This window comes from Gluconacetobacter tumulisoli (genome assembly GCF_014174155.1).
Taxonomy (GTDB): domain Bacteria; phylum Pseudomonadota; class Alphaproteobacteria; order Acetobacterales; family Acetobacteraceae; genus Gluconacetobacter; species Gluconacetobacter tumulisoli.
Window position 1 is genome coordinate 1 of record NZ_JABEQM010000009.1, and the last position, 56,382, is coordinate 56,382.

The following is a 56,382-nucleotide window of genomic DNA, read 5'->3' on the forward strand; positions in this document are numbered from 1 at the left end:
ATAAGGCGTATCCAGCGTGTCCCGATTGCCCAGCGGGCCGAGATAGACGCTCTTGTTCATATATTTCGCGGCCGTGCCATCCGCCGCATGACGGCCATGGACGGTCACCGTCTCGCCGTTCGAGCCATCCAGGATGCCGGCGATCGGGGCTGCGGTGGCCGGTGCCTTGGCGGCCTGTGTTCCGGCAACCGGTGCTTTGGTAGCTGCCATCTTGACGGCGGCCTGCCTGCCGGTCTTGCCCTGCTGTGTGGGGGCGGGCGGCGCCGCCAGTGCCGAACTGGCCAGCAGAAGGGCGCCAAACGTTCCGGCGACGAACGACGGCGGAAAATGGTGCATGGGTATGACTCTTTCGAGGATAAAGCGAGCGAACAAAAGCTCCCTCCCCTTGATACCCTGTATGGAATGAAGAGGTCTATATCCGGTCAAATATAGATCTCCATGTGATCGCATAAAGGGATAGGCCGTAGCAAAATAGGTACAGTTTGCGATATCCCACAATGAATCGGGTACATATACGGATGTCCAGAGAGACGACGCGCTCGCCGTGTCACTCCACGCTCGCGCAGCATCCGTCAATCAACAGGCTACCTGCTTCCATGCCAGACAGAGAACTCGAGCAGGAATCGGCTTCGCGGCACGGCTGTTCCAAGCAGCGTCATGCGGAAGGCTTGCACAGCAGGTCCAGGTCATCCTGAAGCCTCGTTTTCAGAACGCTGTCCCAGACTTCCGCTGCGAACTCCTGGGTCGCCGGTTCGCTCAGACGCACCACGCCCACGGCACCGGGTGAAAAGCCTGGCAATCGCCGCATCTTGAGCCGGCCCGGCGACGGCACGCGCAACGGAAAGGATGAAATCGGCAGAATGGTCGCGACTTTTCCCGCCATGACTTCAGCGTGAATCAATTCCAACGAATTCGTCTCAAGACGGATCGTCGGTTCGACCCCGGCGGTCTGAAACCCGACATCGACCAATTGCCGACAGCGCATTTCCTTAATCAGAAGCGCGAGTGGCACTCTGGACGCGGCGTCCCAACTGATGTCTTCTCCATCAGGTAACTGAAAAGCGCCGGATGCTGCCAAAACCTGCTGTTCGGCATACAGGGTGTGTACCTCGAAGGATTTTGCCTGAGGGCACTGATCATAATACATGATTCCAATATCGATCTCCTTGCTGACCAGCTTCTCGATGATCGCTACATTGGGAAGAACATGCACTTCACTTGCGAAATCGCCGCATCTCTCTTGAACGGCCTCCAGCAATAGCGGGACAATATGCACGGCGGTGGGGATGACACCGATCTTGACGATTCCCGCTATCGCCTGCCGCGTGACCGACACCTCATTGCGCAACTCACTGATACCCCTCAGGATGTCATGCGCCCATTTGAGAACGCGCGTACCGTCACCGGTGATCCCGAAGACCTTCTTCTTGCGGTCGATGATGACGACGCCCAGCTCATCCTCGAGCTGACGGATGGCGCGGGAAAGAGCGGGCTGCGACACACCGCACGCCTTGGCCGCTTTCGAGAAGCTTTTATAGCGTTCGATTTCACGCAGATACTGTAGCTGTTTCAAAAACATGTCATGCTCCTCGCGGATGATGGATCGCCCGGTCCGGTGCCCCGGATGTCGTCACATTCCCGGGCAAGAATGCGTTCTCGACGATGCCCAGCAACGCACGTTCCACCTCCGGCGTGGCACGATGATACGATTGAAGATCGGCGAGAACACGGCGCGCCCGTCCGGCCGCCGCCTCCCCCTCGCGCGACCACTGCCGCAGGAAAACGGCGACCCTCGCCGCGGCGGGCCGTGATACGCCATCGCCATGCGAGGCGTCGCGCAACGCGATGATCCAGAGACCAAGGATCATGGCCTGGAGATGGCGTCCCAGATAATGCCTCAGGGTCTCCGCGGGTACGCCCCTGCACGTTCGAACCGAACGGACCATGCTCGCGGCATTTTCATAGAGCCACTGGGAAGCTGGTTGTGAAGCCGACCTGTCCGCCAGATGGCGCAGACGCTTTTGTGTCCACGCGTCGGTCCGGCGCAAATGATGGAAGGCATTGAACGGGAGAATGATGGACAAGATGGTCTTTTCATAGAGTATTGCAGTCAGAAACGACATGGAGCCGTTGAAGAAGGCAATTTCGTCCGTACGCCCGCCATTTTTCGGAGCAATCAGCACCGGAAGGAACATATTGAACGCCATGGCGTGCGTCGCCAGCCCTGCTTCGCGAGCGGCAAGACCGCCGACGAACATCGGGATAAACAACAGGAAGACGAGGCATTCCGGTGCCGTCACGGCAGGCGTGACCAGGAAGACGAACAGGAAGGCGACCACGGTGCTGCACAGCGCACCGGCCAGAAAATCTCTCGCCGCCACAGCGGGTATATCACGTGTCGCAAGCAGCCCGCTGACCAGCGTCAGATAGGAGAAAAAGCTGGGCCCCTCGTTCCAGGCCGTCACCTCCCAGATAAGACCGGCGCCGAGAATGCCGATCGCTGTTCGGAACCCGACTCTGACAGCCTCTTCCGCCTGACGAGGCGAATGCGCCGAAAACCGGAACCGGTCGTCCCGTCTGGGCCACATGATCGCGTCCAGATGATGGCGCGCGCCATGCAGGATGTCCTCTAGATCGGGAAGCATCAAACCGGCGCGCGCTCTGGCCAGGATCACCAGCAGAGCGCTCAGAATGGCGCGCGCATGATCCGCGATCCGCCCGTGACCCGGCCCCAGTTCCAGTACATCGAATTCGATCCGTGCATTCGCGGACATGACCTTTTCGAGAAGGTCGGTTTCCTGTTCGATCGACAGGGAGCGCCCGCAAGAGCCCCTGATGGTGTCCTCCACACCATCCATCAGCCGTTGCAGACGGCCGACGAGCGCCGTGAAGGTGCTGGCCTCCGTGTTGCGGCTCGTTATCGTCGCAACCGCCGTCTCGCAGAGAATGCCGAGCACGATATAGGTTCCACGGGAGATCGAGATTTCGAAGACATTCTGTGGCGCGGAGAATGCGGCCGAGGACACGATCGCACCCGTGAAACTCGCCACGAGAAACGCATAGCGCCGATAACCATCGAAAAAGGTCGCGCAGCCGCTGCAAAGCCCGACCCATAGGGCCATCGAAGGGATCAGGAGCGCGGGCTGTTGAGGAAAGCAGGCCACCGCACAGACGCTGAGGATGCATCCAGCCGCGGTTCCGACCAGCCGCCAGCGGACCTTCGAGAGGGTCTCCCCGCGGGTGGACGTTGCGACTACCCAGACGGTCAGAGGCGCCCATTGCGGACTGTCCAGTTCCATCCACATGGCGATGAGCAACGACAGGAGCGCCGCCACCGAAGTCCGTACGGCAAAGGCCACACTTGCCCAGGAGGGCGCATACAGCCATGCCCATCGCGTGCCCCACGGGCCTATGAAGATGCCCTTGGTCGGCTCCATCATCGCGCAGTCAGACGCTGGCCGCCACAGAAGACGAACTGCCTGTCGTGACGCGCGATCGCGATCAGTGTCTGGTTCATCGTTTCGGCCAGCCGTAAGGCACGGTCGGTGGGTGCCGACACCGCGACCACGGTACTCATGCCCGCACAGATCGTCTTGAGCGCCATTTCATACGAATAGCGGCTGGTCAGCAGGCAGATTCCGTCCTCGGATAGCGTGCCGTCGCGCATGCGCGCGCCGATCAGCTTGTCGAGCGCGTTATGTCGTCCAACGTCCTCCCGGATCAGACAAATGCGACCGTCCGCATTTGCCCAGGCCGCTCCGTGGACCATACGTGTGCGGGCATTCAGCTCCTGCCACAAATCGAGATCATGAAGGGCGCGGCGGATCGCAGCCGGGGCAATCGTCGCCTTGAGCGGAAAAGACGACCGGACCGCAACATCGACAGCCGGTACGTCGTCGCTGCCGCAAATGCCACAGCTCGAATGTCCGGTCTGGGCGCGGGGCCTGCGCCGCAGCAGCATCGAGAGGCGATCGCCGGAGATCGCGACATCGATCGTTGGTCCGTCCTCGCCTTCCGACACCGCGACCGAGCGAATCTGTTGAGCGGTTTCGACGATCCGTTCCGTCAGACAATAGCCGAATGCGAAATCCGCCAGATGGTCCGGCGTCATCATCATCACGCCATATGGAAAAATTCCGTTGAAGACGAGCTTGACCGGCACCTCATCGGCAATGTTCAGATAGGTCTGCTCGTCAGGATGGTCGAGGAGCCTTACCCTCCGTATATGACACAGGGGAGCCATGGGCCGTTCGCTGCCTGCATTGGTCAGGGTCGGCCGGTCCGCATCATCAGCCGACATGGTGACACGCAACCCATTCGGCACATCCACCGACGTAATGCTCACGCTTCCAGACCGGCACGCGGGTCTTGATCTCGTCGATGATATAACGGCAGGCCCTGAAGGCGGCATCGCGATGGGGGGCCGCGACACCGATCCACACGGCAATATCACCAACGGGCAGATAACCCGTCCTGTGCATCGCGCGCGTCGCCGTGATTTCGAAACGCGCCAGCGCCTCGTCAAGAATGGTCTGCCCTTCCGACGATGCCAACGGCGCGAACGCCTGGTACTGGATGCCTGAAACGGCTCGCCCTTCGTTCGTCTGTCGTACCCATCCCTCGAAGGTACAGAATCCGCCCGCTTCGGGTTTCAGGAGTGCTTCACGGAGCGCTGCGATGTCGACCGGGGCATCCGCGATCAGGAACCGGTTCATCCGCCGCTCACCGGTGGGATGAAAACGACATGGTCGCCGTCCCTCAAACCCTGAGTCCACGGGCGGAATGCCGCATTCACGGCAACGCGCATTTGCTCGGGTGGAAGCACGAAGCCGTATGCCGCGCGGAGTTCGTCATAAAGCGCCGCCGCCGTGGCGACGGATGTCTCTCTCGTCTCGGTACGGCGTCCAGCCTGCTCTCCTAACTGCGCAAAATATTCGAGTTCTATTCGTGGCATGTCATCTCCTGACGACGGGCAAGCCTGTTTGCGGCATGCCGCCTCTCCTCGGGGGTGTTGATATTGTCGAGCGCGCCGGGGGCAGGCAGAGACAACAGAGAGGTGACGCCGTCGATCAGCGCCTGACGCGGTCCGACGCTGCCTGCCGCCACCTGATGACGTAACATCTCCAGAGCCTCCGGCGCCCAGATGGTGCAGAACGGCTCCGGCAACCCGTCATACTCACTTCGGTACGCGATGGCCGCGTAACCGTCCCGACGGGCTTGAATCAGCGCCTCAAGCGTCGTCGCATCCAGAAGCGGCAGGTCGCACGCCAGTACCAGCCATGCAACATCGGGATAGTGCTCATGGGCGGCCAACAATCCTGCGGCGGGCCCGAGCGCCTCAGACCTGTCGGCAATTCCGGGATAGGCGCGCCTCAAGACGTCAGCTTTCTGATCTTCCCGCAACGACACGAAACAGCGGGCGACGTAGGCGGCAAGCAGGCCGAATGCACGATCGAGTTGCGGACGGCCCTCATAGACAAGCGCCGCCTTGTCCCGTCCCATGCGGCGGCTGGCGCCTCCCGCCAGGACGAGCCCATAGAGCGGTCTCATGGCACCGCAATCACGGGCATGGTGTCGCCAAAATCGCGCTTTCCCCCGCGCTTGCCGACGAGGCGCACCTCGCGGATTACCATGTCATGGGTCAGGGCCTTGCACATGTCGTAAATGGTCAGCGCCGCAACCGACGCACCGGTCAATGCCTCCATTTCCACGCCAGTCCGCCCCGTGCAGCGCACATGGCAATCGATGATCGCGTCATCGCCATCGATCGTGATATCGACCATGCAGCCCGTCAGTTGCAGGGGATGACAGAGCGGTATTAGTGTCGATGTCGCCTTCACGCCCATGACACCTGCGATCTGAGCGATGGTGAGGACAGCGCCTTTCTGCGTCATGAATGCTGCATCGCGTAATGCCGCTGCCACGTCCGGCGGAAACCGCAGACAGGCCCGTGCATGCGCATGCCGTTCGGTGATCGTCTTGCCCGCGATATCGACCATGCGCGGCGCCTCGCCACTTTCGTCGAGATGGGTCAGGACGGGGATTTTTCCATCCATTTCATCAGCCTCCGATATAATGCATTTCGATCTTCTCTCCCGCGCGCCGATCGTTGAGAGCATCGGCCCGGGATCGCCGTTCTTCACGTTCCTCGCTGTAGCGATCGATGCGGCGATGCCAGATCTGCGCCAGCGCCTGCCGGAGTGCTCCATCGTCGCCAGCGTAGGCGGGATCGCGCAAAATCCCGCGCAGGTCGGTACCTTTCGTGGCGAACAGACACGTGAAGAGCTGCCCTTCCGAGGAAAGACGCGCACGCGAGCAATCTCCGCAGAACGGTGCACTGACCGAGGAGATGAATCCGATCTCCCCCCCGCCATCGACGTAACGGTAGCGCGTGGCCACCTCGCCGGGATAACCAGGCGACACCGGATCAAGGGGCCAGAGGGCATTGATCCGCGTCCTCAACTCTTGCGAGGTCACGACGTCAGCGCGTTCCCAGCCATTGCGATTGCCGACATCCATATATTCGATCAGGCGCACGATAATGCCCGTGTGCCGGAAACGCGCGAGGAGTTCCGTCACGCCGGAGTCGTTCACATCACGCTGGACGACGGTGTTGATTTTCACGCCGCCCGGAAATCCGATCGCGCGCGCTGCCTCGATGCTATCCAGTACCGTCAACAAATCGCCGCGGCCCCCGCTCATCCGGGCGAATACGGCTGGATCGAGACTATCCAGGCTGACGGTTACACGATGCAGGCCGGCTGCATGCAATGCCGGTGCGTGACGCTTCAGCAGCATCCCGTTCGTCGTGAGTGCGATATCCTCGATCCCCGGAATCTGCACAAGCCGTTCCACCAGCTTTGACAGGTCTGGACGAAGCAATGGCTCTCCGCCCGTCAGGCGCAGCTTGGTCACACCCAGCTCCGCCGCCACATGGGCGACGCGTTCAATCTCATTGAAATCCAGCCGCTCACCGGGTGCCAGGAAGCGGAAGCCTTCATGATAGGTCGAGTCCGGCATGCAATAGGGGCAGCGAAAATTGCACCGGTCCATTACCGAGATGCGCAAATCCCGCAAAGGACGTGCGTGCTGGTCCTCAAGGGGTGCGGCGATGGCCGCCGGGGAGTCGTTACCAGCCATGGAACACCACCGGGGTCCCGACCGGCGCGTGGCCTGCACCCGGAGGCAATTCGACGAAACCATCTGCCGTACCGAGGTGGTTGTAGTCGCCCGAGGTCGGAATCGGCGCAGGGGCCGCCGCGATATGTCCAGCGCCTGTCTGGCGAAGCGTAACCGGCAAGAAACGTGTGAGAGCCGGCAGTAACATCGCCTCGGCGGCGAGAATGACCGTGAACCGCTCCGCACGCTTCAGGCCCTGCGCCTCAAGCAAGGCGGGCACGACATACCTTACGCAACAGCACAACGCGGAAACGGGATTGCCCGGCAAGCCGAAGACACGTTGTCCCTTGGGGCCGATTCCAAACCACATCGGACCACCTGGACGTTGTGCGATCCTGTGAAAGATCTTCGTCACGCCCAGACGCTGCATCGCCGCTGGAACATGGTCATATGTCCCCATCGACACGCCGCCAGAGAGGATCAGCACATCATGGCTGACCAGTGCCTCGGAAAGCGCCTGGACTGTGGCATCCAGATCGTCGGCGACCCAACTAATATCGCTGCTTCCAAAACCCCGGGCCGAGAGGGCGCCAGCGATCGCGTGCTCGTTCGAGCGGCGGATTTGCCATTCACGCACCGGGCCGCCAACAGGTACCAATTCGTCGCCCGTCGAAAAAATGGCAATTCGCTGAATCTGTGCGACCTCGACATCCGCGAAGCCATTCCCGGCCAGGATCGCGAGTGCCGGCGCGTTCAGTCGGACACCGGATGTCAGAAGCGTATCGCCTGCCCGACAGTCGACGCCTTTCCGATGGATGAATTGCCCCGGCTCGGGCGTATAACCATCCTCCAATGTGACACCCCCATCGCGCCGCCGGAGACGCTCGATCGGCACAACCATATCCGCACCGATGGGCAGCATGGCGCCGGTCATGGCCTCAAGGCATACCGCCCCCGCCGGAAGCTGCTCGGCCGCCATGCCCGCGCGCTGGATGCCGGCAATATCGAAATGCCGCTCGAGACTGGCGCGCAGGGCGACGCCATCCATTGTCACGCGATCATACGGTGGCTGATCACGCTCCGCACGGATGGTCTGACGGAGAACACGCCCGGCAGCGCGCTCCAGCGCGACCCGTTCCGTGGCGACCTGCCCCATGGCCTCACGGATCATGACTTCGGCTTCATAAGTCTCAAGCATAATGCGATTGCCTGATCCGGCGACCCTTAATGGTCGCTCTCCTGTTCATTAGGTATTCCGTTAGGAGTAAGGACGGCGGTCCCGAGGGCGAAGACCCCGGGGCACACCACTTCCTTGACTCTCCTCCAGTTCAGCCAGCAATCCGGATCGGGGCCGCCGACGCGACACTCGGCACCACCTTGACCGGAATGGCCTTGGCGGCCGGCGTGCCGCTGATCTCGTCATAAAAATCAAGCGGCAGGAGCGGGTTGAGTTCCGGGTAATACCCCGCAATGGCGCCACGCGGCATGGGGTAGTCAAGGATCGTTAGCCCATCGACGTACCGCCGGCGCCCATCCTCGCTATAGGTTTCCAGGCCGATGACCGCTCCGTTCTCCAGCCCCCGTTCCTCACGGTCCTGCTTGTTCATGAAAATGACAAGGCGGTTGTTGTACACGCCGCGATACCGGTCGCTGTTGCTGTAGATCGTGGTGTTGTACTGATCGTGCGAGCGGATCGTCGCCAGACGCAACATCGCTGGATCCTCGATCACGTCATTGACCTCAAGCCCCGGCATGACGAGGAAATTGGCCTTGCCGTTCGGTGTCTGCCAGACCCGGCGTCGCGGCGGAATATCCATGTGGAAGCCGCGCGGATTTTTCATCTTTTCTGAGAAATCAGCATAGATCGCAGGATAGACTTCCGCGATCTTGTCGCGGATCAGCGTGTAATCCTCGATATAGTCCGCCCATGTCGTCTTGGAGTTCGGCAGGGTCGCCATGGCCATCCGGCAGACGATCTCCGTCTCCGGACGCACGTCGGGGCTGACCGGCTCGAACACGCCGCGCGAGGGCGTGACGTTCGCCATCGCGTCCTCAATGGTGACGAACTGTTCACCTTTGGTCGTGCGAATGATTTCGGAGCGGGACACGACCGGCAGGATCAGCGCGTCCTTGCCGTGGACCAGATGTCCGCGATTGAGCTTGGTCGTGACGTTCACCGTCAGGTTCAGTCGCCCCATCGCGGCATAGGAACGCTCGGTATCGGGGATGGCGCGGGCGAAATTGCCGCCCATGCCAAAAAATACCTTCGCGGTACCCTCTTCCATGGCCGCGACCGCTTCGACGACATGATGACCATGCTCACGCGGTGGCTCGAAGCCGAAGACATCACGCACGCGGTCGAGATAGTCCTGGGTGGGTTTTTCGTCGATGCCGACGGTCCGATCGCCCTGCACGTTGGAATGCCCTCGGATCGGCGCGATGCCCGCACCTGGCTTTCCGAAGTTTCCTTTCAGAAGGAGCAGGTTAGCAAGCTGCTGAAGCAGATGAGACCCTTCCTGATGCTGGGTCAGACCCATCCCGTAGCACATGACGGTAGCGTTCGATTTGGCATAGATCCCGGCGATATGACGGATCTGCTCTTCCGAAACGCCCGAAATGCGCGTGATATCCGCCCAGGACGCGCTCATGACGTCCGCGCGCACCGCCTCCATGCCGACGGTGTGCTCGGCGATGAACGCCTTGTCCAGCACATCCTCACCACGATCCTCGGCCTCGAACAGGGCGCGCATCATGCCCTTGAAAATGGCGAGATCGCCGCCGATCCGGACATGCACGAATTCGCTGGAAATCGCCGTCGAACCGAACGTCCCCATCTGCAGAATGTCCTGCGGCTCCGTGAAGCGGATCAGCGCGCGTTCGGGCATCGGATTGATCAACACGACCGGAACGCCGCGCTTCCGCGCCTCGACCAGATTGGTCATCATGCGCGGCGAATTCGTGCCGGTGTTCTGACCGATGACGAAAATCGCCTCGGCATGCTCGAAGTCAGCCATGACGATCGTGCCCTTGCCAATCCCGATGGACGGCGGGAGCCCGCGCGACGTCGGTTCATGGCACATGTTCGAACAGTCGGGGAAGTTATTGGTGCCGAATTCGCGTACGAAGATGGAATAGAGGAACGCTGTTTCGTTGGCAGTTCTTCCGGACGTATAGAACTCCGCCTGATGGGGGCTGTCGAGCGCCTGGAGGTGCCTGCCAATCAGCGCGAACGCATCGTCCCACGCGACCGGAACGTATTTATCGGTTGCCGCATCGTAGCGCATGGGCTCGGTCAGGCGTCCCTGCATCTCCAGCCAGTAATCGCTGCGCTCCATCAGTTCCGTGACGGTATGCTGGGCGAAAAATTCCCGCGTGACGCGCGCCTTGGTCACTTCATGGGCCAGCGCCTTAGCGCCGTTCTCGCAGAATTCGAGCGTCTTGCGATGATCGGGGTCGGGGAAAGCACAGCTCGGGCATTTGAAGCCGCCGGGCTGGTTCATGGCGAGCAGGCCACGCGATCCCTTGACCAGGACGCTCTGTTCCATGAGGACCTTGGCCGTCGCGTTCGCGGCTCCCCAGCCCCCTGCCGGGTGATGATAGGGCTTGAACTCGGATTCTTTCTCTTTGCTCATGATCTCAACCCTCCCCTTGAAGGATGCCGAACTCTTTCAACGCCGGCACAAAGTTCTCGTTTTCATGCTTTGACCTTGCCAGCTTGATCAACGCGAAGCGCTTGAGCGGTGCCAACGCGGCCCATTGCTCCGGCGTGGGCGGCGGAACACCGTCCGTCTGTGACTGCGTCAGCACTGCTTCAGGCATACGATCCGCCTCGCGCCAGTCTTCCAGCCGTTGGGTGGCCAGAAAGCGGACGGGCTCATCTGTCCGAGTTGCGATCAGGTCCTGAACGAGGGCATGATAGGTATCCTGTTCCGCTTTCGTATCGCACGGCATGTCCACCAGCATGCCCCGCTCGTCACGTGACACGCGGCTCCACTGGCGAAGCGTCATCTTGATTCCAACGATATCAAGCTTTTGCCGCGCAATCATCGGAATACAGCGCAAGGAGCCGGCGAAATCGCGCTCGAATTCAAAAATCATAGGGTTTTCAGACATTGTGTCTGCCCTTTCGATCGTCATGAGAGATGCTGTTCTCATCTCGGCACCAGAAGATGGAGAAGAGAGGCTGCAACGAAGAACGCGGCGGTACTGGCCGCCCATATGCCGGCAAGCCAGCCGAACCGGACGCTCCAGCGACGGGGCGCATGCGACCCGTCGCCCCTTACGACTTCAATGATAGCCATCGGCTTCCGACACTTTCCCGCGAAACACGCGATAGGAGTAGATCGTGTAGGTCAGGATGATCGGCAGGAGGATGGCGGTTCCAACGAGCTGGAAGAACTGGCTCGACGGCGGCGACGACACATCCCACAGGCTCAGGGTCGGCGGCACGGCATACGGCCAGATTGTAATGCCGAGGCCCGAGAGGCAAAGGAAAAACCACCCGAGCGCGCACAGAAACGGCACACGCGAATGGCCCTTCCGCAAGCTCGCCGCCAGCAGCAGACCCAACGCGACCACGAGAACCGGCACAGGAGCCACGAACACGATGTTCGGCCACTCCGTCCAGCGGCGCAGATAAGGCGCATGCAGCAGCGGCGTCCAGAAACTGACGGCGGCGATGCAGGCGAAGAGCCCCACGGCCAGCCGGCTTGCCCAGCGACGGCACGACGCCTCCAGAACGCCGGTCGTCCGCCACACCAGCCACGTCGCCCCAAGCAAGGCATAACCGCACATCACGGACAGTCCGCACAGGATGGTAAATGGCGTTAGCCAGTCGAGCGACCCGCCCGAAAAGGCGCCATCGCTGACTTTAACCCCCTGGATCACGCCGCCCAGGATCGCGCCCTGGCAGAATGCGGCAACCGCTGAGCCGATCATGAAACCAAGATCCCACTGGCCCGCACGGGGCGTTCCTTTAGTCATCACGCGAAACTCGAACGCGACTCCGCGAAAGATCAGGGCGACCAGCATGAGCACGATCGGCAGATAGAAGGCGGGCAGCAGCGTAGCATAAGCACCCGGGAAAACCCCGTAGAGCACGGCCCCGCCCAGAACCATCCACGTCTCGTTGCCATCCCAGACTGGCGCGATCGTGCTGATCATGACATTGCGCCGTGTCTCGTCCCGTTCAAGCATGAACAGCATACCGATTCCGAGATCGAACCCGTCGAGAATGACATAGATCGTGATCGCCGCGATCAGGATGACGGCCCAGACGATCGGCAGCCAGTGTGCAAAATCCATCATCCCTCAGGCACCTTTCGCGGCAGAGGCATCGACGAGCGCGGGATGGGCCCGTGTTGCCAGGATATCGGATGCGTGTGACGGATCAGCATCGTGCTCGCCTTCCTCCGGTTCACGGCCCAGCATCTGAACGAGAATGCCAAGACCCGCACCGAAGACGAGAACGTAGACGATGACGAACACAGTCATCGACACCACCATGCTCGACAGGGAGATTGGTGAAACGCTATCGGCCGTCCGCAGAAGGCCATAAACGGTCCATGGCTGGCGACCGACCTCGGTGGTTACCCAGCCACAAAGCAGGGCCAGGAAACCGGCCGGCGCCATGCACAGTGCCACGCGATGGAAGGACGGGCTGAGGAACAACGTGCTATTCCTCCGGTGCCACAGCGACCAGAGCCCGACCAGCATCATGAGGACACCCAAACCCACCATGATGCGGAACGAGAAGAAGATGACCGGAGAGGGTGGCCGCTGGTCGCGAGGAAAATCCTTCATCCCCGGTACTTTGCCGTCCAGGCTGTGGGTGAGAATCAGCGAGCCCAACAACGGAACCCCGACGGCATAATCCGTGTGTTCGGTCTTCATGTTCGGAATACCGAACAGCAGTTCCGGCGCACGCCCTTCGCTGTTCCAGTCGCCTTCCATGGCCGCCAGCTTGGCGGGCTGGTATTTCAGTGTGTTCAGTCCGTGGGCGTCACCCGCCAGGATCTGGATCGGCGCCACAATTGCCGCCATCCACATCGCCATCGAGAACATGACACGCACGGGTTCACTGGAAATTTTTCCCTGCCGGCGCGCCTTTAGCAGATGCCATGCGCCAGTCGCGCCAACCGCGAAGGCAACCGAGAGGAAGGCCGCCAGCCCCATATGCACCAGGCGGAACGGAAAGGACGGATTAAAGATGATAGCCAACCAGTCATCGGGCAGGAACTGACCATTCGCGGGATCAATCCGATAGCCGCGCGGCGTCTGCATCCAGGAATTCGACGCCAGAATCCAGGTCATGGAGATCAACGTGCCGACCGACACGCAGCAGGTCGCAGCGAAATGCAGTCCCCGCCCAACCTTGTTCATGCCGAACAGCATGACACCGAGAAAGCCCGCTTCAAGAAAGAAGGCGGTCATGACCTCGTAGGAAAGCAGGACACCCGTGATCGGCCCTGCCTTCTTTGAAAAGACCGACCAGTTCGTGCCGAATTCGTAGGCCATCACCAGGCCGGACACGACCCCCATGCCGAAGACGATCGAGAACGCCTTGATCCAGTATCGGTAGAGGTCGAGGAAGACGTGTCGTCCCGTTGCCAGCCACAGTCCCTCAAGAACAGCCAGATACGCCGCCAAGCCGATCGAAAAGGCCGGAAAGATGATATGGACGCCCACAGTAAAGGCGAACTGAAACCGCGCCAGGATAAACGCTAGATCATGAGCATTCTGCATCGATACCTTCCAAATCCCCTCGTCGACATCTTACGCATACGTCTGTTATTTTTGACATTATGTGCCCGTGCGGATAACCGGAATTGGACATCGATTACTAAACGGGTATCGCACGACATATCGATACCGACGTAAGATTATTCCGGCACGATCGTCCAATACTTTCTCGCTATATTGTTATGCGCGACGGTTATATAGAAACAAGAATTCCATTCTGCCTGATTATAGGCTACCGTTGCAATGGTATGCCGCCCTGCGCGCCTCCCGACGTTGCTGTGCATGCTAAACTAACCTGGGAATCGGCAAGGAGCTTCCGATCATTGGTCACGCCACAACCCGTCGATGCCAAGTTGACGCGAGCTGCTGTCTTCCTGGTTGTTACCCTGAACGACGGCAATAATGCCGCGATCGGGGCGCAGGTCCGGGACCTGCTGGGCGATATGTCATCGCTTCTGCGGGGCGTCGGCTTTCGTATTCCCGATGGTCACCTAAGTTGCGTGACCGGTATCGGTTCGGATGCCTGGGACCTGCTTTTCGCCGCGCCGCGCCCGAAGGATCTTCATCCGTTCATGGAAATTCGCGGCGTGCATCATGCCCCCGCCACACCGGCCGATCTTCTCTTCCATATCCGCGCCACACGCATGGATCTGTGCTTCGAGCTTGCGGCCACAATCGTCGCTCGGCTCGAAGGAGCTGGGACGGTGATCGACGAAGTGCATGGATTCAAATATTTTGACGAACGCGATCTGCTTGGATTCGTGGACGGGACGGAAAACCCTTCAGGCCAGGCCGCGATCGACGCCACGATCGTCGGTGACGAAGACCCCGAATTCGCTGGCGGCAGCTATGTCATCATTCAGAAATACCTGCATGACCTGAAAAAATGGAACGCCATGCCGGTCGAAACGCAGGAAGACGTCATCGGACGACACAAGCTTTCCGATATCGAGCAGCGCGATTCCGCCAAAAAGAGCTATGCGCACAATGTCCTGACGAACATTGAAGAAAATGGCGAGCAGCTTCAGATTGTCCGTGACAACATGCCTTTTGGCCAAGTCGGCAAGGGGGAATTCGGGACGTATTTCATCGGCTATGCGCGGTCCCCGACCCGAACAGAACAGATGCTGCAGAATATGTTCGTAGGCAAACCGCCGGGCAATTACGACCGCATCCTGGATGTCAGCACGGCCATCACTGGCGCGCTCTTCTTCATCCCGGCGGCGGACTTTCTCGACAGCGTACCTGACCTGGCGCCTCCCGGATCGTCTGGAGAAAACGCGTCCGGGAATCCGGCGCCCGAAACACGCGCCCCGGCTCGCCGCGCTGACGACATGTCTCTGGGCATCGGCTCACTGAAAGAGGAACGTTAACATGACCAATCTCCATCGCCATCTCGCGCCGATTTCCAACGCTGCATGGGAGCAGATCGACGAGGAAGCTGCACGCACCATCCGGCGCCATCTGGCCGGGCGGCGCATCGTCGATACCTCCGAACCGAAAGGGCTGTCGCTCGCCGGAATTGGTACCGGTCGCGGCGGCGCGATCCAGGCGCCGGATAGCGGCGTTCGCGCCATCAGGCGCGAGGTTCGTCCGGTTGTGGAACTACGCGTGCCGTTCACCCTGTCGCGCGAAGAAATCGACGCCGTGGACCGCGGCTCTCAGGATTCGGATTGGCAGCCAGTGAAGGATGCGGCCATGAAGATCGCATTCGCCGAGGACCGCGCCATCTTCGAAGGTTACGCGGCTGCTGGCATTCAGGGTATCCGCGAGGCGACCTCCAATGCCCATCTTAGGCTTCCGACGTCCGTTCAGGACTATCCGCGCGTCATCGCCGAAGCGCTCAACGAGCTCCGGCTTGCGGGCGTGAACGGTCATTATTCGGTCGTGCTCGGCGCGCAAGCTTATCTGGCCGTGAGCAGCGGCGATGACGAAGGGTATCCCGTCCGCAAGCACATCGAAAGCCTGATCGATGGCAAGCTCATCTGGGCTCCGGCCATCGAAGGCGCGTTCGTGGTCTCGATACGCGGTGGCGATCTGGCGCTCGATATCGGACAGGATTTTTCGATCGGTTATCTGAGCCATACCGCGGATCAGGTCGAATTGTATCTGCAGGAGAGCTTCGTCTTCCGTGTTCTCACCACCGAGGCGACCGTGGCGATCGACACCGCACCCAAGGCAACAGCACCGACGACCTGAGGCTGACGCGCCGAAGCAGCGCCACCGGGATATCAGTATCAGTTTTCTAGGAGTTCAGAAGAATCAGATATGTCTCACGATCCCGTTCCCCATGTCGCCAGCTCTCTCCGGGACCTTGGGCCCAAGGCCATGCGTTCGCCAAAGCTCCTGACCAAAGAGGAAATCACCCGAATCGCCGACCACGTTCTAAAAGGTGGTGAGCACGCCACCGAGCTTGAAAAGGAAATCGCCAAGAAAGCGACACATAATCCCGAAGGGGTGGTAGCAGAAGAACTGGCCATGCTTGGAAAAAAGATCCTGAAAGACAAGTAGAAACTCGTCTCCAGTAGGCCGTTCCGGTATTTTATTGAACGGAGAGAGATCATGTCAGCCTACAATATTCTGAGAAATGCTATCAAACAGGAGAAGGCGGTCGCCTTCACGTTTCACGAGACGCGATGGACCGGCTCTCCTCATGCTCTGGGAAAGGGCGATAACGTGGCGAAGGTTCTGATGTATCGCGGCGTCGACGCCCATGAAAAAGGCGTCCCGCCACAGGGTCACTGGAGTTGCCTCGCCGTTTCCGACCTCGATGACGTCGATCTCCTTGCCGATGAACCATTTCATAAGGGGCATCCGGACGCTAAAGTGAGAGCAGAAATCCGCGAAGTCGATATCGAATTATAAGGTTTCCATTTTCGGGTCATCGGCGTCAACTATTCCGCGGTCGTTAACCCGTTCATCGGACACTCTTGAAAAGAGGCTGAATATGGACAATCCATTCGAGGACTCACCGCAAAAGCAAGCACGCATTCTTGCCAAGGCGAAGGAATTGTGGGAGGCGGACGGCAAGCCTGTCTGTGGCCCCGCCGCCTACAAGGAACAGGCCTCCGATTTGATCGGCATGGAATGCAATCCGGATGCTGGTCAGATTCCCGTCAAATCGCCGGTGCCCATCGGGCCGAATGGTCAACCTGTCGAGCCGACCTGGCTGGAGGAGAATCTTGGCAATCCGGGCGGCAGCATGAACGAACTGGACGACAAGCAGGAGGTTCCATTCGCCACCCGACAGCAGGAGGAGAAATACTTCAAGGATAACGAGTGAATTCGATAATCGGCAACCTTTCTTTGACTGCGTCTCCAATGCAGGAAACAAACGTCATGATTCCCATATTTCTCGACAAGGACACGAATCCTCCTGCTCCGCACGAAGATGGCTGGTATATTTTCGACGGCTCGAACATTCGTGACGCTGGCCCCTTTACCAGCGAGGAACAGGCCTCCCTTTGGATCGACGATCAGGAACCCGACCCCGATGCCGGCGGTCCATCACCTTTCTGAAGTCTATCCGCCGACCTGGGCTACTCTGCTTTTTTCTAACATCTTGACGACGCTGTCTATCAGAGAAAAATCGCGCCTTCTGATCGCGCCTTCTGATCGCGCCTTCTGATCGCGCCTTCTGATCGCGCAGACTCGAGCGTAAGATTGCGCCATTCATGGAATGCACGACAAAAGGAATTCCTCTCGGTGTAGACGATTAAACGCGCGATCGCCTCAGTGATCTCTGGCGATAGTCCGAACCGCGAAGCCGCCTCGCTCACCGACGTCCCCAGCATTTCGAACCGGGCCGTCGTTCCTTGGCGTAGCTTCGTGTCCATGGTCATCAAACCGTTCCTTTCATGAGGGAATGCCTGGCGTCTGTCGCGACAAGGCGCCAGAGGAAGGATGACCCCTTCGCGCTTCAGCCGTCATTCTACACTGAGCACGATCTTGCCCTGGATGTGCCCTTGGGCTGCGCGCTCATGCGCCTTGCTAGCCTCGGCAAGCGGATAGGTGCTGTCCAGGACGACGCGGATCGTCCCGTCATTGAGCAAGCGTCCGACTTCCCTCAACTGAGTCCCGCTTGAACGGACCTGGGTTGCCGAGACCGTGACGCCCAGCTTCTCGGCGTCCTCAGCACCGGAGAAGCCCAAGGGGAATACCGGGAACAATGCACCGCCTCGCTTGAGTGTGCGCAAGAAGCGGCCGGTTTTCGGCCCGCCAACTGAGTCGATGACGAGATCGACGTCATGTGCGACCTCTTCAGGAGGCTTTTTGGTGTAATCAATGAATTCGTCAGCTCCGAGATCTCGCAGCAGCAATTCATGCTTGCCCGACGCCACGGCGATGACGCGCGCCCCCTTCAGCTTCGCGAGTTGCACCGCGAAGTGCCCCACGCCGCCTGCGGCGCCGTTCACGAGGACGGTCTTGCCCTCGAGCGGCACTGGCTCATGCATGTTCGGCTGAAGCGGGTTCGGTTCATTATGTCCCAACTCGATCAGAAACTGCCACGCGGTGAGCAGCGACATCGGCGCTCCGGCAGCATGTGCGTGATCGATGCCAGTTGGCTTGAACGCGACTTCCGACGCTGGCACGCTGACGTACTCAGCATAAGCCCTGCTATCCCCGGCAAGGCCGCTGGGAAAGCGAACCATCGAATACACTTCGTCTCCGACGGAGAAGCCCGCAACATCCTCGGCGACCTCCACGACAACACCCGAGATGTCTGTTCCGAGAATGACCGGGAACGACACAAGCGGCTGCCACTCGGGCGGAAGCATCTTATATCCGTCGCGCAGGTACCAGTCGGGGGGATTGAGGCCGACTGCGTGCACGCGAACGAGCACTTCACCCGCCTTCAGTTCGGGTTTAGGCGCATCTTCGTAGACCAGCACCTCGGGGCCACCGAACTTGTGCAGCCGGACCGCCTTCATCGCATCGCTCATTAGCAACCTCCATGAGAACACATCAGTACTCCAACGCTCCTATATTCCATCATTATGAGGTTGATAATTGGAGCCATCGTCGCTTCAATAATGCCATGAAGGAACAAATGGCTCTGGAGCGGCTGACCGGCTTGATTGCTTTCGCGCGTGCTGGCTCGATGGGAAGCTACACCGCCGCAGCCCATTCCCTATCGATCTCGCCCTCGGCCATCAGCAAGAGCGTACAGCGGCTCGAGCGGCATCTGGGGATTTCGCTCTTTACCCGCACGACCCGCTCGCTGACGCTCACGCCGGAGGGTCGCGAGTTGCATGAGCGCGCGCTCAGACTGCTGCGCGACGCGGAAGAAATCGAGCAGGCCGCGATGGCGGCCCGTGCCGAGCCGTCGGGCACCTTGCGAATAGCAGCGCCGCTGCCGATCGGCGTCCATGTGATAGCGCCCGCGCTGCCGGCGTTCCGCAAGCTCCACCCAAAGGTGATGGTCGATCTGCGTCTGAACGACCAGTTCGTAGATATCGTCGAGGAAGGGATCGACGTCGCGGTGCGCATCGGCGACCTCGCAGACTCCCGACTGTTGTCGCGCAGTTTCGATCCGCATCGGATCTGCTGCTTCGCATCGCCAGACTACCTGGCAGCACGAGGCACTCCGATGCATCCGGACGAGCTAAAGGGGCACGACACCGTCAGCCTCCGCTATCAGAGCACGGGTCAAGTCTTGCGCTGGCCCTTCCGGATTGGCGGCCGAGTGATCGAGGTCGTGCCACCGTCCGGCGTCGTCGTCGACGTGAGCGACGCGCTCATTGCGACGCTCGCGGCCGGCAGCGGTATCGGGATCAGCGCCACCTTTATCGCGGCGCCCTATGTGGCCCGCGGCGAACTGGTCCCAGTGCTTACCGAATTCGCTGTCGAGCGGCACAATATCACAGTGCTCTGGCCGGAAAGCCGCCGCGCCAACCCTGCCGTGCGCGCCTTCTTGACCCTGCTGCAGGACGTTTTGCAGAATGGGATGACGGCCAAGGCGCGCTTGTCGGTGTAACGGTGCGCAGAACCTCAACCGTAGGAGGGATTCGAACCTTTATGTCGAAGTAGCCTTGCCGCCATAAATCGCGGCTCTCCATCCCAACTGGAGGTCGACAACATTTGTACCGGTGTGTCTGGTGAATGATATCCGTCCAAGAGTGCGTAACGACTCCACGCAACACCCTTGATCGAGGCCGGAAGCTACACGCCCCCCGCGCGCGCGGTGCGTTCGCGGACCTCACCAACCTCGGCCCCACCCAGCGGGGGAAAATGGTCATCACGGTAGCGATGATAGCGGCAGACAAAACTATTTTGGGAAGCCGGCTGCTACAGCTCTTCCGCTATAAGCCACGAACTTATCGCTTCAACGACTTCGCTCTTACGTTCGAGCGGTAGCCAATGGCCGGCGGGCAAATTCGCCAACGAGAGATTCTGGCAGGCGCGCCGCATGGGCTCTCCAAGGCGGCTGCGGTTGATGTCGCAGATCGCGTCCCAGTCGCCGTTGATGAACAGCACGGGCCGCCCCAGGCGGCCGCCATCGGGGGCCGCGTTCATGTAGCCGATGTTGGCGGCGTCGTTCAGGTACCAGGCGTTGGCCGGGCGGAAGCCGCGCGGGCGGAAGGCATCCACCAACGCATCGAAGTCGGCAGGCGGCCAGAGCGCCGGATCGGGCGCCATCGGCGGCGCTCGATGTGCCGAACCGTAGCGGCCGCCATTGAGCGTCAACAGGGCAGACGGTGAGATCTGGCCCGTCGACGCGGGGTTTCCAGGCCGATAGAGCGACGCCAGGGTCGCAGGAATGTCCGCGTCCATGTCGCCGACCGTCTGGTCGAAGTGGGTCAGATAGAAGCGGTAATAGTCCCATTGTCCGTCCGGATAGCGGTTGGCGGGATAGAGATCGCGGTCGATCAGCGGCAGCAGGCTCGGCAGTGCGAAGCCCTCGGGGAAATACGGGACCGAGATCAGCACCACGCCGCGACAGCGCGCCCCATGATGCGCCGCCAGCGCCCCGGCCACGGGGCAGCCCCAGTCATGGCCGACCCAGATGGCCGGGCGTGCCCCCAGATGGTCGTGGAGCGCCACCATGTCGTCGACGAGTTCGTTCAGGGCATAGGCCTCGGTGGTGATCGGCGCCGACGAGCCGCCGTAGCCCCGCATGTCGGGCGCGACGCAGCGCCAGCCCTCGGACGCGAAGGCGTCGATCTGCGCGCGCCACATCAGGCCGATCTGGGGCCAGCCGTGCAGGAAGACCATCAACGGCCCGTCGGCAGGCCCGGCTTCCCAGTAGTGCGTCGTGTGGCGGGGCGAGCGGAACGTGCGGGCGATGAGCGTCATCATCGATACTCCGGTTTTCGCTGTCGCCATCGTCATCTTCTTTCGAGCAATATTGCCGGCCTGGGTCGATCAGTGGCTCGCCAACAGGAGGCGGGCGACGTCGGCGGACGCATCGATTTGCGGCCAATGCCCGGCCTCGAGGATGTGAAGGGTGGCGTTCCTGGCGTTGGACCGCATGTATTCGGCGACGCTGGCATGCAGATAGGGATCGCATTTCCCCCAGATGAGCAGAAGCGGGACGTCGGAACGCCGGAACTCAAGCAGGCGAGCCGTATTGGCGGCGACTTCGTCCGTCAGTCGATAGGTCATTTGCGCGAAGGCCGGAGCGGCGCTCGGCTGCTGCCGGAAATTGCCGTCGATGATCGGCCCGAGGAAATCCGTGTAGCGGGCCTTCTGAGGCTCGGTCAGGCCCGCCTGCATCTGGTCGCGTTGAAAGCCGAGCAGCCAGGCGAACTGTTGCGGACTTGCCAGGAAATGCCGGGTCAGCGCTTGCAGGCCCTTGTTGGAAAAGAGCTCGATGAACTCGGGAACGCGCAGGCCGGGCGCGTCGCCGTAGAAGGCGTTCATCAGGCAGACCGCAGCCGTCCGCTCCGGATGCTGGAGCGCGAAATTGACCGCGGCGGGGCCGCCCGCGTCATGGCCGACCGGAATCAGCCTGTCGAGGGCTAAGGTCTCGACGACCGCTTCCAGGTCGCCGAGCTGCTGTTCGAAGCTGTAATGCGCGCCCTGCGGCTTGTCGGACGCGCCGAAACCCAGGAAGTCGACCGCCACGGTGCGGCGGCCAGCCGCCACCAAATGCGGAATCAGGTCGTCGTAGATGTGCGAATTGTCCGGAAACCCGTGCAATACCACGAATGCCGGTCCGTTGCCCGGAAAGTCGCGCACGGAGAGGCTGCCGCGATCGCGCTGAACGCGATGTGCGGTGAAGGCAGGCAGGGCGGTGCTTGGAGAATCGATCATCGTCTGGTCCCTGGCCGTAAGACAACGGTTGTTCGATCGGGGTGCCGCGGCTAGGCGGGCTTGACAGTGCGGAGGAACTTTACGAGCTGGTCGCTGACCAGGTCGGCGGCTTCGTGCTGGACCCAGTGGCCGACAGTGTCGAGTTCGAGGCCGCCCACGAGGCCGGGCAAGCCGGCGCGCATCTGGTCGATGGTCAGCGGATAGAGTTCTTTCAGCCCGTCCGCCTTGCCCCAGATGAAAAACGAGGGCTGCGTGATCTTGGTGCCTTTGAAGGCGGCGGACAGATCGAAATACGGCTCGGCGGCGCGATAGTAGTTCAGGCCACCATGGAAGCCGGTGCGCTGAAATTCCGCAATATTGTGCTGGACGTATTCCGGCTCCGCCCAGGACGGCAGCGGCCCTGGAGCCGGACGATGAAGGCTGCGTGCCGGATCCAGCGGACTCCATTGTTTGCCGGCGGCGGCGGAGCCCGATGCCCAATACAGAATGCCCGGAATGGTGACCGCGGCATCAGCCCAGATCTGATCGGCCTCCGGCCTGATCTGTTCGAACATGTAGAAATCGTCCTGATGGCCCGACTTCCGCATGCGCTCGAAGACGCTGACATCGCCGCGCGGAACATAAGGCACGCTCAGGCAGAACACCGCCGTGAACCGATCGGGACGCATCAGCGCGGCGTTCCACGCGTGGGTGGCTCCCCAGTAATGGCCGACCAGGACCGCGCTTGGGATCTTCAGGGCATCGAGCATGCCGATAAGGTCGCCGGCCGTGTGCAGCGGCGTATACAGGCCTGCGTCCGCGGGGGCCGAGCTGCGCCCATAGCCACGCATGTCCGGCGCGATCGCATGATAACCGGCGGACGCGACGGCTTTCATCTGCCGCCGCCACGTATAGGACGTATCCGGAAACCCGTGACAGAACAGGACGGACGGCCCTTGCCCCTGCTCGGTGACATGCAGGGTAATGCCATTCGTCCTGAGGTCGTATTCGTTGAGGCCGACGTCCTCCTCGGCATTATCCGCTCTAGCCATTCGACCCTCCAACAGGCCTGCCGCAGCGACAGTGCCAGCCACAAGCAATGTGCGGCGAGAGAGCCCGAAGTTCGTGCCCGGATTGTTCCCATTGCCGCCCATGACACTGACCTTGTTCCTATCCCGCAGAGCATTGCTCTCCTGCAAAACAGAGAATGGTGACTACCGATCCTGAGCATAATCTCGTAAAGTTGGAAGGCGCCCTTCCATTTTCCGGAAACCTCAGATGGATCGCCTGGACTCGATGTCGATGCTCGTGACCGTCGCCGAGGCAGGCAGCCTATCGGCCGCCGCCCGACGGCTTGGCACGCCGCTCACCACCGTCAGCCGCAAGATTTCGGATCTGGAAGCCCATCTGAAGACCCGGTTGCTGATACGCTCGAGCCGAAGGATGACGCTGACGGATGCCGGCAGATCCTATGTCGCCGCCTGCAAACGGATCCTGGAGGAAGTGGCCGAAGCGGAGCGCATCGCGACAGGGGAATATACGGTGCCCAAGGGCGAGCTCAGCATCACGGCGCCCATCGTGCTCGGTCGCTTGTATCTGGTACCGGTGCTCTCTGACTTTCTTCAGGCCTATCCGGATATCGATGTCCGTCTGACCCTCGTCGACCGATTGGTCAATCTGTCCGAGGAAGGGATCGATGTCGCCCTTCGCGTCGGGGACCTGCCGGATAGCGCTCTGATCGCCGCGCGGATTGGCACGATCCACCGCGTCTTCGCTGCCAGCCCAAGCTATCTCCAGATTCGAGGCGCGCCGCAAAAACCGGCGGATCTTCTGGTACATGACTGCGTGGGCGTGCAGGGCTTCACCGGGCAAAGTTTCTGGAGCCTTGCCGAGGACACCGAGATTCCGGTTCGTTATCGCCTTACCGTCAATTCGACCGACGCTGCCTGCGAGGCCGCTAAAAAGGGCCTCGGGATCATCTCGGTCTTCTCGCACCATGTCGCATCGGCCTTTCTGGATGGAACCTTGGTTCCCGTGCTGCCGGACTTCGAGCGACGCACACTTCCCGTAAGCCTGGTGCGCACGTCGGACGGGTATCTGCCGCTGAAGCTGCGCGCCTTCCTCGACTTCGTCACCCCGCGCCTGAAAGCCTCCCTGTCGGCGGATCGTGACGGATTTCTAGCGATCCTGGGAAAAGGCTGACCTCGCCGTCCGCGCCCAAATCGGCCCTGCGCGCAATCGGCCTAGACCGCGCACTCAACTTGCGAGAACCTCGGTGATTGGGAACGGCTCCGCCGGACACTTCAGGTCGAACGGAGGCGGCAATCGACTAGGTTTTAGGATAAGTGATGGGGAGCGTAGCGCAGCATGCTGCAGAGTGGTTGCGGGGCCGCGATACCGACCGCCGCGATCTCGACACCCTGCGCGAGGCGATCCGGCTTGGCGATGAGAGCGGATCGAGCATCCGCGCCGAGACTGTGTTCGCCGAGTTGCGGGATGCGATCGCCCGCCGCCGCGCGCAGGGATGAAGCGGCTCGCCTTGGCGGGATCGGTGTGGCAAATTATGCCATTATCTGCCATCGTGCGAACGCAGGGAGATATGACAATGGCTTCCATGAATGTATCCGTGCCGGACCCGATGCGCGACTGGGTGCAACGCCGTATCGACAGCGGGCAATATGCCAGTGTGAGCGATTATGTGCGTGACCTGATCCGGCGTGACCAGACGCAGGCCGAGGAAAGGCAGGCGCTGGTCGAGGCCCTGGTCCAGGGCGAACGGAGTGGTGTGAGCAAACGCACGATCCCCGACATCCTCGCCTCCATGAAGACGGCCCCCGACGCGACGGATGGCTAGATACACGCTTTCTAGCGAAGCGGATTCCGACATTCAGGCCATTATCACGCTTTCGATCCGGAGTTGGGGGTGGGTGCGCGCTGAGCGCTATATCCGCGACCTGCACGCAGCCTTCGAGACGCTGGCGGCCTATCCCGACATGGGAGCCGATATCGGCGATCTGCGGCCCGGCTATTTCCGCTTCGTCCATGACAGCCACGCCGTGTTCTATCGGAAGACGGATGACGGGATTTTCGTCGTTCGTGTCCTGCATCAGCGTCAGGAGCCGAAACACTACCTCTGATCGCGCGGAGTGGGGAATCGCTGCGCCGGTTGGCTGTGTGACGGGTGGCCAGGCATCATCGGCACGTCCGATTTTTGTCCGGAGCTATCCGGGAAGCCCAACGTCTCAATTTAGACATTGAAGTCAGCGGTACCGATCCTCTTGATCGGTGGTCGTCATGAACCAGACCAAGATCCTATGGGGATCGGTGTTCGCCGTCGGCACCGTGATCCTGGCCTTCACCTGGGCGGCGACCCAATGGGCAGCCTGGCGGCTCGGCTTCCAGCCGCAGCTTGGTGCTCCGTGGTTCACGCTGCTCGGCTGGCCGGTCTATTATCCGCCGGAGTTCTTCTGGTGGTGGTTCGCCTACGACGCATACGCTCCGGACATCTTCACCATCGGCGGTTACATCGCGGGGTCGGGGGGCATTGTCGCTGTGATCGTCGCGATCGCCCTATCCGTCTGGCGTGCCCGCGAGAAGAAACGCGCCACCACTTATGGTTCAGCACATTGGGCCGAACCGCGCGAGATCCGGCGCGCCGGATTGCTCGCCCCCGATGGCGTGGTGCTGGGCCGCTCGGCCGATGCCTATCTGCGTCATGACGGGCCGGAGCATGTGCTGTGCTTCGCGCCCACCCGCTCGGGCAAGGGGGTCGGTCTGGTGGTGCCGACGCTGCTGACCTGGCCAGGTGCGGCGATCGTCCATGACATCAAGGGCGAGAACTGGACCCTGACTGCCGGCTGGCGCGTCCGCTTCGGCCGGGTGCTGCTGTTCGATCCGACGAACCTTGCCAGTGCTGCCTATAATCCGCTGCTGGAGGTCCGGCGCGGCGAGCGGGAGGTCCGCGATGTGCAGAATATTGCCGACGTGCTGGTCGATCCCGAGGGCGCTCTTGAAAAGCGCAATCATTGGGAGAAGACCAGCCACGCCCTGCTGGTCGGCACCATCCTGCATGTCCTCTACGCCGAGGAGGACAAGACCCTGGCCGGGGTGGCCAATTTCCTCTCCGACCCGAAACGCGCGATCGAGACCACACTGCGCGCCATGATGACCACGCCCCATCTCGGGGCGAAAGGCGTGCATCCCGTGGTCGCCAGTTCGGCGCGGGAACTGCTCAACAAGAGCGATAACGAGCGCTCGGGCGTGCTGTCCACCGCCATGTCGTTTCTTGGTCTCTATCGTGATCCGGTGGTGGCGCATGTGACGCGGCGCTGCGACTGGCGGATCCGCGATCTTGTCGCCGGCAGCCGTCCGGCGACGCTCTATCTGGTGGTGCCCCCTTCGGACATCAGCCGCACCAAGCCGCTGGTGCGCCTGGTGCTGAATCAGATCGGCCGCCGGCTGACCGAGGAACTGGAGGCGAAGCGCCGTCATCGCCTGCTATTGATGCTCGATGAATTCCCGGCGCTGGGTCGGCTGGATTTCTTCGAGAGCGCTCTGGCCTTCATGGCGGGCTATGGGATCAAGAACTTCCTGATCGGCCAGAGCCTGAACCAGATCGAGAAAGCCTATGGCCAGAACAACTCGATCCTCGACAACTGCCATGTCCGGGTCAGCTTCGCCACCAATGATGAACGGACCGCCAAGCGGGTTTCCGACGCGCTCGGCACCGCGACCGAAATCCGCGACGCCAAGAACTATGCCGGGCATCGGCTGTCGCCGTGGCTCGGGCATCTGATGGTGACGCGGCACGAAACCGCGCGGCCGCTGCTGACGCCCGGCGAGATCATGCAGCTTCCTCCTGACGAGGAACTGGTGCTGGTGTCCGGTTGCCCGCCGATCCGGGGGCGCAAGGCGCGCTATTTCGAGGATCCCGAACTGGCCGCGCGTATCCTCCCGCCACCCCTGTTCGAGCCGCCGCCGTCTCCGGAAGGAACGCCGCCCATCGGACCGCAGCCGGCGGGAGACTGGGCCGATGTGGTCCAGCCGCCTCCTGCCAGCAATGTGGATGATGATCCTGCCAATGCCGGCATCCGCCGGGAGCCGGAACTGCCGGAACAGGAAGAGGTGGTGCAGGCGCCGAGAAAGCCGGTGCATGAATTCGACCCGCCCGAGGATGAGCCCGAGGATGATGCGACACGGGCACAGACCCTGCGACGCGGCGAGCGGGCTCTCGCGCGACAGGTGTCGCTCGATCCCGGCGACAGGATGGGGCTATGACCAGGATGCGGATCAAACACACGATCCGGCTACCCGCCGATCTCAGTGTCAGGCTCGCTGATTACGCTGCCCGGAAGAAGGTGTCGCAGGCGCTGATCGTGGAGACGGCACTGGCATCGTTTCTGTCGCCTGATGGACCGGAACGGCTGGAGGCGGCGTTGGCCCGGCGGCTGGACCGGATGACGCGGCAGTTAGAACGGATGGAGCGGCGGGTCACGATTTCGAATGAATCGCTAGCCGTCTTCGTGCGGTTCTGGCTGACCAGCACCCCTCCGCTGCCGGATGCTGCCCTGGCGGCGGCGCAGAGCAAGGGGCGGGAGCGGTATGACGGGTTCATTGAAGCTGTTGGACGCCGGCTCGCTAGAGGGAAGACGCTGGACGACGAGGTGAGGCTGGACGTGGGGTCAGTCGCCGAAGGGCAGGATATCTGACCCGGCAAACAGTCTTGCAAAGTTAGGTCTGGGTTGCGGGGGGAACGGACAGTCCGCTTCGCAGAACGGATGCATGAAAGCGGACGTCTCCGCCAATACCGGAGCGGTCCAGAGCGACTAGCATTCGGTTTCCGCCGTGGATCGGCTACGAACGGACCAACAACATGACGTCGTGAACAGGATTGACTGTCATATCGGCATCACAGAAACTGTATAAAAGTAGTCTGCATGACTGCATCAATTCTGATCAAACTCGATACATAATATTCCTGAATATAATTTTTCACCAATGGAAGTATGCCGATGCCCTCTCTTTGGGACAGTTTCGGACCTCTGGCCGTATTTGTTCTCGTCACCTCGATCACGCCTGGCCCGAACAATACGATGCTGGCGGCATCAGGCCTCAATCACGGCTTCAGGCGCACGATTCCGCAAATGTTAGGCATCAGTATAGGCATTGTCGTCATGGTTGCTCTGGTTGGGATTGGACTGGGCAGCATTTTTGATAGGCTGCCCTTTCTCTACGTCGCCCTGAAATACATCAGCGCACTCTATCTGATATGGCTCGCCTGGAAGATCGCCACTTCCGATGCGAGCGGATCAACTACTGGCAGCACCAAGCCGTTGAGTTTTTTGCAGGCGGCCGGGTTTCAGTGGATAAATCCGAAAGCGTGGGTCATGGCCGTCAGTATTGTCTCAGCCTACACACCCCGCCATGATTTCCTGTTCAATCTACCCGTTGCCTGCCTGATGTGCGGGATAGTCAGCTTGCTGACTGTCAGCCTCTGGGCCGGATTCGGTGCGTCAATGCGGCGATGGCTAACACGCCCGACGATTTTGCGCGGGTTCAATATCGGCATGGCGCTCCTGCTGCTGGCCTCGCTCTATCCCCTCATGCAGGAGGCCACGACGTGATGAAAATGATCGGCCTGATCGGTGGCATGAGTTGGGAGTGCAGTGAACAGCGCCGAGACTGGCGGTGACCAAAAAGTCCACAACCCTTGTTTCACGTCCGCTTCGAGAAGGCGCGGATTGACTCCCTGCTGTCCGAGAAGAAGGCGCATTCTGCCCGTCTACTATGTTTCAAGTGGACGGGCACCTTAGGCTGGGGGAAACGGAAGGTCGATTGTTAGGCGACGAAAGTAGAAAAATTTCCGTTCGCAATGCCGATCGTTAGTCCAGATGCGGTGTTAGCACATCTTCGATCCATTTCATGAATGCGCGGACTCGGCGCGACAGATTGCTCCGATGTGCCACGACGAGGGACACCGGGATCGCCCGCCTACGAAAATCGGGCATGATCTCCACAAGCGCTCCACTCTTCAAATATTGGCCAATCCCCACGAGCGGCGCCTGAATCAGGCCAAGGCCGGCGAGGGCGGCAGCGTCGTAGGTCTGCGCGCTGTTGACGTGTAGGGCACCTGGCAAGTGAAGCGTCGCGTAGCTGTCGCCATCCGGATATTCCCATCCATGAGGTCTGGTGCCCAGCATCGTCGAAAAATGAATTGTCCGATGTTCCTGACGGTGGAGATCTTCTATCGATCGAGGGACGCCGTAGCGCGCCAGATAGGCGGGACTGGCAGCGTTGATCATACGCAACAGGCCCAGCGGGCGGGCAATCAGTGTCTCGTCCCGGATGGGACCAAGCCGCAATACGCAGTCGAACCCCTCCTGCACCAGATCGACGTGCCGGTCCGTACTCGACACTTCCAGCACCAGTTCCGGGTGAGACGCCATGAAATCCGGTAAGGCTGGCAAGATCGTTGTGCGTGCTACTTCGGTCGGAAGATCGACCCGTAAACGCCCACGAAGTGCCACGCGATCACCTGAAAACATCGAGTGCAGATCATCGACTTCAGAAAGCAGATCGCGGGCGCGGGCATGAAATGCGCGTCCGTCCTCCGTCAACTGCACGCTGCGCGTCGTCCGGTGCAGAAGTCTGGCGCCGACCTCTTCTTCCAGCTTCCGGACCGCCGTTGAGGCTCTTCCCTTCTGAATGCCCAGGCTATCGGCTGCGCGGGTGAAACTCCCCATTTCCGCGACCGTTATGAAAATGAGGATGGGCTCGAGATTCTGCATTTTCGTACCCCGGTATTGTTTTCCACAGAGAGAACAGTGCGTTCGAATCTTCGGCATTTATCATACCAAGGAGACACAGTAGGCTCTGAAATGCGGGAACCCCTATCGGAGAATGACATATGTCCGAAACCATGAACCTGCATCCGGGGCCTGAAGCCGTGACCTTGCATTGCACCCTGTGGGCCGGCCGGATCATGAGCGCGATTGTCGTGATCGCTCTGGTAGCAGACGGGACCATTCAGCTTTTCGCGCCGGCACAGATCGCGAGCATGCTGCGGGAAACCGGGTTCGCGATGGACCTGACCCGGATCGTGGGTCCGATCATACTCGCCTGCGCCGCCCTTTACGCTATTCCGGCCACCGCCGTCCTCGGCGCGATCCTTGTGACGGGCTTTCTGGGCGGCGCCATCTGCGCCCATGTCCGCATCGGTGAGGTGGGGTCGCCGGCGGAAATCATGTCCTTGCTTCTGGGTGTGATGACATGGGGCGGCCTCTACGCGCGCGATCCCCGTATCCGGGCCATTCTGCCGCTCATCCGTTGAACCAGCAGTGGCAGAGCTCTGTCCCGCAAGATCAGGAGAAAACACATGTTTTTAGTCGTGGGAATCACGGGAAAAGTGGGCGGCGCAACGGCAGAACATCTGTTGGCGCAAGGTAAGGCAGTACGCGCGCTGGTCCGCAGTCGCGAGAAGGCGTCGAGCTGGGCGAAGCAAGGCGTGGAACTGGTCGACGGCGACTGGAATGATTCGGCAGCCATCGGGCGGGCTCTCAAAGGCGTTGAAGGAGCGTTTGTCATGTTGCCACCTGTCTGGGCGCCGTCGCCCGATTATGAGGAGGCCAGGGGAGTGATTGCGAGCTATGTTGAGGCACTGACCCAAGCAGCGCCGCCGCGGGTGGTAGTGCTTTCGTCAATGGGTGCGAACCGAACCAGCGGGCTCGGAATGATCACGGCCCTGTCGCTTCTGGAGCGAGGTTTTCGCAATCTGACTTCGCCAGTCGCATTTGTGCGCGCAGGTGGGTTCTTCGAAAACTTCCTCTACGGCCTGCAGGTCGCCAGGGGCGGAACGCTGCCGGTCTACTACAATCCGACAAGCCGGAAGTCGACCATGGTCGCGACAAGCGACATCGGTGCGGAGGTCGCAGCCCTTCTGACCGGACCAGCGTGGTCAGGGCAACGCATCGTCGAACTTGGTTCGATGGTCAGCGCGGATGAAGTTGCCGGGCAATTGGGGGAAGTCCTGAAGCGTGACGTGAAAGCCTTTGCCATTCCGCGCGCAGGGTGGGCGGAAGCGTTCGGGCAACTCGGCATCCCGAAGGGCCACACCGGACCGGCCGAAGAAATGTATGAGGCCGTGAATGCAGGATGGATGGACCTCGGCGTCGAGGGTACGGAGCACGTCGCCGGCACGAAATCTGCACGCGATGTCTTCGAGGCGGCACGGAACGCCGTCGGGGCGTAAGTCCGGCACGAATGAAGCATGAAACGGGGACTTCTTGTGTTCGTGCCCGGCGTGTCGCAGAAAGCGCTCAACAGTTCTGGGCAACACGGATTGCACCCACTCTGGCCTGTAGTAGCCTCTGTTTTATGAGGTATGCACCCGGCGGAGCATCGCGCCACCATGCGACGTCCGCTTTCGGGAAGGCGCTAATTTCGACTGAACGGCCAGCATGAGAGCGAATGCCGCCTTTCCGCTCGGGCCGGGAAAACGAAAAGTCCGCTGTCGAGCCCCCGGACGGAAAAGTGGTCGGTATGGGTGACGGTGTGCGGCGATAGCCTCAGTCCAGTGCAGGTGCTTGTTCAATCATCGCCGATAGGACGAATGACCCGTGCCGGAGTTCCGCCGACAAGGCTGTTCCGGGGAACATCCCTCGTGACGACAGAACCCGCGGCCACAACCGAGTTTTCGCCAACCGTCACCCCGCCAATGATCGTTACGCCGGCTGCAATCCAGACGTTTCTCTCAATCACGATGGGTTTTGCGACAACGCAAGCACGTCGCTGGGACGGTGCAATCGGGTGGCTCGACGTGATGAGATTCACATTTGGCCCGATCATCACATCATCGCCAATGTCGATCCCGCCCAGGTCGTACAGGGTGCAGTTCTGATTGATAAAGACGTTGCGCCCAACCCGGATGTGCTCGCCGCCACTCGTATAGAATGGCGGTATGAGCGAAAAGCTGTCGTCCACCTTTTGGCCGATGAGATCGCTGAACACAGCCCGGATTTTGTCCGCATCGTCGAATGTCAAACGGTTGAGAACCGGCGTAATCGCCATGGCTCGCCTGACGCTTGCCACCATAGCCGCTGATTCCGGTGTTCTTCTGGGAATGACCTTGGCGCGATCGTTCTTCGACATACGTTATTTTCCTTGGGTTTCGACTGAGCGTCCGTTCCTGCGCGCAAGGACGACACGGAGATTCGCTCAGTGTCGCTACAACGTAAAAGGACCGAAAATAACCCCAGGCGCTCATGGTGTGCCGTCTGATGGCGGCTTCCAGGCTCGAAACGAGCCGGCGGCCATGCCCGCAATGAGGGGCGAGCCGGCTGCTGCCATCTGCCTCCAAAAACTATAGTCTCGCGGTAATTGGACGATGAGCCCGATCAGACCGCCTTCTTCAGAACCGGACTGGCCTTGAAGCGCACGGTCTTGCCCGCCTTGACCTTCACCGGCTCGCCGGTGCGGGGATTGAGCGCCTTGCGCGCCTTGGTCTTGTGGACGGTGAAGGTCCCGAAGGACGGCAGGGTGAACCCGCCCTCCTGCTTCAGTTCGGCGACAATGGCCCCGACCAGATCATCGGCGGCCTTGGTAGCGGCAACGCCGGTGCAGTCGAGGGAATCCTGAAGAACGGCGGCAATGAAGGCTTTGCTCATGCGGGCGCAGGTCCGTGTCGTGGTCGATTCCGCAAACGGTAGCAGCGCCCTTTCGCCCCGTCACCGCCCAAACGGCGACACACCCCTATGCAAGTTCTTCTATCCCAGCCCCCTACCCCCATCAGACACTTGTTGCGCTGGCGTGACCATGCCTCTTTCTAATCACCCCTGCTGATCCATCGCCTCCCTCGGGAGGTCAAATGCGGGGTTTCCTGTGTCCGTCGCTCCCTTCCGCTCCGAAGCCGTCGCCCGAGGCACGCGCATGCTGCGCACCGCGTTCGGGCCAGCCATTGCCGGGCACCTCGACGATCCGTCGATCGTCGAGGTGATGCTCAATCCCGACGGTAGGTTGTGGATCGACCGGCTCGCCGGCAGGATGGAGGACACCGGCACCCGGATCGCGCCGGCCGACGCCGAGCGGATCGTCCGCCTGGTCGCCCACCATGTCGGGGTCGAGGTGCATCCCGGTAGCCCGCGTGTCTCCGCCGAACTGCCGGGAAGCGGGGAGCGGTTCGAAGGGCTGGTGCCCCCGGTGGTGGCAGCACCCTGCTTTGCCATCCGGCGCCCGGCGGTCGCGGTGTTCTCGCTCGACGATTATGTGGCAGCCAGGATCATGACCGCTGCACAGGCGACGTTTCTGCGTCGCGCCGTCGCCGAGCGGCAGAACATCCTGGTCGCCGGCGGCACCTCCACCGGCAAGACCACCCTGGTCAACGCGCTGCTGGCCGAGATCGCGCAGACCGGCGACCGGGTGGTGCTGATCGAAGACACCCGCGAATTGCAATGCGCGGCTCCTAATCTGGTCGCCCTGCGCACCAGGGACGGCGCCGCCTCGCTCTCCGACCTGGTGCGCTCCTCCCTACGCCTGCGTCCGGACCGGATTCCGATCGGCGAGGTGCGTGGCGCCGAGGCGCTCGATCTCCTGAAAGCCTGGGGCACCGGCCATCCCGGCGGCGTCGGCACCCTGCACGCGGGCTCCGCGATCGGTGCCCTGCGCCGGCTGGAGCAACTGATCCAGGAAGCCGTCGTCACCGTGCCGCGCGCCCTGATCGCCGAGACCATCGATGTCATCGCGGTGCTGTCCGGGCGCGGCAGCGCGCGCCGGCTGGCCGAACTCGCCACCGTCCAGGGCCTGACCCCGGACGGGAATTACCTCCTCGCATCTGTCGGAGATCCGTCATGACAAGCATGATCGCCCTGCGCCATCGCTTTGCCGTGGCTGGCGCCACCCTCTCGCTCGCCCTGCTGTCGGCCCCGGCCTACGCCTCGGGCTCCAGCATGCCGTGGGAAACTCCGCTCAACGAGATCCTGGAATCCGTGCAGGGGCCGGTGGCCAAGATCATCTCGGTGATCATCATCACCGTGACCGGTCTGACCCTGGCCTTCGGGGAAACCTCGGGTGGCTTTCGCCGCCTGATCCAGATCGTCTTCGGCCTGTCGATCGCCTTTGCCGCGTCCAGTTTCTTCCTGTCCTTTTTCTCCTTCTCGGGCGGAGCACTGATCTGATGGAGCCGGACAGCATTCCCGGCTTCACCGCCCCGGTGCATCGCGCCCTGATCGAGCCGATCCTGCTCGGCGGGGCGCCGCGCACGGTGGCGATCGTCAACGGCACGCTGTCGGCGGCAATCGGCCTCGGGCTGCGGTTGTGGATCGCCGGCGGGATCTTCTGGCTGGTGGGTCATTTCGCCGCCGTCTGGGCGGCCAAACGCGATCCCGCCTTCGTCGATGTGGTGCGACGGCACCTGCGTTACCCCACCCATCTGGTCGGGTGAGGGCGCCATGCTGAATCTCGCCGAATACCGTCATCGCCGCGATCGGCTGGCCGATTTCCTGCCCTGGGCGGCATTGGTCGCCAGGGGCGTGGTGCTGAACAAGGACGGCGCCTTCCAGCGCACGGCCCGGTTCCGCGGTCCCGACCTGGACTCCTCGACCGCTTCCGAGTTGGTCGCGATCACCTCCCGCCTGAACAACGCCCTGCGCCGTCTCGGCTCCGGCTGGGCCATTTTCGTGGAGGCGCAGCGCCGGCAAGCACGGGGCTATCCCGCGAGCCCGTTCCCCGATCCTGCCTCCGAACTGGTCGACGCCGAACGCCGGGCGCAGTTCGAGGAAGAGGGCGCGCATTACGAGAGCCGCTATTTCCTGACCCTGGCCTGGCTGCCGCCGGCGGACGATGCCGCTCGCGCGGAAGCCTGGCTCTACGAGAACCGCGCCCGTGGCGGCTCCGACTGGCGGGCGGTGGTCGCAGGTTTCATCGACCAGACCGATCGGGTGCTGGCGCTGCTCGACGGTTTCATGCCTGAAGCCGACTGGCTCGATGACGGCGAAACCCTGACCTATCTCCATTCCTGCATCTCCACGCGCCTGCAGCGGGTCCGGGTGCCGGAAATCCCGATGCACCTCGATGCCATCCTGGTCGATGAAGAACTCACCGGCGGCCTGGAGCCCCGGCTGGGCGATGCGCATTTGCGCACGCTGACCGTCACCGGCTTTCCCACCCAGACCTGGCCGGGCCTTCTGGACGATCTGAACCGGCTGGCCTTTCCCTATCGCTGGTCGACGCGGGCGATCTGCCTCGACCGTACCGACGCGACCAAGGTGCTGGGCCGGATCCGGCGGCAATGGTTTGCCAAGCGCAAATCGATCATGGCTATCCTCAAGGAGGTCATGACCAACGAGGCGTCGGTGCTGCTGGATTCCGACGCCGCCAACAAGGCCGCCGACGCCGATGCGGCATTGCAGGAACTCGGTACCGACCAGGTCGGGCAGGCCTATGTCACCGCCACCGTCACGGTGTGGGACGAGGATCCGACCGTTGCCGCCGACCGGCTGCGGCTGGTGGAGAAGACCATCCAGGGCCGCGACTTCACCTGCATGCGCGAGAGCGTCAATGCGCTCGAAGCGTGGTTCGGCAGCCTGCCGGGCCATGTCTACGCCAATGTCCGCCAGCCCTGTGTCTCGACCCTGAATCTCGCGCATATGATCCCGCTCTCCGCGGTATGGGCCGGGCCGGAGCGGGACGGGCATTTTGACGCTCCGCCGCTGTTCTATGCCCGCACCGAAGGCTCGACCCCGTTCCGCTTTGCACTTCACGTCGGCGATGTCGGTCACACGCTGATCGCCGGGCCGACGGGTGCGGGCAAGTCCGTGCTGCTGGCCTTCATGGCGATGCAGTTCCGCCGCTACGCCGGTGCCCGGATTTTTGCCTTCGATTTCGGCGGCTCGATCCGCGCTGCCACCCTGGCGATGGGTGGCGACTGGCATGATCTCGGCGGCGCGCTGGCGCAGGACGTGAACGAACCGGTCGCGTTGCAGCCGCTGGCGCGGGTCGATGAGCCGGGCGAACGCGCCTGGGCAGCGGAATGGGTGGCGAGCCTGCTGGAGCGCGAGGGCGTCGCGGTTACCCCCGACCTCAAGGAGCATCTGTGGTCGGCGCTGACCTCGCTGGCCTCGGCCCCGGTCGCGGAACGCACCATTACCGGTCTGTCGGCACTGCTCCAGTCGCTGGCCTTGAAGCAGGCGTTGCAGCCTTATTGTGTTAGTGGCCCGTGGGGACAATTGCTCGACGCCGAGCATGAGCGGCTGGGCGTCGCCGACATCCAGGCCTTCGAGATCGAGGGGCTGATCGGCTCGGGCGCCGCGTCCGCCGTACTGTCCTATCTGTTCCATCGTATCGAGGACCGCTTTGAAGGCAGCCCGACGCTGCTGATCATCGACGAGGGCTGGCTGGCGCTGGACGATCGCGCCTTCGCAGGACAGCTCCGGGAATGGCTGAAGACGCTGCGCAAGAAGAACGCCTCCGTCATCTTCGCCACCCAGTCGCTGGCCGATATCGACGCCAGCCCGATCGCTCCGGCGCTGATCGAAAGCTGCCCGACGCGCGTGTTCCTGCCGAATGATCGGGCACTGGAGCCGCAGATCACCGCGATCTATCGCCGGTTCGGTTTGAACGATCGCCAGATCGAGATCCTCAGCCGGGCCACGCCCAAGCGCGACTATTACTGCCAGTCCCGGCGCGGCAACCGGCTGTTCGATCTTGGCCTGTCCGAGGTGGCGTTGGCCTTCACCGCCGCGTCGTCGCCCGACGACCAGGTCGCGATCGACCGAATCTTCGCCCGGCACGGGCGCGACGGGTTCGCGGCGGCCTGGCTGGCGCACAGGGGCGTGGACTGGGCGATCGAAATGCTCAGGCCGGGAGAGGAATCATGAAAAACAAGATGACAGCGAAATCAGTTTTCATATTCGGCGTTGGCCTGGTGATGCCGCTTGCCTTAAGCGGACCGGCCCAGGCGCAATGGGCGGTCTATGACGGCGCCGCCCATGTCCAGACGGTGCTGATCGCGGCGCGGGAATTGCAGCAGGTCAACCAGGAGGCGCAGAGCCTGCTCAATGAGGCGACCATGCTGGAGAACCAGGCCCGCAACCTCGCCAATCTGCCGCTCTCGGTGCTGGCTCCCTTGGAGCAATCAATCCAGCAGACCGAGCAGATCGTCGGCCAGGCGCAGGGGCTCTCCTATAATCTGACCAGCATCGATCAGGCCTTCACCCAGACCTATCCGCAGGCGCTGGGCAGTCCGGCCTCCGCGGCGCAGATGACCGCCGATGCGCAGACGCGATGGCAGAACGCGCGGGGCGCCTATCAGGACGGGCTGCGCGTGCAGACCGGGGCGGTGCAGAATCTCGATGCCACGCGCAGCCAGATCGACAGTCTGATCACCTCGAGCCAGTCCGCGACCGGCGCCTTGCAGGCCGCGCAATCGGGTAACCAGCTGACCGCGCTGCAGACGCGCCAGCTTGCCGACCTCACCGCGGTCGTTACGGCGATGGGCCGCGCCCAGGCGCTGGAAGGTGCCCGTCAGGTCGAGGGTGAGGAGCAGGGCAGGGCGCAACTGGCGAATTTCCTCAATTACGGGGCCGGCTACACGCCCGGCACCGCGCAGATGTTCCACTGATGCGCGGGTTACGTCTCTCCCCGCCGATCGTCTTCCGGCTGGTTGCCGTCGGGCTGGTCGTTCTGATTCTGGTCGCCGCCAGCCTTCATCTCCGGCACGTCCCCCGTGACGTCGGCGTACCCGATCTCGGGCCGCCGGGCTCTCATGACCGGCTTGCCGCCGGTCTGGCGCGCTGCCAGGCGCTCGGCATGAAGGCCGACGGCGATCCGGCTTGTGTTGCGATCTGGGCCGAGAACCGCAAGCGCTTTTTCGCGCCCGACGCGGCACGGTGACGCCATGCAACAGGGCACCGGCGTCATCGACAATTTCCTTGCCATCTTCACCCAGTATATTGATTCCGGCTTCGGTCTGGTGCAGGGCGACGTCTACTGGCTCGCCGGTGTGCTGATCACCATCGACATCACCCTGGCCGGACTGTTCTGGGCGCTGGCGCCGGATGAGGACGTGCTGGCGCGGCTGATCCGCAAGACCCTGTTCATCGGCATGTTTGCCTTCATCATCGGCGACTTCAACGGGCTGGCGAAGATCATCTATAAGTCCTTCGCCGGGCTGGGCATCGAGGCCGGCGGTGGGCATCTCACCCAGGCGCAACTGCTCCAGCCGGGGCGGCTGGCGCAGGTCGGCATCGATGCCGGCAAGCCGATCCTGACCTCGATCTCCTCGCTGGTCGGTTTCGTGGCCATCTTCAACAACGCGATCCAGATCGCGGTATTGCTGATTGCCTGGCTGATCGTGGTCATCAGCTTCTTCGTGATGGCGATCCAGCTCTTCGTGGCGCTGATCGAGTTCAAGCTGACCACGCTCGCGGGGTTTGTGCTGGTACCTTTCGGGCTGTTCGGCCGCACCGCCTTCCTCGCGGAGAAGGTGCTGGGCAATGTGGTGTCGTCCGGGATCAAGGTGCTGATGCTGGCCGTCATCGTCGGCATCGGCTCGACGGTGTTCGGCCAGTTCACCAGTGGCTTCAATAATCCGCCCACCATCAATGACGCGCTGACCCTGATCCTCGCCTCCCTGACGCTGCTCGGCCTGACCGTGTTCGGCCCGGCACTGGCCAACGGCCTGATCGCCGGTGGTCCGCAGTTGGGTGCGGGCTCCGCCGTTGCCACGGCGGCCGGGGTTGTCGGTGCCGGCGTTGCTGCTGCGTCAGGGGTTGGACTCGCTGCGGGTGCTGCGGCGGCCGCTGTGCGTGGGGGCGCCTTTGTCGCCGGTGGCGCCTCCGCCGCCTATCGGGCCGGCGGTGCAGCAGGTGTGGCCAAAGCCGGACTGTCCGCTGCCGCCAGCCCGCTGCGCCGCGCGGCGGCCGGTGTTCGCACCAGCTATCAGGCTGGCGGGGCGGCCGCGACCGGCGGCGCGGGTGGTGCCACGGCTTCGGGCACTGGCGGCGGAGCGGGTGCGGCCGGCAAGCCGCCGGCCTGGGCCAGCCGGATGCAGCGCAACAACCGGATCAAGGGCGGGGCTGACGCCGCCGCGCAGGCGATCAAGGGCGGTGACCGACCCAGCGGCGGCCATGACGTCGATCTCTCGGAAGGAGAATAGCCATGTTCCGTCGCCCCACTGTGCGGTTCGGCCGGACGCCGGAGCCCGAGACGCCCTATCACAAGGCCGGACAGGTCTGGGACGACCGCATCGGCTCGGCCCGTGTCCAGGCGCGCAACTGGCGGCTGGCCTTCTTCGGTTGCCTGGCTTTGAGCGGCGGGCTGGCCGCCGGGCTGGTCTGGCGGTCGGCGCGCGGCACCATCACCCCTTGGGTGGTGCAGATCGACCATCTCGGCCAGGCGCAGGCCGTCGGTCCGGCGACGGCCGCCTATCGGCCGACCGATCCGCAGATCGCCTGGTATCTCGCGCGTTTCATCTCCGAGGTGCGCGGCATCCCGGCCGATCCGGTGGTGCTGCGGCAGAACTGGCTCGACGCCTATAATTACGTCACCGATCGCGGCGCGCTGGCCCTGAACGACTATGCCCGCACCAACGATCCGTTCAGCCGGATCGGCAAGATGCAGGTGGCGGTCGAGATCGCCAGCGTCATCCGCGCCTCTGACGACAGCTTCCGGGTGGAATGGATCGAGCGCCGCTATGTCGACGGCGCGCTGGCCGCCACCGAGCGTTGGAGCGCGATCCTGACCATTGTTGTGAACACCCCCACCGACGCCGAACGGCTGCGCAAGAACCCGCTCGGCATCTACATCCACGCCCTCAACTGGTCCAGGGAACTCGGCTGATGCGAACCATGCAGAACCTCGCGCCGCTCATGATCCTGCTGGCGCCGCTTGCGGCCTGCTCCTCATGGAAGCCGCCTGTCATCAGATACGACGATACGCCCCGGCAGGCGGTCCTGATGCCCGAGCCGCCCAAGCCGGTGCAGGTGGTGGCACTGCCCGAGCCCTTGCCGCTGCCGGGGCAGCTCAAGCCGATCCCTTACCGGCATGCGGCGACGGAATCGACGGATCCCCATCAGCGGGTCGAGCGCGCCAACAGCGCGGCGCGGATCCAGCCGACGCGGGCCGGCTATCTCAATGCGATCCAGGTCTATCCGTTCTCCGAGGGCGCGCTTTATCAGCTCTACGCCGCACCCGGCGAGATCACCGACATCGCGCTGCAGCCGGGCGAGAAGCTGGTCGGTTCCGGCCCGGTCGCCGCCGGCGATACCGTGCGCTGGATCATCGGTGACACCGAGAGCGGGGCAGGGGCGTCGAAACGGATTCATATCCTGCTCAAGCCGACCCGGCCGGATCTCACCACCAACCTGGTCATCAATACCGACCGGCGGACCTACCATCTGGAACTGCGCTCCGATGAGCGGACCTATATGGCCTCGGTGTCCTGGGACTATCCGCAGGACCAGATCGTTGCCCTGCGCGGCCAGGATCGTGACGCGGGCCTCACGACGGCAGTCGCGACCGGCGTCGATCTCGACGCGCTGAATTTCCGCTACCGGATCGAGGGTGACGATGCGCCGTGGCGACCATTGCGGGCCTTCGATGACGGGCGGCAGGTCTTTATCGAGTTCCCCACCGGCATCGCCCAGGGTGAGATGCCGCCATTGTGGGTGATCGGCCCGCAAGGCGACGGCCAGTTGGTGAACTATCGCGTGCGCGGCAACCACATGATCGTCGATCGCCTGTTCGCCGCTGCGGAACTGCGGCTGGGAGCGAAGCACCAGCAGGTGGTGCGGATCGTCCGCACTGACGGGTCGCGGCGGTCATGAACGACAGCGCCGGAAGTGGCGGCACCGAAACGCCAGGGGCCGCTGTCAGGCCATCTGGAGAGATGCGGCTGCGGACGACGCGGCCGCCGGTCACGCGGCTGTCGCGCAAGGTGATCCTGTGCCTGTCGGTCGTCGCCGTGACCGGCGTCGGCGGCGCGCTCTATCTGGCGTTGAGGCCGGTGCCACCGAAGAGCAATGCCGAGCTTTATAATGCCGGCGGCCGCACCACGCCGGACGGGCTGGCGAACCTGCCGGGCGACTATAGCCATCCGCCGCGCCTCGGACCGCCGTTGCCTGGCGATCTTGGTGGGCCGTTGCTCAAGGCCGGCGTGGGGGCCTCCGGCATGGCGACACCGGCCACACCTGCCGATCCGGAGAAGCAGCGTATCGCCCAGGAGCAGGAAGCGGCGCGGGTCAGCCATCTGTTCACCCAGACGCAGATGGGACGGGATATCGCGACGCCGGCGACACCGGGCGCGACCGTAGCCCCGCCCAGCAGCGTTGCCACCGATCGCAAGCAGGCGTTTCTCGATGGTCCCGTCGATCACCGCACCGTCAGCGCGGAGCGGTTGGCACCCGTTCCCAGCCCCTATGTGCTTCAGGCGGGATCGATCATACCCGGTGCGCTGATCACCGGTATCCGTTCGGACCTGCCGGGCGAGGTTACAGCGCAGGTGACGGAAAACGTCTATGACAGCCCGACCGGGCATATCCTGCTGATCCCGCAAGGGGCGAAGCTGATCGGCCGCTATGATTCCCACATCGCCTACGGGCAGACGCGGGTACTGCTGGTCTGGACCCGGCTAATGCGCGGGGCTGGGGATTCGATCGTGCTGGAAAACGAGCCGGCCGCCGATACGGCGGGCTACGCTGGGTTGCAGGACCAGACCGACAACCATTGGGGCGAGGTATTCAAGGCCGCCCTGGTCTCGACCATTCTCAGCGTCGGTTCCGCGGCCGACATCAGTGGTGGCAACGGGATTGCACAGGCCCTGCGCACCGGCGGCTCGCAGGGCTTCAACCAGATCGGCGAGCAGATGGTCGGACGGTCGCTGAATATTCAGCCCACCAATATCATCCGGCCGGGCTTTCCGGTGCGGGTGATGGTGCATCGTGACCTGGTGCTCACCCCCTACGGACAGGAGGCGTCCCGATGACGAAGCTCAGGCTTGGGTCGATCGCAGATGACAAACCGGTGCGGCTCACCGTGGAGCTTCCTGCTGCCGTGTATCGCGATCTTGTCGAGTATGGGCGAATTCTGGCGCGTGAGAGCGGTCAGGCCGAGATCGCCCCCGCGAAGCTGATTGCGCCGATGCTCGCGCGCTTTATGGAGGCGGATAGGGGCTTTCGGAAGCAGCGCCGCAAGGCATCAGCCGACGTCAGAGCTTCGCCCGATCCCGTATGAAGGCGACGAATTTGCCCACCACCGGATCTTCGGCCTCCGGCCGCCATACGAGATTGATCTCGAAGTGCGCGTTGTCCTCGTCGATAGGGATGAAAGTCAGACCGGGTAGGTTCAGACAGGTATAAGCCTGCGCCGCGATCGTGATGCCGTATCCGGCGCCTACGAGAGCGAAAACGGTCAAATTGCTTGCCTCGAAAACCTGCAAGCGAGCACCGGGTAGGCGCGAAGCGAAGAAATCCCGACCGATCCCGTCCTTTCCCCATGCCCATAGAAGCAGAATCTCGCCCTCAAGATCGCTCCATCGCAACACAGGTTGCGCGGCCAGGCGATGACTAGTCGGCAGCACCGCCACCAAGGGCTCGAAGCAGACGGGGGACCCTGCCTCGTAACGATCTAACAGAAAGTCGGGCACCAGCGCTGCATCGATCTGGCAGTCGATCAATGCAGTATGAAGGGCGCTCGCGGTCGGCTCATGTGGTGTCACGCTGACACCCGGATAGGCGGTGCGCCATTCCCACAGCAAGCTTGCCAGAACGCCGTTCACCGGCGGCAGGTAGAATCCCACATGGATTTCTCCTGTCTCGCCACCGCTGCTTCGCCACAGCGTATCCGTCAGCGCATTTGTCTCGGTCAGGACACGGCGAACGTGCCGCAAGGCCAAACGCCCCGGTGCGGTGACTCGAATTCCGGCTGAACTTCGCTCGACCAAGGTCACCCCCAGTCGGTCCTCAAGACGACTTACAGCCCTGCTGAGAGTCGATACCCGCAGCCGCAAGGACTGCGCTGCTTTACCGAAGCTCCCAGCCTCAACAACCGCTAGAAAATAACGTAGCTCGGTGAACCGCATCGTTACGCAGACCCGTTGCAGTTGTGTACTAAGATCCGTTGATAGCCCGCTGTCTATACGGCTGCGGCGGTCAAACTGGCATGATGAGACCGGTCATTCACCGCGACTATCTTCGGACAATCACCCTGTTGAAGTCATCGGATCGTCGCGTGCGATCCGGTTCAGCTCGTCTATGATGGGCGCGTCGCAATCGCTCGGTTTAGGCCGACCAAAAAGATAGCCTTGAACTTCACCACATCCTTCCTCGCGGGCGCGATCAAGATGGGCCGGCGTCTCGACCCCTTCGGCGACCGTGGTCACGCCCAGACGCCGACCAAGGCTCGCCACTGCCTGTACAACGGCTGCACAGTCAGCGCGTTCTACAGAATCCCGCACGAAGGAGCCGTCGATCTTGATTTTATCAAAAGGAAAAGCACGCAGATGGGCGAGCGAGGAATAGCCGGTTCCGAAATCGTCCAGCGCGACGCGGACGCCAAGGTCCCGCAATTGCCGTAATTCCCCGATAATATCTTCTTCATTGTTGAGAAGGGCGGTTTCCGTAACCTCGATCTCCAAGCGGTCAGCCGATAGACAGGAGACAGTCAACGCCACACTGACGGCCGTAACGAGCGTTCCGCTGCCGAGCTGTCTGGCAGAAACATTCACCGCAATGCGCGCATTGTCCTGCCAACCGGCGGCTTCCCGACAAGCCGCGTTCAATACGAAGCTACCAAGCTGATCGATCAGACCACTTTGTTCGGCAACAGGAACAAATTCGTCCGGTGAGATCCAGCCTCTCTGCGGGTGGTGCCATCGCACGAGAGCCTCCCGGGCGGTCACAGTACCTGTCTCGATGGCCACGATGGGCTGATAAAAGACAAACAGCCCATTTCCACTCTCCAGCGCCGCACGGAGCGTGGCCTCGAGGCGTATGCGCTCCTGAATGCGCGTCTCCATATCGGGTAAAAAGATCCGAAACGTTCCCTTGCCAGCCGTCTTTGCGGCATAGAGCGCGATGTCCGCCCGCCCCAACAAGGTCTCGCCATTATCGCCATGAAGGGGCGCAAGCGCGACTCCGACGGATGCACCGATATGAAGGCTACGGTCCTCATCGAGCTCGTAGCGAACGCTCAGAGCAGCAACGATGCTGGCGGAAAGGGCGGCAGCCTCCTCGGCATTGTCGTGCGGAATAAGAATGCCGAATTCATCGCCCCCCAACCGTCCAACGAAAGTCGCTGGACAGTTGCAAGTGGCGCGCAAACGCCCTGCTACCTGGTTCAGTAGAAGATCGCCCACTCGATGTCCCCAAGTGTCGTTCACAAGCTTGAAGCCGTCGAGATCGACGAACAACAATCCAAATCGGTTGCCACGCGGTGCTAGCCGTTTGTCCAGTTCCTCGTGGAAGGTGCTACGGTTCGCCAGGCCGGTTAGTGAGTCGTTTTTCCGGATGCGCCGATCGGCTTCCGCCTCTTCGGTTACAAGCGCCCATGTGAGCATGGGACCAATATAATCCCCGTCATTATCGGTAATTGCGGTGACCTTGAGGTCCAGAATCTCCGGGCCAAGCTTGATACGAGCGTTGTGCGGAAGATTCGCGGGATCGGCGAGAATTCTACGCTGATGTTGTGGCTGTCTATGGAAGACATCGATGCATGTGCCGATGAGTTCGTCAGCAGCGAGGGGCAAAAGATGCTCGATCTGCCGGATCAAGCGTTTCGAGGTCTCGTTGGCATAGTTGATGTTCAGCGTCTCCGGCTCGACGGTCATCACGGCGACGGGCATCTCATCGATCATGCGCAGAAGTCGGCTCTGCTCCCTGCCCTTGGCACGCGCCTCGGTGGATGCGGTGACCATGCGACCGAAATCCCGCTTCTGGATTAGGACGACGATCACTGAAGTCCCGATGACAACCATCACGTTGATGGCCATGCCGATGAATACGGGCTCTCCGGTCGAAGCAAAATAGATAACAAAGGCGATCCCTGCGATGACGGCGACAATCAGGGCGGCCGAGCGCAGATGAATGAAGAAAAATATGGTGCCGATAATGGAGATCACAAGAAAAAAGGCGACATAACTCTGTTCGAGATCGTCACCATAGGGAAATAACGTGAAGGCCCAGAGAGGAAAGACCAGAACCAGAACTGCAGTTACGCGGTTCGCATCCTGGACTTCCCTGATCGACCTGTCCGTCGTCATAGCGAAATTCTTCTTTCGCCACCAGATCACCAAAAAGAACGCGCAGACTGCCGTGAGAAGAGCGCAGGGGTATACAGTCAGCCAGAGGGGCGCACGACTGATAAAAGCCACCGCAAGTAACCACGCATTAGCCACGAGGACGACATAGAGAAGTGGAATTAACCGCGAAAGGACGGAGAATTGCGCTTCAAGCAATTCCAGATTTTTAGACTGTACCGCCAGGAATGCCCTGATCCCGGTGGAGATTAATGTCGCGCTCATGAGGACCTCGTGTCTTCAGCCATCGGGGACCAGGCTTTTTAATCGGTTGAGTGGGTGTCGCCGTTAGAAGAGGAATTCAGAAACGCGGTCTGCAGATCCGCTCCGCTCTCATTCGCGATAATCTTGCGCTCGTGATGAATGAGCTTGAGTTGCCCCGTCTCGACGATCTGACGGAGAGGGGCCGGCCGCCCCAGCAGGTAACCCTGACCCTCATCGCAACCCTCGCTAGTCAACCGGGAAAGCTGGTCATCAGTCTCGATACCCTCGGCCAGAACCGGAATACCGAAGGCTTTGCCGAGAGCGATCACCGCACGGATGATAGCGAAGGTCTGCGGACTGCCCTCTCCTGAGTCACAAAATGAACGATCGATCTTAATCCTGTCGAAGGGGAAGGACCGAAGCGTGTCGAGCGACGAATATCCGGTTCCGAAATCGTCGAGCGCGACGCTGACCCCGAGTTCTTTGATCTGGTGCAGCATGTGCAGCGCACGCTCCCGGTCCGTAAAGATGGTCGACTCTGTCAACTCCAACTCCAAGCGTTCAGGCGCCAGACCCGTTTCGGCGAGCGTGGACTTGACGAGTTGGACGAGGTCGACATGCATGAACTGCACAGCAGAGACATTCACGGCAATCTTGTACGATGGTGACCACAACGTTGCTTCGCGGCACGCCGTTCGCAGGACCCACTCGCCGATCGGGAGGATCAAGCCATTCTCCTCTGCGAGGGGGATAAACTCGGTTGGAGGAATCGGGCCGAGCTTTGGATGATTCCAGCGTAACAGTGCCTCGTAACCATGAATCTGGCCGGTCGCGATGGATGCCTGGACCTGATAATGTACAGAGAGCTGGTCCCGCGCCAGCGCGTCGCGAAGATCAGCGGCCAGGCTGCGACGGGCGCGAAGTACCTCGTCCATTGCAGGCTCATAGAACCGGACTTTTTGGACCGGATCCGCCTTGGCGCGGTACATGGCGAGGTCGGCGTTGTTTATGAGCGCCTCCTTATTGCTCGCATCGTCCGGCCACAGGGCGACGCCCAGGCTGGCATCGGATGGGATCTCAAATCCATCAAGCTGGATGCACTTGGACAAAGCGCGTTCCAGGCGTCCGAGGAACTCGGAGATGCTCCCCTCGTCATTCATGCGATACAAGGCGGAGAATTCGTCGCCACCAGTTCTGGCGACGAATTCTCCCTCACGCAGCAATCCCTTGAAGCGCCTGGCAAGGATGCGCAGTACTTCGTCCCCGGTCGTGTGGCCGCGCAGATCGTTGATTACCTTGAAGCGATTGAGGTCGATCCCAACGAGGGCAAATTTGCCCCTGCGCCCACGCGCAAGCTCGATTTCGAGGTCAAGGCGGTCATTGAAACTGGCACGGTTCGGAAGCCCGGTCAGTGTGTCGCTCATCGCCATGCGATGAAGCCGCTCCAGATTTTCCATGCGGGTGCTGTCGTCGATGAGATAACTCGTCATCCCCGCGGCGACGATGACGAGCGCGACGGCGATGATCGCCAGCGCCAGAGCATGGAGAGCTTCCAGGTTGGCGAACGACCCTTCGATCTGTGCGGGGGCAATTCTAAGCGCCGTCATGCCGGTGAAATGCAGGCTGATGATCGCCAGTGCCAGGATAACGGCCATGAAATTGCAAGCATGTCGACCCGGCCGCGTTGCAATGTCCAGCGCGACGGCCGAAAAGGCGGACGCAAGCGCTATCGAGACCAGGACGTACCGCATGTCCCAGGCCATGATGCCTTGCACCCGATAGGCCATCATTCCTGTGTAATGCATGCCGGCAATTGACAAGCCGACAATCGCGCCGCCAAGTGCGGGCATTGACCCAGTTCGACGGCTTCCAGCAAGGACGAAACCGGCCGTACTTCCGATGACCGCTATAAGCAGTGAAGCTATGGTTAAAACTGGGCTGAAGCTCACAGGCACGCCGGCGTTAAATCCGAGCATGGCGATGAAATGAGTACACCAGATCGAAACGGCACCGGTAAGAGCCGTTAGAAACTGCCAACCGTGCTTTTGCAAACCACTTGTGTCGAGCGTGCGGCAGAACAGTCGTGCGGTCACCCACGAGCCGATACAACAGAGGAGTCCTGCGCCGGTCACCAGCCAAATATTGTGCTCATGGACGATGCAGCTAAGGATCGGCATCATAGATAGTTTCCTCTAGGCCTTATATAATGTGTCGGAGCCACACCGATCGTCGTTGGCGAATTACTGCGGCGTTATTCCCGTAAGCGAAGTAAATTAGTGTGAGTAACCACCCTGAAGCGCTCTCCGCCGCGGCCTGTGTCCACGACGGCTCTTTAGGCGCTGACGTCCATGCAACCAATCGAAAGCCGGCGAGTAACTGCTTCAACTGGCCGGCTTCCGCGGCGAGCTGCGATCAAAAGAGTCGTTCTAAGGAGGCTGCTCAATGATACGAGGCGGGCAAGGCATGCAGCGGGGAGCACAAGACGCTGCAACCGCATTGTTAAAAGGACTAGCCTGAGCGCCACCGAATTATGCATCGATAACCCGCTGGTAACGGAAGATCGTCCCTTCTTCCGAGCTGACGGCCTCACCATGGTATGGAGCAGATCCAGCATTAGGAGGGCACCCGCGGCACGCAGTCCGTTCGCCAAATGTGCCTTTTGGGAGCCGACAGGCAGGCGGAACGGAAGCGTGGTTTCCGCACGTACGATGCCGGCCTGGTCCGCAGTGTTCTGGCTGCGTGGGTCACACCACCACGGTTGGAAAATGGCCATGAAAGCCGACCGGTGGTTCTCTGATACTATAGCCGTTACGCTGCCGATCAGACCCAGGATGAAGACAGCAGTGTGAGGAAGAGCGCCCGTTTGGTATAACAATTTTCTTCGACCCGTTTCCCGCATTCGCCGAACATTTTTTGACTAGGTTCTGGTAAATGGTCTTTTTAGATTATCGGAGATGTGATTCAGCCCTGGTCTTTGCGGAGACCTTCGGACGCGAGAGGACCTGGCGGGCGAGGAATACGCCATCATTGGCGTCTTGCACCTGCTTGCGCGCCGACGAAAGTCGGGACAGGGGCTGGATAAACGGACGTCTCACCGAGCAGATGAAGAAGGGCGGTCGGAACTGGACCGTCGAGCGTATCACCAAGCATGCTTCTTAGTTTTTCTCGCAAAATTCAGGAAAAGACTCCATCCGTAATCAGACTCCTTCGGCGCGGTGCTACCGCTTGCACGTCATGACCTGACGAAACGATAGGAAATTCCAGTAAACTGAGCTGGTTAGACCCCACGCCGGTCAGCTTGGAACCACGTCAATTGTCACTTCGACGCTCGCGCCCCTGGTCCGCCGCATTGATTCAGTCCTGGTCGAGTCCAGGAGTAGCAACCGCCGTATTTGGCGCTGAGCCCTAAAGACAAATGTCAGTCGCCCTGCATGTGAAGGCTACCTCCCAGCGAATCGTCAGGATAGAAAAATAATCATGCACAGAAACCGAACTTCGTTGGCCTAGAGCAGCCCATACGGGAATCATTGCTAACATCGATCTATCTCGAAGTTGCGCCGAATGTGTCTCAATAATGGGATATTTGACGCCTGTTGACTTCACCTAACTTGACGTTGCATTCGGCCCATAAAGGAGCGATATTGCCGGTCATGATTTCCGATCGCCCGGCTGCAAGTCTGTTACTAGTCGAAGATGACGAAATCACACGTGATCTCCATAGCGCCGTATTGATTGGCGCTGGTTTTAACGTCAATACGGCTGGTACATTATCAGAGTTGCGTCGACAGATCGGTCACGCACGTTTTGACGTTATTCTGCTTGATCTTCGCCTTCCCGATGGAAACGCTCTCGAGTTGGTCTCTGATCTTCGGAGTATCAGTTCCGCGGGCATTATCGTTATAACGTCCAATCCTGCGGCAACAGACCGGCTGAAGGGCCTGGAAAGTGGCGCCGACCAATATCTGGAAAAGCCGGTCCACCCGCGAGAGCTTGTCGCCTGCGTCCGCAATCTCTCGACGCGCGTACGAACAGCCGCATTCGCGGACAAGAACGCACCAGTCTATTATTTTGAAGGCTGGTCTGTAGATTTGAGCGCAAGAAAGGTATTCGCAAATAGTGGAAAATCCATCTCTTTGACCGAGAATGAGTTTCGCATATTAGATGCTATGATAAGAAATGGATCAAAGCCGCTTCATCGTGATCGTATACTTGCTCTCATGAATGATGACGAAGAGATCACGACGCGCGCCGTCGACAAGGCAATCTACCGCATGCGCATCAAACTACGGGCCGTTCATGATTCTTCTACGCCGTTGATCGAGACGGTACATGGTTTTGGCTATCGTCTGACCGCAAGGCGGTTGTAGATCACCCTGGATACGCGGACAAGATGAGAAGAGGGATCGGATCCTCCTCCCTTGCCGATGATGGGGTCTTGTCGCAACGGAGAGATGCGGCTTTTGACCGTCCCGTATGCTGCAAACATGACCAACCATATTCGGCGTAACGGTGATGAGGGTCTGCCTCCAGTCGGTTTGGGGTCGTTTAGATTTATGATTTCCGCTTCACTGAAATAGTAGATTCCAGCGTAGGGAAGCTTGATCCCAAAACGATGTTGCTCCTGACAAGGAAGACCTTCATCTTCTGGGCCAATGTCGGCTTTAATTTCTTCGATCCTACCGACAAAATCCAAGTCGTAATTTCGAGGCCATCCCGTATAGACACGAACTACATCGCCGACCGAAGGCGGAGGACATGATGCGCGTTCTTTGTTAATAATAAAGATATGTTTTAATACGCGTGGAAATTTATTAATCATAACCGATTGACCCCGTGTTCCGCCCTGCCACGAGGTGCTTCACGGTCCAGGCGCCCCGCATCCCATCCGTCCGCCTCCGGACCTGGGACAGTGCTGGCCGGCCGGAAGGCGAACCGGATTTGGCCTTTTTTTGGCTTCGGGTCGAGTCTTCGCCGACGGTAAAATGCGCGACGATATCGCCTAGTTCCGCCGTTTCACCTTTCAGAGACCGCGTGGCCGCGGTGGTTTGTTCAACCATTGCCGCGTTCTGCTGCACGACCTGGTCCATCTGGGTCACGGCGATATTCACCTGGTTCAGTCCCGCCGCCTGCTGCTGGGCAGAGGACGCGATCTGACTGACGAGATCGTCGATCTCGGTGACCCTGGCCATGATGGCACCCAGCGCCTTGCCGGTCTCGCCAACAAGGCCGACCCCCTGGCCCACATGACGCGACGAGGCCGTGATGAGGGTCTTGATGTCCTTGGCGGCTTCGTCAGAACGCTGCGCGAGGGCGCGAACCTCAAGGGCCACGATTGCAAACCCTCGCCCCTGGTCACCGGCACGGGCGGCCTCGACGCTCGCGTTCAAAGCTAACACGTTGGTCTGAAAGGCGATGTCGGAAATCATCCCGACAATCTGGGCGATCTGGCTCGACGATTTCTCAATTTCGCTCATGGCGCGGATGGCGTGGTCAACGATCTCGCCGGAGTGGGAGGCATCCGCCTTTGCCGCGTTAACCGCCTCACTGGCTTGCTTGGTACCCTCGGCGGTCTTCGTCACTGCCCCCGTGATCTCGTTCAGCGCGACCGCCGTCTGCTGGAGGCTAGCCGCCTGCCTTTCGGTCCGTCGCGACAGGTCATCGGCGGCGTTCGCGATTTCATCCGCGCCCGTGCCGATCGTCTCGGCCGTGCCCTGGACCTGGGCCAGCGTCGACGACAATTGCGCGATGGCTAGATTGAAGTCTTCGCGCAGTTGCCGGTATTCTTCGGGCATGCTGTCGCCGATACGATGAGTCAGGTCGCCCTTGGCAATCTTGCCCAGCGCCTCGCCGACCGCTTTCATGACGGCGTCGCTGGTCGCTTTGGCGCGCGCCTCCGCTGCCTGGCGCGCCGTTTCCAGTGCGTCGAGATAGACGGAGATCGCGAAATCCATGTCGAGCATGGTGGCTTTGACGACGGCTCCGAGTTCCGCAGCCACTTGCTTGGCCGGCGCCCGCTTGGTGCCGAGCACCCCCTTGGGCCAGCGGGCCTCGAGCACCGCCCCGATTAGGGACTCAAGTACAAGAGCGTAGCCTCCGATATACCAGCGCGGCTTCAGGCCGATCCGCGCATGCGTCTGCCCGACTGCCGTGACGGCGCTGACATAATCCTGATTGAATTCGCCGTTCGATATAACGTCCCAATGCCGAAGTTGCCTGCTCTTCGCTGACGTCACCAGATTAGAATTATGAAAGAATCTCGCGGTTTCCGGAAACATCGTAACCTGATCGTAGAATGCATCCAACGCTTTGGGCAGTTCCCGCATCAATATTGGTTTGGTATTGCGTATGTTTTTTTTGCTTCTGTGTCTAATTTCATAAACCTGAGGCGTTCGAGAATCTGTGCGTCGTTGGGCATATTATGAACTCCGAACGGCTTATTATTAGATCAATTATAATATTCCGTATCGGAACCTAAATAATTAGACGTTGCGGGCCGTTTTTTCTAAGAAACTTTGAAAACACTCGATCCATGTTCAAGCTCCTTCGGCGCGCTGCCACCGTCTGTGTGTGATGGTTTCAAAAAATCGTCAGAAATTCCCGTCAACTGAACCAGTGAGCACCGGGTCGGGCAGATTTGAGCTGGGCAGAATTTTCACTTCGACGCTCGCACGCTCGGTTCGCAGCATTGATCCATTCCCGGACAGGCAAAGGGGTAGCAGCCGGCGCATCGAGGCGCTGAATCTTACAGACAGACGTCAGTCGCACGGCATGTGATGCCTACCTCTCGGCGCATATCAGAGCGGAAAATAAGTCGTGAAGACAAAACCGATTTTCTTGGCATAAAGTGCCATGCACATGAATCATTGCTAACATCGCTCTATCCCGAAGTTGTGCCGAATGTGTCTCAATATCGGGATACTTTGCTGTATATCGATTTTCGCCTCGCCTGACGTCGCATTCGGCCCATAAAGGAGAAAGTTCGGTGGGTGACCGTACGGTAAACGCTATCGCCTTTGGCATCCTCACGCCCGAGGGTGTCGTGGCCTATTGCAGTTCACGTTTCGCACGCATCATACACGCTTCTCAAAAAGGCCCCATCGCTGGCGTCTCCATCACAGCTTGGCTTGAGCCAGCATCTGGCCCGCTGTCATCGTCATGGTTTTCCACGATCTTGACCATTGAAGGAACCCTCCGCCTAAAAGGAAGCCTGAAAACTGTTCAATATCGCTTGGAGCCGATGACAGCGACCACGGATCGGACAGAAAACGGAGCGATCATCTTCTTGGGTGATGACACTCAGACCTTGGATCTGATCCATGCGCAGGCCTTCCAACTCAATCCCGGCCTCTCGGCCATATCCGTTCTGGAAACGGGAGAGCATCTGGATGTGAACCCGGCGTGGCTGTCGGCCATGGAATATCAGCGCTCTGATGTCATTGGGAAAACCGCGCGAGATATGAATATCTGGGAAAATATCTCGTTCCGTTCCGAGATTGTGCGCCAGTTGACGACATATGGCCGCGTCGAGAACCTGGAAGGGAGAATGCGGACCAAGAGCGGAAAATTGCGCGATATCATCGTTAGCGCTGAACGGGTCTCATATTTCGGCCGGACATTGGCGGTTTTCGCGTCTCACGATATCACCGAGGTCAAGAAATCGCATGCGGACCTGGCCGCACTCAATCGGCGACTGGAGGCTCGGGTTGCCGAACGCACTGCTGAACTGGAGACCAAAAACAGGCAGCTCCTCGACGCTGTGAAGCGTGCTGAAGCCGCAAACGACGCTAAAAGCCGCTTTCTGGCAACGATGAGCCATGAAATCCGTACCCCTCTGAATGCCATCATCAATATGGCAGAGCTTCTGGCAGAGGAAAAACGGACTGGTCTCGACGCGAAGTATCTGTCCAATATTGTCAATTCGGCACAATCTCTTGCAGCCATCGTGAACGATACGCTCGATTTCGCCAGTATAGAAGAGAATGAGCTGAAAATTGTTCCAATTGAGGTGAATGTCGAGGTCATTGTTGAAGGAGTCATTCGCAGCCTTGCGCCTCTTGGGCACCGCAAGGGAGTCGAACTTGTTCTTTCCATTGCGCCGCGATTGCCGGAAGATATCTGCGTTGATCCCACTCGCCTGCGGCAGATTTTGTATAATCTGATAGGCAATGCCATAAAATTCACCCGATCCGGTTGGATTGGGGTCTATGTCGATCTTGCGACGACAAACGGTTATCATGAACTTCTTTTATCCGTCTGCGACACCGGAATTGGCATCGAGCCGATTGATCAGAATCGGATTTTTGACAGATTTTCAAAGATTAGTCCTGGCTCGGACGACGCGACGAGCGGAACCGGCCTCGGGTTAAGCATTGCGCTGGGGCTTGCCCAGGCCATGGGTGGTGCGATCGGTGTCGATAGTTCTCCAAACCATGGAAGCACATTCCGCGTAAGCCTACCCGCAAGTTCCTGTAGCGCGCCACCACCAGACATGCCTTTAAATGAAGTCATCATACTGGGTCCGGGCAGTAAGACACGCTCTGGCCTGGAATCGGCTTGCATCGGGTTAGGCGTCGCGACACGGGTGGTGGAGCAGGGGGATGCGATATCGGGCTCTCCGCTGCTTGGTGTAGCATTGGTCGTTCTTCCGTTATCCGTTTGCGCAACGTCAATGATGGAGTGGTACGAGCGCGCCTGTTCACTATGTTCCCGCGTCATCGTTTTCAGCCCCATAGGGCAGACGACCGAAGTCCTTAGCGGCCTGGCACTTGAGAATAGCCAGATTGAATTTTATCCCATCGGGCGATCCAGCCTTTCCGCGCTCCTGAACGGACAAGACTCGTCGGCACGCTCCGAAGATGGTCCACAGATCGCACTTTCCCTTGCTGGTTTACATGTGCTGATTGCTGATGACGTCGAAGAAAACAGGCTTGTTGTCGAATGGGCCCTTAAGGCATGTGGCGCGAGAATCACAACTGTTGACAACGGAGAAGACGCCGTCGGCCTGATCAAGCAAGGCGTGTTTGATCTTTTATTGCTGGATCTCCGGATGCCTGGCCTTGACGGATATGAGACAGCCGCAAGGATCAGATCTCTCGGTGGAAGGGCCGGAAAGACGCCAATTATTGCGGTCTCAGCCAATGTCACGCCTGACGGGTCAAGAATGCAGGCCGCCGGAATCGACAACTTCCTAGCAAAGCCGTTTAGACCATCGCGCTTGCGATCAGCAGTGCTAAAGGCCTTGGGCAGATCCCACACAGGCGAGCACGATGCCGTAACCCAAAATCCGCATCCCATTCTTGATGCGGCTTTTCTGGCCGCTCAACTGAGCTATGCCGGCCCTGAGGCTATATGCAGGGCAATCGACGCTTTTGGCCAGCATCTAGAACGGCGTCTGTGTAGCATTGAAACGGCGCGGAACGACGCGGATTGCATTGAGGCGATTCATCGCCTTGCTGGGGCCGCCTCCTCCCTTGGTCTTTCAAGACTTTTCAACTTATGTGTTGAACTTGAAACCACATTCAGTTCCCACGACCGGGTCAATCGTGCCCGTAAGTTTGCCGCAATTCGGTCACTCAGTGAGAGCAGTGCATTTTATATAAAAAGATATAGAAATAATATAACGTAATATAATAACCAACGAAAAATGCCGTCTAGGGCGATCAAGCGTCAAGAGCGCGATCCGCATCTTATTGTCGGGCATTGCAATACCAAGCGGTTAGCATGACCACGGGTCATGTTCCGAATGATTTGCATGGCATGAGACGGTGCGGCGATTTTTTGGTGCCCCGACCGTCCGCGCGATAGTGACAGTCGATATGAACCTGCCTCGCTTATGGCCAGTTCAGTGGACGTAGCCCTGGAAGGGCCCGAAGGGAACGCTCCTGGTAATGGGCCGCAGAGCGCCTTGTTCCTTCTCAATATCCACGCGGGATCTAGTACGATCCGATCTATAAACTGTGATCCGGCTGCAGCGGCGCCTGAGTGAAATATTGCGTCGAATGTTCGGGAGCGCACATCTGCCGTCCGAAGCGCTGCCGTAATGTGCCATCCGGAACCTCAAGCACTGCGATCTCGGGCCTTATGCAATTATGGCTATCGCCATAGACATCGTTGGACACCCAGTGCAGGCGGGCGGTCAGCTCGGCCTGCGGCGCGACGGCGACCGGCAGCAGGACAGGACCGGGATTCATGCCAGCGGGCGGACGCCGCTCCGCAGGTACCGAATGATGCCCCTCGTCCTCGAACCACAACACCGGCAGCGCCGGCAGCTTGCAGGCGGCCGGACCGAGATTGCGGAGCACAAGCAACGTGCCGCTTTGCGACATTCCGTCGAACCGACCATTTTCATCGTCGAAGCCGAGTGACAATTGCGCAGCGGTACAATCCGGAAACGAACGGGACACGGGAGCCGCGGATGCCGCGCGCATGACGACACTCATCCCCAGCATGAACATCAGCAGTTTCATGGTCTCTCGCTTCCTTTGTGCCGGACGGAACATCGGCTCCTGATGCACCATAAAATCCTGGGACTAAACACCTGCCTTACCGGTCACGACGAATCCAGTTGGGAGGACGTCCAGCCCGAAACTGGCGTGACCGTCAATGTCAGCAGGAGCTTGCAGACGTCGCGGTCTTGGTTATTCGTGAAAGCGGCCGCTGAATCGCACGCTACAAGCCCGTAATTGGCTTTCCAGAGCGCACCGATCGGCCCATAGGCCAGCGTAAGAACATCCGGTTTCTCGAGGCACGTGAAGTCCTCCAGATCGAACCTTGTTAGGTCGTGCCTTGTGCAGCAGGCGTCC

56 protein-coding genes and 1 pseudogene are annotated in these 56,382 nt (G+C 60.7%); 29 read left to right on the top strand and 28 right to left on the bottom strand.

What is annotated here, in order from left to right; all coding sequences use genetic code 11:
- The 15 genes and pseudogenes from HLH28_RS11610 to HLH28_RS11680 form a co-directional block, all read right to left on the bottom strand.
- A pseudogene (locus HLH28_RS11610) lies at positions 1-336 on the bottom strand (TonB-dependent siderophore receptor); the annotation flags it as partial.
- 319 nt (positions 337-655) lie between these two features.
- A complete protein-coding gene (locus HLH28_RS11615) occupies positions 656-1,579 on the bottom strand; it encodes a LysR family transcriptional regulator (protein WP_182959290.1) in 924 nt (307 codons plus the stop codon).
- A 1-nt stretch (position 1,580) separates the two neighbouring features.
- Positions 1,581-3,440 (bottom strand): FUSC family protein, encoded by a 1,860-nt coding sequence (locus tag HLH28_RS11620; protein WP_182959292.1) that lies wholly within the window; start codon positions 3,438-3,440, stop codon positions 1,581-1,583.
- Positions 3,437-4,243 carry a formate dehydrogenase accessory sulfurtransferase FdhD gene (gene fdhD, locus HLH28_RS11625; RefSeq protein ID WP_182959573.1) on the bottom strand — a complete coding sequence of 269 codons (807 nt, stop codon included), beginning with the start codon at positions 4,241-4,243 and terminating at the stop codon, positions 3,437-3,439. The genes HLH28_RS11620 and fdhD overlap by 4 nt, the downstream gene beginning before the upstream one ends.
- 46 nt (positions 4,244-4,289) lie before the next feature.
- Positions 4,290-4,715 carry a molybdenum cofactor biosynthesis protein MoaE gene (locus HLH28_RS11630; protein ID WP_182959294.1) on the bottom strand — a complete coding sequence of 142 codons (426 nt, stop codon included), beginning with the start codon at positions 4,713-4,715 and terminating at the stop codon, positions 4,290-4,292.
- Positions 4,712-4,954, bottom strand: a complete 243-nt coding sequence (locus tag HLH28_RS11635) for a MoaD/ThiS family protein (RefSeq protein WP_182959296.1) — start codon at positions 4,952-4,954, stop codon at positions 4,712-4,714. The genes HLH28_RS11630 and HLH28_RS11635 overlap by 4 nt, the downstream gene beginning before the upstream one ends.
- Complete coding sequence (locus HLH28_RS11640; RefSeq protein ID WP_246396049.1) at positions 4,942-5,502, bottom strand: NTP transferase domain-containing protein; 561 nt, start codon at positions 5,500-5,502, stop codon at positions 4,942-4,944. The genes HLH28_RS11635 and HLH28_RS11640 overlap by 13 nt, the downstream gene beginning before the upstream one ends.
- 44 nt (positions 5,503-5,546) lie before the next feature.
- Entirely contained in the window at positions 5,547-6,044 is a 498-nt protein-coding gene (gene moaC / locus HLH28_RS11645; protein ID WP_182959575.1) for a cyclic pyranopterin monophosphate synthase MoaC, read from the bottom strand.
- 16 nt (positions 6,045-6,060) lie between these two features.
- The gene (gene moaA, locus HLH28_RS11650) at positions 6,061-7,140 is read right to left on the bottom strand and encodes a GTP 3',8-cyclase MoaA (protein ID WP_182959300.1); all 1,080 of its coding nucleotides are present in this window, start codon (positions 7,138-7,140) and stop codon (positions 6,061-6,063) included.
- Positions 7,130-8,317, bottom strand: coding sequence for a molybdopterin molybdotransferase MoeA (locus HLH28_RS11655; RefSeq protein ID WP_182959302.1), 1,188 nt, complete (start codon positions 8,315-8,317; stop codon positions 7,130-7,132). The genes moaA and HLH28_RS11655 overlap by 11 nt, the downstream gene beginning before the upstream one ends.
- 130 nt (positions 8,318-8,447) lie before the next feature.
- Positions 8,448-10,751 (bottom strand): FdhF/YdeP family oxidoreductase, encoded by a 2,304-nt coding sequence (locus tag HLH28_RS11660; protein ID WP_182959304.1) that lies wholly within the window; start codon positions 10,749-10,751, stop codon positions 8,448-8,450.
- 4 nt (positions 10,752-10,755) lie between these two features.
- Positions 10,756-11,217, bottom strand: a complete 462-nt coding sequence (locus tag HLH28_RS11665) for a nitrate reductase associated protein (RefSeq protein WP_182959577.1) — start codon at positions 11,215-11,217, stop codon at positions 10,756-10,758.
- Between the two features lie 53 nt (positions 11,218-11,270).
- Positions 11,271-11,420, bottom strand: coding sequence for a DUF2474 domain-containing protein (locus HLH28_RS11670; protein WP_182959306.1), 150 nt, complete (start codon positions 11,418-11,420; stop codon positions 11,271-11,273).
- The gene (gene cydB, locus HLH28_RS11675) at positions 11,407-12,426 is read right to left on the bottom strand and encodes a cytochrome d ubiquinol oxidase subunit II (RefSeq protein WP_182959308.1); all 1,020 of its coding nucleotides are present in this window, start codon (positions 12,424-12,426) and stop codon (positions 11,407-11,409) included. Before cydB ends, HLH28_RS11670 begins: the two co-directional genes overlap by 14 nt.
- Before the next feature lie 3 nt (positions 12,427-12,429).
- Entirely contained in the window at positions 12,430-13,863 is a 1,434-nt protein-coding gene (locus tag HLH28_RS11680) for a cytochrome ubiquinol oxidase subunit I (RefSeq protein WP_182959310.1), read from the bottom strand.
- 320 nt (positions 13,864-14,183) lie between these two features.
- On the opposite strand from HLH28_RS11680, the gene HLH28_RS11685 reads away from it, so the two are divergent.
- The 6 genes from HLH28_RS11685 to HLH28_RS11710 all read left to right on the top strand — a co-directional run bounded on the left by HLH28_RS11685 (position 14,184) and on the right by HLH28_RS11710 (position 17,379).
- On the top strand, positions 14,184-15,233 hold the full coding sequence (locus HLH28_RS11685; protein ID WP_182959312.1) for a Dyp-type peroxidase: 1,050 nt from the start codon (positions 14,184-14,186) through the stop codon (positions 15,231-15,233).
- A 1-nt stretch (position 15,234) separates the two neighbouring features.
- The gene (locus tag HLH28_RS11690) at positions 15,235-16,059 is read left to right on the top strand and encodes a family 1 encapsulin nanocompartment shell protein (protein ID WP_182959314.1); all 825 of its coding nucleotides are present in this window, start codon (positions 15,235-15,237) and stop codon (positions 16,057-16,059) included.
- 69 nt (positions 16,060-16,128) lie between these two features.
- A complete protein-coding gene (locus HLH28_RS11695; protein ID WP_182959316.1) occupies positions 16,129-16,371 on the top strand; it encodes a hypothetical protein in 243 nt (80 codons plus the stop codon).
- A 51-nt stretch (positions 16,372-16,422) separates the two neighbouring features.
- Positions 16,423-16,725, top strand: coding sequence for a hypothetical protein (locus tag HLH28_RS11700; protein ID WP_182959319.1), 303 nt, complete (start codon positions 16,423-16,425; stop codon positions 16,723-16,725).
- Positions 16,726-16,807: 82 nt separating this feature from the next.
- Positions 16,808-17,143: a hypothetical protein gene (locus HLH28_RS11705; RefSeq protein WP_182959321.1), complete on the top strand. Its 336-nt coding sequence runs from the start codon at positions 16,808-16,810 to the stop codon at positions 17,141-17,143.
- 56 nt (positions 17,144-17,199) lie between these two features.
- Positions 17,200-17,379, top strand: a complete 180-nt coding sequence (locus HLH28_RS11710; RefSeq protein ID WP_182959323.1) for a hypothetical protein — start codon at positions 17,200-17,202, stop codon at positions 17,377-17,379.
- Positions 17,380-17,438: 59 nt separating this feature from the next.
- Here HLH28_RS11710 and HLH28_RS11715 read toward each other — a convergent pair whose 3' ends face one another.
- Together HLH28_RS11715 and HLH28_RS11720 are read right to left on the bottom strand one after the other, a co-directional pair.
- A complete protein-coding gene (locus HLH28_RS11715) occupies positions 17,439-17,702 on the bottom strand; it encodes a hypothetical protein (protein ID WP_182959325.1) in 264 nt (87 codons plus the stop codon).
- Positions 17,703-17,786: 84 nt separating this feature from the next.
- On the bottom strand, positions 17,787-18,803 hold the full coding sequence (locus HLH28_RS11720; RefSeq protein ID WP_182959327.1) for an NADP-dependent oxidoreductase: 1,017 nt from the start codon (positions 18,801-18,803) through the stop codon (positions 17,787-17,789).
- Positions 18,804-18,898: 95 nt separating this feature from the next.
- Here HLH28_RS11720 and HLH28_RS11725 point away from each other — a divergent pair, with 95 nt between their 5' ends.
- On the top strand, positions 18,899-19,837 hold the full coding sequence (locus HLH28_RS11725) for a LysR substrate-binding domain-containing protein (RefSeq protein ID WP_182959329.1): 939 nt from the start codon (positions 18,899-18,901) through the stop codon (positions 19,835-19,837).
- A 311-nt stretch (positions 19,838-20,148) separates the two neighbouring features.
- Here the strand turns inward: HLH28_RS11725 and HLH28_RS11730 are convergent, their stop codons facing one another.
- From HLH28_RS11730 to HLH28_RS11740, 3 genes are all read right to left on the bottom strand, one after another.
- Positions 20,149-21,159 (bottom strand): alpha/beta fold hydrolase, encoded by a 1,011-nt coding sequence (locus HLH28_RS11730; RefSeq protein ID WP_182959331.1) that lies wholly within the window; start codon positions 21,157-21,159, stop codon positions 20,149-20,151.
- Between the two features lie 66 nt (positions 21,160-21,225).
- The gene (locus HLH28_RS11735) at positions 21,226-22,116 is read right to left on the bottom strand and encodes an alpha/beta fold hydrolase (RefSeq protein ID WP_182959333.1); all 891 of its coding nucleotides are present in this window, start codon (positions 22,114-22,116) and stop codon (positions 21,226-21,228) included.
- A 50-nt stretch (positions 22,117-22,166) separates the two neighbouring features.
- Complete coding sequence (locus tag HLH28_RS11740) at positions 22,167-23,249, bottom strand: alpha/beta fold hydrolase (protein ID WP_220790063.1); 1,083 nt, start codon at positions 23,247-23,249, stop codon at positions 22,167-22,169.
- A gap of 124 nt (positions 23,250-23,373) precedes the next feature.
- Between HLH28_RS11740 and HLH28_RS11745 the strand changes: the two genes are divergently transcribed.
- The 7 genes from HLH28_RS11745 to HLH28_RS11775 all read left to right on the top strand — a co-directional run bounded on the left by HLH28_RS11745 (position 23,374) and on the right by HLH28_RS11775 (position 28,718).
- Positions 23,374-24,297 (top strand): LysR family transcriptional regulator, encoded by a 924-nt coding sequence (locus HLH28_RS11745; protein ID WP_182959335.1) that lies wholly within the window; start codon positions 23,374-23,376, stop codon positions 24,295-24,297.
- A gap of 146 nt (positions 24,298-24,443) precedes the next feature.
- Positions 24,444-24,623 (top strand): hypothetical protein, encoded by a 180-nt coding sequence (locus HLH28_RS11750; RefSeq protein WP_246396051.1) that lies wholly within the window; start codon positions 24,444-24,446, stop codon positions 24,621-24,623.
- Between the two features lie 77 nt (positions 24,624-24,700).
- A complete protein-coding gene (locus HLH28_RS11755) occupies positions 24,701-24,949 on the top strand; it encodes a type II toxin-antitoxin system ParD family antitoxin (RefSeq protein ID WP_182959337.1) in 249 nt (82 codons plus the stop codon).
- The gene (locus HLH28_RS11760) at positions 24,942-25,232 is read left to right on the top strand and encodes a type II toxin-antitoxin system RelE/ParE family toxin (protein WP_182959339.1); all 291 of its coding nucleotides are present in this window, start codon (positions 24,942-24,944) and stop codon (positions 25,230-25,232) included. The genes HLH28_RS11755 and HLH28_RS11760 overlap by 8 nt, the downstream gene beginning before the upstream one ends.
- A gap of 157 nt (positions 25,233-25,389) precedes the next feature.
- On the top strand, positions 25,390-27,372 hold the full coding sequence (locus HLH28_RS11765) for a conjugal transfer protein TraG (RefSeq protein ID WP_182959341.1): 1,983 nt from the start codon (positions 25,390-25,392) through the stop codon (positions 27,370-27,372).
- A 5-nt stretch (positions 27,373-27,377) separates the two neighbouring features.
- Positions 27,378-27,803, top strand: a complete 426-nt coding sequence (locus HLH28_RS11770; RefSeq protein ID WP_182959581.1) for a CopG family transcriptional regulator — start codon at positions 27,378-27,380, stop codon at positions 27,801-27,803.
- A 303-nt stretch (positions 27,804-28,106) separates the two neighbouring features.
- Positions 28,107-28,718 carry a LysE family translocator gene (locus tag HLH28_RS11775; protein WP_182959343.1) on the top strand — a complete coding sequence of 204 codons (612 nt, stop codon included), beginning with the start codon at positions 28,107-28,109 and terminating at the stop codon, positions 28,716-28,718.
- A 258-nt stretch (positions 28,719-28,976) separates the two neighbouring features.
- Here HLH28_RS11775 and HLH28_RS11780 read toward each other — a convergent pair whose 3' ends face one another.
- The gene (locus tag HLH28_RS11780; RefSeq protein WP_182959345.1) at positions 28,977-29,882 is read right to left on the bottom strand and encodes a LysR family transcriptional regulator; all 906 of its coding nucleotides are present in this window, start codon (positions 29,880-29,882) and stop codon (positions 28,977-28,979) included.
- Between the two features lie 131 nt (positions 29,883-30,013).
- On the opposite strand from HLH28_RS11780, the gene HLH28_RS11785 reads away from it, so the two are divergent.
- Together HLH28_RS11785 and HLH28_RS11790 are read left to right on the top strand one after the other, a co-directional pair.
- Positions 30,014-30,424: a DoxX family protein gene (locus HLH28_RS11785; RefSeq protein ID WP_246396053.1), complete on the top strand. Its 411-nt coding sequence runs from the start codon at positions 30,014-30,016 to the stop codon at positions 30,422-30,424.
- 45 nt (positions 30,425-30,469) lie between these two features.
- Positions 30,470-31,342: an NmrA family NAD(P)-binding protein gene (locus HLH28_RS11790; RefSeq protein ID WP_182959349.1), complete on the top strand. Its 873-nt coding sequence runs from the start codon at positions 30,470-30,472 to the stop codon at positions 31,340-31,342.
- 338 nt (positions 31,343-31,680) lie between these two features.
- Here HLH28_RS11790 and HLH28_RS11795 read toward each other — a convergent pair whose 3' ends face one another.
- Positions 31,681-32,241: a sugar O-acetyltransferase gene (locus tag HLH28_RS11795; protein WP_182959351.1), complete on the bottom strand. Its 561-nt coding sequence runs from the start codon at positions 32,239-32,241 to the stop codon at positions 31,681-31,683.
- A gap of 245 nt (positions 32,242-32,486) precedes the next feature.
- On the bottom strand, positions 32,487-32,756 hold the full coding sequence (locus HLH28_RS11800) for an HU family DNA-binding protein (protein ID WP_182959353.1): 270 nt from the start codon (positions 32,754-32,756) through the stop codon (positions 32,487-32,489).
- Between the two features lie 214 nt (positions 32,757-32,970).
- On the opposite strand from HLH28_RS11800, the gene trbB reads away from it, so the two are divergent.
- Genes trbB through HLH28_RS11855 form a run of 11 tightly spaced genes read left to right on the top strand, consistent with a single transcriptional unit; the run spans position 32,971 to position 42,315 of the window.
- A complete protein-coding gene (trbB, locus tag HLH28_RS11805; RefSeq protein WP_182959355.1) occupies positions 32,971-33,939 on the top strand; it encodes a P-type conjugative transfer ATPase TrbB in 969 nt (322 codons plus the stop codon).
- Positions 33,936-34,262, top strand: coding sequence for a TrbC/VirB2 family protein (locus tag HLH28_RS11810; RefSeq protein ID WP_182959357.1), 327 nt, complete (start codon positions 33,936-33,938; stop codon positions 34,260-34,262). Before trbB ends, HLH28_RS11810 begins: the two co-directional genes overlap by 4 nt.
- Positions 34,262-34,528, top strand: a complete 267-nt coding sequence (locus HLH28_RS11815; protein WP_182959359.1) for a VirB3 family type IV secretion system protein — start codon at positions 34,262-34,264, stop codon at positions 34,526-34,528. The genes HLH28_RS11810 and HLH28_RS11815 overlap by 1 nt, the downstream gene beginning before the upstream one ends.
- A 7-nt stretch (positions 34,529-34,535) precedes the next feature.
- Positions 34,536-36,962: a conjugal transfer protein TrbE gene (trbE, locus tag HLH28_RS11820; protein ID WP_182959361.1), complete on the top strand. Its 2,427-nt coding sequence runs from the start codon at positions 34,536-34,538 to the stop codon at positions 36,960-36,962.
- Positions 36,959-37,705, top strand: a complete 747-nt coding sequence (gene trbJ / locus HLH28_RS11825; protein ID WP_182959363.1) for a P-type conjugative transfer protein TrbJ — start codon at positions 36,959-36,961, stop codon at positions 37,703-37,705. The genes trbE and trbJ overlap by 4 nt, the downstream gene beginning before the upstream one ends.
- Entirely contained in the window at positions 37,705-37,977 is a 273-nt protein-coding gene (trbK-alt, locus tag HLH28_RS11830) for a putative entry exclusion protein TrbK-alt (RefSeq protein WP_182959365.1), read from the top strand. Before trbJ ends, trbK-alt begins: the two co-directional genes overlap by 1 nt.
- Before the next feature lie 4 nt (positions 37,978-37,981).
- A complete protein-coding gene (trbL, locus tag HLH28_RS11835; RefSeq protein WP_182959368.1) occupies positions 37,982-39,241 on the top strand; it encodes a P-type conjugative transfer protein TrbL in 1,260 nt (419 codons plus the stop codon).
- A gap of 2 nt (positions 39,242-39,243) precedes the next feature.
- Positions 39,244-39,924: a conjugal transfer protein TrbF gene (trbF, locus tag HLH28_RS11840; RefSeq protein WP_182959370.1), complete on the top strand. Its 681-nt coding sequence runs from the start codon at positions 39,244-39,246 to the stop codon at positions 39,922-39,924.
- On the top strand, positions 39,924-40,910 hold the full coding sequence (gene trbG, locus HLH28_RS11845; RefSeq protein WP_182959372.1) for a P-type conjugative transfer protein TrbG: 987 nt from the start codon (positions 39,924-39,926) through the stop codon (positions 40,908-40,910). The genes trbF and trbG overlap by 1 nt, the downstream gene beginning before the upstream one ends.
- Positions 40,907-42,067 (top strand): TrbI/VirB10 family protein, encoded by a 1,161-nt coding sequence (locus HLH28_RS11850; RefSeq protein WP_182959374.1) that lies wholly within the window; start codon positions 40,907-40,909, stop codon positions 42,065-42,067. The genes trbG and HLH28_RS11850 overlap by 4 nt, the downstream gene beginning before the upstream one ends.
- Positions 42,064-42,315 (top strand): DUF2274 domain-containing protein, encoded by a 252-nt coding sequence (locus tag HLH28_RS11855; RefSeq protein WP_182959376.1) that lies wholly within the window; start codon positions 42,064-42,066, stop codon positions 42,313-42,315. Before HLH28_RS11850 ends, HLH28_RS11855 begins: the two co-directional genes overlap by 4 nt.
- On the opposite strand, the gene HLH28_RS11860 is transcribed toward HLH28_RS11855, so the two are convergent.
- The 3 genes from HLH28_RS11860 to HLH28_RS11870 form a co-directional block, all read right to left on the bottom strand.
- Positions 42,290-43,162, bottom strand: a complete 873-nt coding sequence (locus HLH28_RS11860) for a LysR family transcriptional regulator (RefSeq protein WP_182959378.1) — start codon at positions 43,160-43,162, stop codon at positions 42,290-42,292. The two genes, HLH28_RS11855 and HLH28_RS11860, sit on opposite strands and share 26 nt — an antisense overlap.
- 120 nt (positions 43,163-43,282) lie before the next feature.
- Entirely contained in the window at positions 43,283-45,601 is a 2,319-nt protein-coding gene (locus tag HLH28_RS11865; protein ID WP_182959380.1) for a putative bifunctional diguanylate cyclase/phosphodiesterase, read from the bottom strand.
- A gap of 38 nt (positions 45,602-45,639) precedes the next feature.
- Positions 45,640-47,760, bottom strand: coding sequence for a bifunctional diguanylate cyclase/phosphodiesterase (locus tag HLH28_RS11870; protein ID WP_182959382.1), 2,121 nt, complete (start codon positions 47,758-47,760; stop codon positions 45,640-45,642).
- Positions 47,761-49,230: 1,470 nt separating this feature from the next.
- On the opposite strand from HLH28_RS11870, the gene HLH28_RS11875 reads away from it, so the two are divergent.
- Positions 49,231-49,947 (top strand): response regulator transcription factor, encoded by a 717-nt coding sequence (locus HLH28_RS11875; protein WP_182959384.1) that lies wholly within the window; start codon positions 49,231-49,233, stop codon positions 49,945-49,947.
- Positions 49,948-50,391: 444 nt separating this feature from the next.
- Here HLH28_RS11875 and HLH28_RS11880 read toward each other — a convergent pair whose 3' ends face one another.
- Positions 50,392-51,903, bottom strand: a complete 1,512-nt coding sequence (locus tag HLH28_RS11880; RefSeq protein ID WP_246396060.1) for a globin-coupled sensor protein — start codon at positions 51,901-51,903, stop codon at positions 50,392-50,394.
- Positions 51,904-52,562: 659 nt separating this feature from the next.
- On the opposite strand from HLH28_RS11880, the gene HLH28_RS11885 reads away from it, so the two are divergent.
- On the top strand, positions 52,563-55,205 hold the full coding sequence (locus HLH28_RS11885) for an ATP-binding protein (protein WP_182959386.1): 2,643 nt from the start codon (positions 52,563-52,565) through the stop codon (positions 55,203-55,205).
- A gap of 322 nt (positions 55,206-55,527) precedes the next feature.
- Here the strand turns inward: HLH28_RS11885 and HLH28_RS11890 are convergent, their stop codons facing one another.
- Positions 55,528-56,046 carry a DUF4232 domain-containing protein gene (locus tag HLH28_RS11890; protein ID WP_182959388.1) on the bottom strand — a complete coding sequence of 173 codons (519 nt, stop codon included), beginning with the start codon at positions 56,044-56,046 and terminating at the stop codon, positions 55,528-55,530.
- Between the last annotated feature and the right edge of the window lie 336 nt (positions 56,047-56,382).

Excerpts from the sequence above, each read along its gene's own strand:
- HLH28_RS11615 (WP_182959290.1), bottom strand. The coding sequence starts at position 1,579 with ATGTTTTTGAAACAGCTACAGTATCTGCGTGAAATCGAACGCTATAAA.
- HLH28_RS11620 (WP_182959292.1), bottom strand. The coding sequence starts at position 3,440 with ATGATGGAGCCGACCAAGGGCATCTTCATAGGCCCGTGGGGCACGCGA.
- fdhD (WP_182959573.1), bottom strand. The coding sequence starts at position 4,243 with ATGGCTCCCCTGTGTCATATACGGAGGGTAAGGCTCCTCGACCATCCT.
- HLH28_RS11630 (WP_182959294.1), bottom strand. The coding sequence starts at position 4,715 with ATGAACCGGTTCCTGATCGCGGATGCCCCGGTCGACATCGCAGCGCTC.
- HLH28_RS11635 (WP_182959296.1), bottom strand. The coding sequence starts at position 4,954 with ATGCCACGAATAGAACTCGAATATTTTGCGCAGTTAGGAGAGCAGGCT.
- HLH28_RS11640 (WP_246396049.1), bottom strand. The coding sequence starts at position 5,502 with ATGGGACGGGACAAGGCGGCGCTTGTCTATGAGGGCCGTCCGCAACTC.
- moaA (WP_182959300.1), bottom strand. The coding sequence starts at position 7,140 with ATGGCTGGTAACGACTCCCCGGCGGCCATCGCCGCACCCCTTGAGGAC.
- HLH28_RS11655 (WP_182959302.1), bottom strand. The coding sequence starts at position 8,317 with ATGCTTGAGACTTATGAAGCCGAAGTCATGATCCGTGAGGCCATGGGG.
- HLH28_RS11660 (WP_182959304.1), bottom strand. The coding sequence starts at position 10,751 with ATGAGCAAAGAGAAAGAATCCGAGTTCAAGCCCTATCATCACCCGGCA.
- HLH28_RS11665 (WP_182959577.1), bottom strand. The coding sequence starts at position 11,217 with ATGATTTTTGAATTCGAGCGCGATTTCGCCGGCTCCTTGCGCTGTATT.
- HLH28_RS11670 (WP_182959306.1), bottom strand. The coding sequence starts at position 11,420 with ATGGCTATCATTGAAGTCGTAAGGGGCGACGGGTCGCATGCGCCCCGT.
- cydB (WP_182959308.1), bottom strand. The coding sequence starts at position 12,426 with ATGATGGATTTTGCACACTGGCTGCCGATCGTCTGGGCCGTCATCCTG.
- HLH28_RS11680 (WP_182959310.1), bottom strand. The coding sequence starts at position 13,863 with ATGCAGAATGCTCATGATCTAGCGTTTATCCTGGCGCGGTTTCAGTTC.
- HLH28_RS11690 (WP_182959314.1), top strand. The coding sequence starts at position 15,235 with ATGACCAATCTCCATCGCCATCTCGCGCCGATTTCCAACGCTGCATGG.
- HLH28_RS11695 (WP_182959316.1), top strand. The coding sequence starts at position 16,129 with ATGTCTCACGATCCCGTTCCCCATGTCGCCAGCTCTCTCCGGGACCTT.
- HLH28_RS11700 (WP_182959319.1), top strand. The coding sequence starts at position 16,423 with ATGTCAGCCTACAATATTCTGAGAAATGCTATCAAACAGGAGAAGGCG.
- HLH28_RS11705 (WP_182959321.1), top strand. The coding sequence starts at position 16,808 with ATGGACAATCCATTCGAGGACTCACCGCAAAAGCAAGCACGCATTCTT.
- HLH28_RS11710 (WP_182959323.1), top strand. The coding sequence starts at position 17,200 with ATGATTCCCATATTTCTCGACAAGGACACGAATCCTCCTGCTCCGCAC.
- HLH28_RS11715 (WP_182959325.1), bottom strand. The coding sequence starts at position 17,702 with ATGACCATGGACACGAAGCTACGCCAAGGAACGACGGCCCGGTTCGAA.
- HLH28_RS11720 (WP_182959327.1), bottom strand. The coding sequence starts at position 18,803 with ATGAGCGATGCGATGAAGGCGGTCCGGCTGCACAAGTTCGGTGGCCCC.
- HLH28_RS11725 (WP_182959329.1), top strand. The coding sequence starts at position 18,899 with ATGAAGGAACAAATGGCTCTGGAGCGGCTGACCGGCTTGATTGCTTTC.
- HLH28_RS11730 (WP_182959331.1), bottom strand. The coding sequence starts at position 21,159 with ATGATGACGCTCATCGCCCGCACGTTCCGCTCGCCCCGCCACACGACG.
- HLH28_RS11735 (WP_182959333.1), bottom strand. The coding sequence starts at position 22,116 with ATGATCGATTCTCCAAGCACCGCCCTGCCTGCCTTCACCGCACATCGC.
- HLH28_RS11740 (WP_220790063.1), bottom strand. The coding sequence starts at position 23,249 with ATGGGCGGCAATGGGAACAATCCGGGCACGAACTTCGGGCTCTCTCGC.
- HLH28_RS11745 (WP_182959335.1), top strand. The coding sequence starts at position 23,374 with ATGGATCGCCTGGACTCGATGTCGATGCTCGTGACCGTCGCCGAGGCA.
- HLH28_RS11750 (WP_246396051.1), top strand. The coding sequence starts at position 24,444 with ATGGGGAGCGTAGCGCAGCATGCTGCAGAGTGGTTGCGGGGCCGCGAT.
- HLH28_RS11755 (WP_182959337.1), top strand. The coding sequence starts at position 24,701 with ATGGCTTCCATGAATGTATCCGTGCCGGACCCGATGCGCGACTGGGTG.
- HLH28_RS11760 (WP_182959339.1), top strand. The coding sequence starts at position 24,942 with ATGGCTAGATACACGCTTTCTAGCGAAGCGGATTCCGACATTCAGGCC.
- HLH28_RS11765 (WP_182959341.1), top strand. The coding sequence starts at position 25,390 with ATGAACCAGACCAAGATCCTATGGGGATCGGTGTTCGCCGTCGGCACC.
- HLH28_RS11770 (WP_182959581.1), top strand. The coding sequence starts at position 27,378 with ATGCGGATCAAACACACGATCCGGCTACCCGCCGATCTCAGTGTCAGG.
- HLH28_RS11775 (WP_182959343.1), top strand. The coding sequence starts at position 28,107 with ATGCCCTCTCTTTGGGACAGTTTCGGACCTCTGGCCGTATTTGTTCTC.
- HLH28_RS11780 (WP_182959345.1), bottom strand. The coding sequence starts at position 29,882 with ATGCAGAATCTCGAGCCCATCCTCATTTTCATAACGGTCGCGGAAATG.
- HLH28_RS11785 (WP_246396053.1), top strand. The coding sequence starts at position 30,014 with ATGAACCTGCATCCGGGGCCTGAAGCCGTGACCTTGCATTGCACCCTG.
- HLH28_RS11790 (WP_182959349.1), top strand. The coding sequence starts at position 30,470 with ATGTTTTTAGTCGTGGGAATCACGGGAAAAGTGGGCGGCGCAACGGCA.
- HLH28_RS11795 (WP_182959351.1), bottom strand. The coding sequence starts at position 32,241 with ATGTCGAAGAACGATCGCGCCAAGGTCATTCCCAGAAGAACACCGGAA.
- HLH28_RS11800 (WP_182959353.1), bottom strand. The coding sequence starts at position 32,756 with ATGAGCAAAGCCTTCATTGCCGCCGTTCTTCAGGATTCCCTCGACTGC.
- HLH28_RS11810 (WP_182959357.1), top strand. The coding sequence starts at position 33,936 with ATGACAAGCATGATCGCCCTGCGCCATCGCTTTGCCGTGGCTGGCGCC.
- HLH28_RS11815 (WP_182959359.1), top strand. The coding sequence starts at position 34,262 with ATGGAGCCGGACAGCATTCCCGGCTTCACCGCCCCGGTGCATCGCGCC.
- trbE (WP_182959361.1), top strand. The coding sequence starts at position 34,536 with ATGCTGAATCTCGCCGAATACCGTCATCGCCGCGATCGGCTGGCCGAT.
- trbJ (WP_182959363.1), top strand. The coding sequence starts at position 36,959 with ATGAAAAACAAGATGACAGCGAAATCAGTTTTCATATTCGGCGTTGGC.
- trbK-alt (WP_182959365.1), top strand. The coding sequence starts at position 37,705 with ATGCGCGGGTTACGTCTCTCCCCGCCGATCGTCTTCCGGCTGGTTGCC.
- trbL (WP_182959368.1), top strand. The coding sequence starts at position 37,982 with ATGCAACAGGGCACCGGCGTCATCGACAATTTCCTTGCCATCTTCACC.
- trbF (WP_182959370.1), top strand. The coding sequence starts at position 39,244 with ATGTTCCGTCGCCCCACTGTGCGGTTCGGCCGGACGCCGGAGCCCGAG.
- trbG (WP_182959372.1), top strand. The coding sequence starts at position 39,924 with ATGCGAACCATGCAGAACCTCGCGCCGCTCATGATCCTGCTGGCGCCG.
- HLH28_RS11850 (WP_182959374.1), top strand. The coding sequence starts at position 40,907 with ATGAACGACAGCGCCGGAAGTGGCGGCACCGAAACGCCAGGGGCCGCT.
- HLH28_RS11855 (WP_182959376.1), top strand. The coding sequence starts at position 42,064 with ATGACGAAGCTCAGGCTTGGGTCGATCGCAGATGACAAACCGGTGCGG.
- HLH28_RS11860 (WP_182959378.1), bottom strand. The coding sequence starts at position 43,162 with ATGCGGTTCACCGAGCTACGTTATTTTCTAGCGGTTGTTGAGGCTGGG.
- HLH28_RS11865 (WP_182959380.1), bottom strand. The coding sequence starts at position 45,601 with ATGAGCGCGACATTAATCTCCACCGGGATCAGGGCATTCCTGGCGGTA.
- HLH28_RS11870 (WP_182959382.1), bottom strand. The coding sequence starts at position 47,760 with ATGATGCCGATCCTTAGCTGCATCGTCCATGAGCACAATATTTGGCTG.
- HLH28_RS11875 (WP_182959384.1), top strand. The coding sequence starts at position 49,231 with ATGATTTCCGATCGCCCGGCTGCAAGTCTGTTACTAGTCGAAGATGAC.
- HLH28_RS11880 (WP_246396060.1), bottom strand. The coding sequence starts at position 51,903 with ATGCGGGAACTGCCCAAAGCGTTGGATGCATTCTACGATCAGGTTACG.
- HLH28_RS11890 (WP_182959388.1), bottom strand. The coding sequence starts at position 56,046 with ATGAAACTGCTGATGTTCATGCTGGGGATGAGTGTCGTCATGCGCGCG.